At 61.9% G+C, this 41,074-nt stretch carries 35 protein-coding genes and 1 tRNA gene; 20 read left to right on the forward strand and 16 right to left on the reverse strand.

Going from position 1 to position 41,074, the window contains the following annotated elements; all coding sequences use genetic code 11:
* A partial coding sequence (locus DDF70_RS23060; protein ID WP_114947159.1) for an Ig-like domain-containing protein occupies positions 1 to 1,799 on the forward strand: 1,799 nt, incomplete at its 5' end.
* 100 nt (positions 1,800 to 1,899) lie between these two features.
* Here DDF70_RS23060 and DDF70_RS23065 read toward each other — a convergent pair.
* From DDF70_RS23065 to DDF70_RS23085, 4 genes are all read right to left on the reverse strand, one after another.
* On the reverse strand, positions 1,900 to 3,069 hold the full coding sequence (locus tag DDF70_RS23065; RefSeq protein WP_162820596.1) for an acyl-CoA dehydrogenase family protein: 1,170 nt from the start codon (positions 3,067 to 3,069) through the stop codon (positions 1,900 to 1,902).
* 87 nt (positions 3,070 to 3,156) lie between these two features.
* A complete protein-coding gene (locus DDF70_RS38225; protein ID WP_245435613.1) occupies positions 3,157 to 5,988 on the reverse strand; it encodes an amino acid adenylation domain-containing protein in 2,832 nt (943 codons plus the stop codon).
* 175 nt (positions 5,989 to 6,163) lie between these two features.
* Positions 6,164 to 7,192: a thioesterase domain-containing protein gene (locus DDF70_RS23080; protein WP_114947161.1), complete on the reverse strand. Its 1,029-nt coding sequence runs from the start codon at positions 7,190 to 7,192 to the stop codon at positions 6,164 to 6,166.
* Positions 7,131 to 7,793, reverse strand: a complete 663-nt coding sequence (locus DDF70_RS23085) for a 4'-phosphopantetheinyl transferase family protein (RefSeq protein ID WP_245435614.1) — start codon at positions 7,791 to 7,793, stop codon at positions 7,131 to 7,133. Before DDF70_RS23085 ends, DDF70_RS23080 begins: the two co-directional genes overlap by 62 nt.
* Before the next feature lie 582 nt (positions 7,794 to 8,375).
* On the opposite strand from DDF70_RS23085, the gene DDF70_RS23090 reads away from it, so the two are divergent.
* The 9 genes from DDF70_RS23090 to DDF70_RS23130 all read left to right on the forward strand — a co-directional run bounded on the left by DDF70_RS23090 (position 8,376) and on the right by DDF70_RS23130 (position 19,955).
* Positions 8,376 to 10,319, forward strand: coding sequence for a methyl-accepting chemotaxis protein (locus DDF70_RS23090; protein WP_114947163.1), 1,944 nt, complete (start codon positions 8,376 to 8,378; stop codon positions 10,317 to 10,319).
* Between the two features lie 4 nt (positions 10,320 to 10,323).
* A complete protein-coding gene (locus DDF70_RS23095) occupies positions 10,324 to 11,790 on the forward strand; it encodes a chemotaxis protein CheW (protein ID WP_162820597.1) in 1,467 nt (488 codons plus the stop codon).
* Positions 11,787 to 12,890, forward strand: a complete 1,104-nt coding sequence (gene cheB, locus DDF70_RS23100; RefSeq protein ID WP_114947165.1) for a chemotaxis-specific protein-glutamate methyltransferase CheB — start codon at positions 11,787 to 11,789, stop codon at positions 12,888 to 12,890. Before DDF70_RS23095 ends, cheB begins: the two co-directional genes overlap by 4 nt.
* Positions 12,887 to 13,771, forward strand: coding sequence for a CheR family methyltransferase (locus tag DDF70_RS23105; protein WP_114947166.1), 885 nt, complete (start codon positions 12,887 to 12,889; stop codon positions 13,769 to 13,771). Before cheB ends, DDF70_RS23105 begins: the two co-directional genes overlap by 4 nt.
* Positions 13,768 to 15,759: a chemotaxis protein CheA gene (locus DDF70_RS23110; protein WP_114947167.1), complete on the forward strand. Its 1,992-nt coding sequence runs from the start codon at positions 13,768 to 13,770 to the stop codon at positions 15,757 to 15,759. Before DDF70_RS23105 ends, DDF70_RS23110 begins: the two co-directional genes overlap by 4 nt.
* Positions 15,756 to 16,025, forward strand: coding sequence for a hypothetical protein (locus DDF70_RS23115; RefSeq protein ID WP_114947168.1), 270 nt, complete (start codon positions 15,756 to 15,758; stop codon positions 16,023 to 16,025). Before DDF70_RS23110 ends, DDF70_RS23115 begins: the two co-directional genes overlap by 4 nt.
* Before the next feature lie 104 nt (positions 16,026 to 16,129).
* The gene (locus DDF70_RS23120) at positions 16,130 to 16,513 is read left to right on the forward strand and encodes a response regulator transcription factor (RefSeq protein ID WP_114947169.1); all 384 of its coding nucleotides are present in this window, start codon (positions 16,130 to 16,132) and stop codon (positions 16,511 to 16,513) included.
* A 2-nt stretch (positions 16,514 to 16,515) separates the two neighbouring features.
* Complete coding sequence (locus tag DDF70_RS23125) at positions 16,516 to 17,154, forward strand: chemotaxis protein CheX (protein ID WP_170316112.1); 639 nt, start codon at positions 16,516 to 16,518, stop codon at positions 17,152 to 17,154.
* 113 nt (positions 17,155 to 17,267) lie between these two features.
* Positions 17,268 to 19,955: a hybrid sensor histidine kinase/response regulator gene (locus tag DDF70_RS23130; protein WP_114947192.1), complete on the forward strand. Its 2,688-nt coding sequence runs from the start codon at positions 17,268 to 17,270 to the stop codon at positions 19,953 to 19,955.
* Positions 19,956 to 20,021: 66 nt separating this feature from the next.
* On the opposite strand, the gene DDF70_RS23135 is transcribed toward DDF70_RS23130, so the two are convergent.
* The 6 genes from DDF70_RS23135 to DDF70_RS23160 all read right to left on the reverse strand — a co-directional run bounded on the left by DDF70_RS23135 (position 20,022) and on the right by DDF70_RS23160 (position 26,047).
* A complete protein-coding gene (locus DDF70_RS23135; RefSeq protein WP_114947171.1) occupies positions 20,022 to 21,014 on the reverse strand; it encodes a bile acid:sodium symporter family protein in 993 nt (330 codons plus the stop codon).
* Positions 21,015 to 21,037: 23 nt separating this feature from the next.
* Complete coding sequence (locus DDF70_RS23140; protein ID WP_114947172.1) at positions 21,038 to 22,432, reverse strand: NAD(P)H-dependent oxidoreductase; 1,395 nt, start codon at positions 22,430 to 22,432, stop codon at positions 21,038 to 21,040.
* 79 nt (positions 22,433 to 22,511) lie between these two features.
* On the reverse strand, positions 22,512 to 23,774 hold the full coding sequence (gene otnK / locus DDF70_RS23145) for a 3-oxo-tetronate kinase (protein ID WP_114947173.1): 1,263 nt from the start codon (positions 23,772 to 23,774) through the stop codon (positions 22,512 to 22,514).
* Positions 23,771 to 24,580, reverse strand: coding sequence for a hydroxypyruvate isomerase family protein (locus tag DDF70_RS23150; protein WP_114947174.1), 810 nt, complete (start codon positions 24,578 to 24,580; stop codon positions 23,771 to 23,773). The genes otnK and DDF70_RS23150 overlap by 4 nt, the downstream gene beginning before the upstream one ends.
* A 4-nt stretch (positions 24,581 to 24,584) precedes the next feature.
* The gene (gene otnC / locus DDF70_RS23155) at positions 24,585 to 25,304 is read right to left on the reverse strand and encodes a 3-oxo-tetronate 4-phosphate decarboxylase (protein ID WP_114947175.1); all 720 of its coding nucleotides are present in this window, start codon (positions 25,302 to 25,304) and stop codon (positions 24,585 to 24,587) included.
* A 53-nt stretch (positions 25,305 to 25,357) separates the two neighbouring features.
* Positions 25,358 to 26,047, reverse strand: a complete 690-nt coding sequence (locus DDF70_RS23160) for a GntR family transcriptional regulator (protein WP_114947193.1) — start codon at positions 26,045 to 26,047, stop codon at positions 25,358 to 25,360.
* A 216-nt stretch (positions 26,048 to 26,263) separates the two neighbouring features.
* On the opposite strand from DDF70_RS23160, the gene DDF70_RS23165 reads away from it, so the two are divergent.
* The 5 genes from DDF70_RS23165 to DDF70_RS23185 all read left to right on the forward strand — a co-directional run bounded on the left by DDF70_RS23165 (position 26,264) and on the right by DDF70_RS23185 (position 31,392).
* The gene (locus DDF70_RS23165) at positions 26,264 to 27,283 is read left to right on the forward strand and encodes a 4-hydroxythreonine-4-phosphate dehydrogenase PdxA (protein ID WP_162820599.1); all 1,020 of its coding nucleotides are present in this window, start codon (positions 26,264 to 26,266) and stop codon (positions 27,281 to 27,283) included.
* Between the two features lie 56 nt (positions 27,284 to 27,339).
* Complete coding sequence (locus DDF70_RS23170; RefSeq protein ID WP_114947177.1) at positions 27,340 to 28,335, forward strand: Bug family tripartite tricarboxylate transporter substrate binding protein; 996 nt, start codon at positions 27,340 to 27,342, stop codon at positions 28,333 to 28,335.
* Between the two features lie 80 nt (positions 28,336 to 28,415).
* Positions 28,416 to 28,895: a tripartite tricarboxylate transporter TctB family protein gene (locus DDF70_RS23175; RefSeq protein ID WP_245435615.1), complete on the forward strand. Its 480-nt coding sequence runs from the start codon at positions 28,416 to 28,418 to the stop codon at positions 28,893 to 28,895.
* A gap of 25 nt (positions 28,896 to 28,920) precedes the next feature.
* On the forward strand, positions 28,921 to 30,435 hold the full coding sequence (locus DDF70_RS23180) for a tripartite tricarboxylate transporter permease (RefSeq protein ID WP_114947179.1): 1,515 nt from the start codon (positions 28,921 to 28,923) through the stop codon (positions 30,433 to 30,435).
* Between the two features lie 60 nt (positions 30,436 to 30,495).
* Positions 30,496 to 31,392 carry an NAD(P)-dependent oxidoreductase gene (locus tag DDF70_RS23185; protein WP_114947180.1) on the forward strand — a complete coding sequence of 299 codons (897 nt, stop codon included), beginning with the start codon at positions 30,496 to 30,498 and terminating at the stop codon, positions 31,390 to 31,392.
* Here DDF70_RS23185 and DDF70_RS23190 read toward each other — a convergent pair.
* The 3 genes from DDF70_RS23190 to DDF70_RS23200 are packed head-to-tail and all read right to left on the reverse strand — an operon-like array spanning position 31,385 to position 33,882.
* Positions 31,385 to 32,320 (reverse strand): PfkB family carbohydrate kinase, encoded by a 936-nt coding sequence (locus DDF70_RS23190; RefSeq protein ID WP_114947181.1) that lies wholly within the window; start codon positions 32,318 to 32,320, stop codon positions 31,385 to 31,387. The genes DDF70_RS23185 and DDF70_RS23190 overlap by 8 nt on opposite strands.
* Positions 32,321 to 32,323: 3 nt before the next feature.
* Positions 32,324 to 32,998, reverse strand: a complete 675-nt coding sequence (locus tag DDF70_RS23195) for a GntR family transcriptional regulator (RefSeq protein WP_114947182.1) — start codon at positions 32,996 to 32,998, stop codon at positions 32,324 to 32,326.
* The gene (locus DDF70_RS23200) at positions 32,995 to 33,882 is read right to left on the reverse strand and encodes a dihydrodipicolinate synthase family protein (RefSeq protein ID WP_162820598.1); all 888 of its coding nucleotides are present in this window, start codon (positions 33,880 to 33,882) and stop codon (positions 32,995 to 32,997) included. Before DDF70_RS23200 ends, DDF70_RS23195 begins: the two co-directional genes overlap by 4 nt.
* Positions 33,883 to 34,022: 140 nt before the next feature.
* On the opposite strand from DDF70_RS23200, the gene DDF70_RS23205 reads away from it, so the two are divergent.
* The 5 genes from DDF70_RS23205 (at position 34,023) to DDF70_RS38800 (ending at position 38,915) form a co-directional block, all read left to right on the forward strand.
* Entirely contained in the window at positions 34,023 to 35,357 is a 1,335-nt protein-coding gene (locus DDF70_RS23205) for an ABC transporter substrate-binding protein (protein ID WP_114947184.1), read from the forward strand.
* Positions 35,358 to 35,399: 42 nt separating this feature from the next.
* The gene (locus tag DDF70_RS23210) at positions 35,400 to 36,338 is read left to right on the forward strand and encodes a carbohydrate ABC transporter permease (protein WP_114947185.1); all 939 of its coding nucleotides are present in this window, start codon (positions 35,400 to 35,402) and stop codon (positions 36,336 to 36,338) included.
* Complete coding sequence (locus DDF70_RS23215; RefSeq protein ID WP_114947186.1) at positions 36,335 to 37,159, forward strand: carbohydrate ABC transporter permease; 825 nt, start codon at positions 36,335 to 36,337, stop codon at positions 37,157 to 37,159. The genes DDF70_RS23210 and DDF70_RS23215 overlap by 4 nt, the downstream gene beginning before the upstream one ends.
* A 149-nt stretch (positions 37,160 to 37,308) precedes the next feature.
* Positions 37,309 to 37,815: a cytochrome b gene (locus tag DDF70_RS23220; protein ID WP_114947187.1), complete on the forward strand. Its 507-nt coding sequence runs from the start codon at positions 37,309 to 37,311 to the stop codon at positions 37,813 to 37,815.
* Positions 37,816 to 38,204: 389 nt separating this feature from the next.
* On the forward strand, positions 38,205 to 38,915 hold the full coding sequence (locus DDF70_RS38800) for a hypothetical protein (RefSeq protein ID WP_114947188.1): 711 nt from the start codon (positions 38,205 to 38,207) through the stop codon (positions 38,913 to 38,915).
* Between the two features lie 235 nt (positions 38,916 to 39,150).
* Here DDF70_RS38800 and DDF70_RS38805 read toward each other — a convergent pair whose 3' ends face one another.
* From DDF70_RS38805 to DDF70_RS23240, 3 genes are all read right to left on the reverse strand, one after another.
* Entirely contained in the window at positions 39,151 to 39,594 is a 444-nt protein-coding gene (locus DDF70_RS38805) for a hypothetical protein (protein WP_114947189.1), read from the reverse strand.
* 150 nt (positions 39,595 to 39,744) lie between these two features.
* Complete coding sequence (locus DDF70_RS23235; RefSeq protein WP_114947190.1) at positions 39,745 to 40,500, reverse strand: calcium-binding protein; 756 nt, start codon at positions 40,498 to 40,500, stop codon at positions 39,745 to 39,747.
* A 282-nt stretch (positions 40,501 to 40,782) separates the two neighbouring features.
* Positions 40,783 to 40,859: transfer RNA gene (locus tag DDF70_RS23240), tRNA-Met, on the reverse strand.
* Between the last annotated feature and the right edge of the window lie 215 nt (positions 40,860 to 41,074).

A 41,074-nucleotide genomic window follows, 5' to 3' on the forward strand; every position in this document is an offset into this window, starting at 1 on the left:
TTTACGTTTCGACCACGGGCAGCGACTCGAACTCGGGGGCTTCGGGCAGCCCGGTCAAATCGATCACCAAAGCCGCCGGGCTCGCCAAGGCGGGCGACACCGTGCTGGTCTCCGGCGGCGTCTACAACGGCAACGTCTCCATCTACAACAGCGGCACCGCCTCGGCGCCGATCACCATCAAGGCCGCCGACGGCGCGCATGTGGTCATCGACGGCAGCCAGTCCGCCTCGGGCTCGGATCTCGTCACCATCACGGGCGACTACGTCACCTTCCAGGGCTTCGAGGTGCGCAACGCCAAGCGCGGCGGCATCAGCCTGTGGGAGACCCATGACACCAAGATCCTCGACAACAACGTGCACGACAGCGTGCGGGTCGGCATCTGGGCCGGCGGCAATGTCGGCAACTCCTACAACAACCTGATCGACGGCAACGAGGTCTGGCACAACGTGCTGGAGAACAGCAGCCGCTCGATGACCGGCGGCGGCTGGGCGCAGGGCATCAGCCTGGACAAGTCGGACGGCAGCGTCATCAGCAACAACTACGTGCACGGCAACTACGGCGAGGGTGTCGGCGCGATGTTCACCAAGGATGCCAAGATCACCGGCAACAAGGTCTACGACAGCTTCAGCGTCGGCATCTACCTCGACAACGCGCAGGGTGCGGTGGTGCAGTCCAACACCGTGGCGCACACCTACGACACGGACTTCTACCGCGGCGGCAAGCCGGCCACGGGCATCGAGATCGCCAACGAGAGCGGGGATCGCCAGCTTCCGTCCTCGGGTCTGGTGGTGACCAACAACGTGCTCGGCGGTGTGGGCGACGTGCATTACAGCACCTACGGCGCCAACACCGGACTGGTGAACTCGACGATTGCACCTAACACCGTCTATAGCAGCCCGGATTCCATCACGGCGCCGTCGCAGCCCAGCCCCACGCCGACCCCGACCCCCACTCCGACCGATCACCCGGTCGTGGCTGCAGACGACAACTATGCCGCCACGAAGGACAAGGTCCTCACGGTCGACGCTACCAAAGGCGTTCTCGTCAACGATACCGCTCAGGATGGCGGCAAGGCCGCGGTTGCCGGCACCTTCGCGACCACCCAGGGCGGAAGCGTGAAGCTCAACGCCGACGGATCCTTCGTCTACACGCCGAAGTCCAGCTTCTTCGGGACGGACAGCTTCAAATACACGGCTAAGGATGCGGATGGCGACACCGCCTCCGGCACTGTGACCCTGAAGGTTGCCGACGCGGGCGAAACGGCTCCGACGCCGACCCCCACGCCGACTCCGACACCCACTCCCACCCCGACGCCGTCCCGGCCGGTCACGACGAAGACGATCAACGGGACGAGCGGCGACAACGACCTTAGGGGTACGTCCGGCAACGACCTGATCAAGGGCAATGGCGGAAACGACAAGCTCTGGGGCATGGGCGGCAGCGATGTCCTGACCGGCGGTTCGGGCAAGGACGCGTTCGTGTTCGCCGCAGACGTTGCGAAGAGCCTGTACTTCAAGCTGGGTAGCGGCAACGTGGACGTGATCACCGACTTCAATGTCGCCGATGACACGATCCATCTCGGCGACCAGATCTTCACCAAGCTCGCATATGGCCAGCTTTCTTCGAGCAGCTTCGTTGTCGGTACGAAGGCGTTGGATTCCAACGACCGGATCATCTACAACAAGACCACAGGAGACCTGTCCTACGATGCAGATGGTTCGGGCTCGGGTGCTGCCGTGAAGTTCGCCGTGATCGAGAACAAGGCTGCGCTCACCGCTGCCGACTTCTTCGTCATCTAAGCTCAGTCTCGTTCAAAAGCACTGAAGCGGCCCCGGCTTAGCCGGGGCCGCTTTGCATTGAATAATCGCAGATATCGATGATGCGAGTGGAACGAGCCGATCAGGACATTGAGGCCACGACTTCCAGCATCACTTCAGTCGCGCCGCCGCCGATCGACAGAACCCTGGCGTCGCGAGCCATCCGTTCGATGGGGCTTTCTCTCATGAACCCCATGGCACCATGGAACTGTACGCATGCGTACATGACCTCGTTCACGAGTTCTCCGCAGATCGCCTTGACCATCGAAACTTCGCGGATACAGTCTTCACCCGCCGCCATGCGCCAGGCTGTGGCATAAAGGAACTGGCGAGCCGCTTCCACCTTCGCGGTCAGCATCGCGAGGCGTTCACGGATCACCTGCATGTCCCACAGGGTGCCTCCGAACGCGCGGCGTGCCTTGACCCAGGACAACGTCGTCTCGATTGCCGCGTCGGCTGCTCCCAGGGCCATGGCGCCGAGGACAAGGCGTTCGTTCTGGAAATTTCCCATGATCGAGTAGAAGCCCTGTCCCTCCGCGCCAAGAATGTTCTCTGCCGGAATACGGCAGCCGTCGAAGAAGAGTTCCGCGGTATCGGAGGAACGCCAGCCATGTTTGTCGAGCGCCCGGGCGACTCTTAAGCCCGGGGTTCCCTTCTCGACAAGAAACATAGAGATTCCATGGCTGCCGGCCGCAGGGTCGGTCTTGGCGGCAACGCAGTAGAGATCCGCATAGACACCGTTCGTGATGTAGAGTTTCGCCCCGTCGATGACATAAGATCCGCTGTCGCGACGGGCGCGGGTGCGGATGCTCTTCACGTCCGAACCGGCATCCGGTTCGGTGATCGCGATGGCGGTGATCACTTCACCCGTGATGATCCCAGGCATCCAGCGCGCCCGCTGCGCCTTGGTGCCGTCGTGGAAAACGTGGACGGACGCCATATCGGTGTGAACCAGGGTCGCGATCGCGACGCCCCCATAGGTTGAACGTCCCAACTCCTCCGCGAATATCGCGGACGCGACGGCATTCATATCGGAGCCGCCGTATTCCTCCGGGTAGCGAATGCCCAGGAAGCCGAGTTCTCCCATCCGCCGCAAGGTCTCGCGCGGTATGAACCCGTCCTCCTCCCAGCGGTCAGCATGCGGCTTGATCTCTTGATCGACGTACCGTCTCACCTGATCCCGCAGGAGTCTGTACTCCCCGGCAGCCCAGGGCAGTCCTGACGGTCGCGCCGTCCCCCGAACGGTATCCATAGTTCTCACCCGCCCTGCTGTTCGATCCGACCGCCAGGTCCGATCTGCCGAAATGGTTCCACGAGGTTCCTCAATGGCGTCCTTAAGTCAGATTTCGATTTCCTCTCGCGGTCCTTCCGATGTCGAGAGCGTCTCCGAGCCTGCCATCCAGAGCATTCCGTCAATCACCTCGGCCAATTCGGCAACTGTGGGGCGCTCGAAGAGATTGCGGAGCTGCACATCGACACCGAATGTTTCCCGCAGACGCGATACAGCTCGCATCACAAGAAGCGAATGGCCGCCCAACCCAAAGAAATTGTCGTTGCGGCCGATTGAATCGACCTTCAGGAGGTCGCACCAAAGAGCAGCCAGAGTCTTCTCTGTTGCCGTCGACGGGGCGACGAAGTCGGTCGCCGATTGAATGTTCTCCGCAGTCGGTTCTGGCAGCGCCGTACGATCGACTTTGCCGTTGGTCGTGAGCGGCATCCGATCCAAGCGGATGAAGTGCGTCGGCATCATGGCGTCTGTCAGCTCCTCGGCAAGGTGGGCACGTAGATCCGCTACGCTGATGGGTTTCGTCGAGACGTAATAGGCCACGAGGCGGGCGATGCCGTCCTCCGCCGAAGCCGGCTCGATATAGCCGATCTCGGCCATGATCTCCCTGATGCGCGGTACATCCAGTTCGTCGTTCAACTCGTCGATGGCTTCGTCGCGCGTCTTCTGGCCCAATCGCACGTCCCAGCTATAGGGCAGGGCATAGTTGTGGTATCCGCGCTGCTTCTTGTGGACGTAAATACCGACATCGTTGATGAGGCAGTTCGTGGAACGTCCGGTATCCGAGGGGCGGCTCCATCCCGCTTGGGTCTTCAGGAACGCGAGCATGTCTTCCAGCGGGACGCTCCAGTAGCGATAGAAGTCGATGAACTTCACCTCCTCGAAAACTGAGTCCCCACGGAAGATGTCGACGTCGAGATAGCGCGATACGGCGTCCTCGCGGCGATGATATTCCTTGCGCGCTTCGGCGACGAGCGAGTCAAGGCGGGCTGGGTCGTAGTCATCCCGCTTGAAAACCTCTTCGGTCAGCCGGGTCTCGAAGAACTGCCCCCTGGACAGGCCTGTTACGATGTAGCCGATGCCCCTTTCTCGGGCGAGATGTGTCGCCAACGTGTAGATCGTCTTGAAACAACCGTTGCAGACATTTGCGAAGCGCTTGAGGCTGTCGACGAAGATCTCATTCATGTGGGGCGTGCTTCCCCAGTGATGATCCACACCGAGCGAGTTTACAAGGCGCCTGATATTCGCCTTGGCGCCCTCCGAAATGAAACCGTTGTCCAGAGTGAAGGTGAGCGGCTTCACTCCCATCGAAATGAGCTTGCACAGCATGTAACTGCTGTCCTTGCCACCGCTCAAGAGCACGATGCAGTCGTAGGGGCCCTTGCGGTTTGCATGCATCTCCTCGATGAGGACCTGAAGATCGTCGGGCGTCTTGAAATAGCCTTGCGCCTTGTCGACGTAAGTGTCGAATGCCCGGCACAGATTGCAGACACCTGCTTCGTCGTACGTTGTTCCGGGCATGTCCGACGCAACGCCGCACCGCTCGCAGTAGCGGGGTTCAGTCCTGTGTTTTCCCGCTGATGCGCCGACGGCAACGGCACATTCCTGAATATCTGGGTGTTTCAGGAGGCGGGCCTCGATCTCGCCCAATTCGATCCGTGCGCCGCCGACCTTCACCTGGTGGTCGGATCGGCCTAGGAAATCGAGACGACCCTCCGAGTTCCAGCGGGCGAGGTCGCCCGTCTTGTACAACCTGAGTTTCAGGGCCGGGTTGCGTGGATCCGCGACCGTGATGAAGCGCTCGTCCGTCAGGTCGGGGCGATTGAAGTAACCTCGCGCAAGGCCGGCCCCGGCAATGAACATCTCGCCGATGACACCGGGCGGGACGGGCCGATATTGCTCGTCCAGAACATAAATGCCCGCATTCGCCGCAGGAGACCCGATCGGCACCGACGGGGCCTGATCCTGCGCGAAGTCGAACCGGTGAATCATGCAGCCGACAGTCGCTTCGGTCGGCCCATACTCGTTATAGATCTCAACCGGGTGGGAAATGGCTTTCGTGATGTCACGCGCCAATTCGGTTTTGAAGTCCTCGCCGCCCACAATGAACTTGCGCACGCGCGTCGACGTGAGATCCCGGTCGCGGATCATGGCGAGATGTGCCGGCGTCAGCTTTACGATATCGGCTTCATTGTCGTCGATGACCTTGAGCACATTCATGCTCTGCACGCCTGGCTCCGCACGATACACCACGATGCGGCCACCTGTGATAAGGGGCGTGAAAAGTGTTGTGACGGTCAGGTCAAAGGCCAGAGAGGAGAAAAGTGGCCATGCAAGGATTTCGCCCTCGCTGTAAACGCGGGCGGCCCACCAGATGTAATTCACCAGGCTCCGGTGCTCGATCATCACCCCCTTGGGAGTGCCGGTCGATCCGGACGTGAATATCATGTAAGCCAGGTCATCCGGCTTGGCCGCCGACTTCGTATCTCCAGCAGGCAGGCTCGCGATCGACTGAAAGTCGGCGTCGAGCACGAACGTCTTGGCAAGTTCGCGAGGAAGGTTTGCCTGAAGATCTCTCTGTGTGATAGCGAGCGGGATCTGTCCGCCGCTACCCGCGATGATATCGCTCAGGATCGTGGTTATGCGCCCTTTGGGTGTCGCTGGATCGACAGGCACATAGGCCGCTCCCGACTTCAGAATGCCGAGTATGGCGACCACGACCTCGATGGAGTGGTCCATGAACACCATGGCGATGTTTCCTGGCCCAACCCCGCTCGATACCAGATGAGCCGCCATTTGATTGGAGAGCTCGTTGAGCTGCTTGTATGTCAGACTTTCGTCGCCAAGCCGGATGGCTTGTGCGTCGGGCGTGCGCTCAACTTGCACTCGGAAAAGATCGACGATTGTTTTGTCCGATGGATAGGGAGCTGAAGTCTCGTTGAAATCGACGAGCAGCGTTCGATGATCTTGATCGCTGAAAAGGGGAAATGATTTTTTATCCGGCATCGGGGCAAATAATTGGTTCACGAGTTTGGCTCCCAGTTACGGCGTCGGGGATCGGTCAGTTCGATCGTGGTAAACGTCGGGTCGATTCCCGGTAGAGTTCGGCAATCGCGGGCGCGTCGGGTTCCTCGAGCATACGAGGCGCGTCGCACGCATCGGGGCCGTAATAGATTTCAGCCTGTGGGGCTATCTCCAGCCATCGCAGCGGTGCAGCTCCCGATCGGACCCATGCCTTGTTCGGCAGGAACATGCACACGCGTCCCTGGTACGGAATGGGCGTATATCGCCGCAGCGCCGTGATCGCGGTGGATTTGACGCGGGCTCTGCTTTCCAGGACCGGATCCGCCTTGACCGTCTCTCTGGCGTCGCGAACGGAACTCAGGATCCTGCCGAGACGTTCGCCAGGGTTGCGGAAACGGCTGGCAAGGAACCGGACGCGCGCGCCGAACGACGGCAGCTTTGCCAGCTCGCGCATGAGCGGGGCTGCCCGGCGCTTGGCAAAGAAGATGAGGAGCCGGGGCAATACCTTATATGTGCTGGGATGAAGCGGGCCGAACAGGACCAAGCACTGAACCTCGGCGCCGCGCTGGCTGAGAAGTCTCGCCAGTTCAAAGGCGGTCGCGGCCCCAGAGCAGTAGCCGGCGATAACGTATGGACCGGAAGGCTGAAACTCCAGGATTTGTCCGGCGAAGTATTCAACGATGTCTTCTATCCGATCCATCGGCTCCCTTCGTCCATCGTAACCTGCCGGCTGGAGTGCGAAGAACGGTTGGTCGTCGCCCAGGCGCTTGGAAAGATCGGAGAACGAGAAGGGAGCTCCGACATGTCCGGGAACGGCATAAATCGGCGTGCGCGTTCCATGGGACTGGAGCGGTACAATGGCGGGCTGTTGCCGGGCCGCTGCCCTGGCCATGTTCAGGAAACCGATGATTTCGGTCTTGCGATCCCGAAGCTGGTCGCGAAATTCAGGCGTGAGCGCGCCTGCCGGCGCATTGCACCGCAGTCGGTCACCTTCCACCCAGACCTTAACGTCCTTTCCCGCAAGGCCAGCGAGGAGCTCCGGGATGTTCAGTACCTCGGCCGTCATGAGGATCCTCCAACCGCTTCTGGACGACCACGGCCCCGATGTATCCCGGGTTGGGTATGAATGTGTGGACGGTCCAGTCCTGTTCGTTCAATGGAATGTGTTGTGCAAGACCGCACCCTATGGCCTTGGAAATGGCTTCCAGCCGGGTCCAGCGCTGGAAAAATCCCGCTGGTCGCGCCTCCGTGGGAAGCGCGCAGTAAGAGCCATATTCGGATGCGGAGAAGCAAAGCGCGGCGATGTGATCCGCTTCGGGTATAGGACGGACCGCTTCGATGTCCACGCCGACTTCGCGCGTGTTCGAGAGCGCAATGACGGCAGCATCTTCGGATCGTGAGACGCTAAAGTGCAGGTCTCCTGCGGCCATTCGGCGCGAGAGGTGAGGCTTGCCTTGAGGGGCGTATTCGAACTCGACGTCGGAAGGTGCAATCTCCAGCCTGGCGGCGAGGATGTGGCGCAACTGGCCCCGGGTGGCGATAAACCGCCGGCGGTCCCGCTCCGAAGCAAAGCGTTCGGCGCGCCGACGTTCGTCCTCCGCCAGGCAACCCGCGACCGTACTGATGACCTCCGGCTCTGCGTCAAGCCCGAGAACAAGGACCTCCAAGTCTCCATTCTCAAGAGCCGGCCTCACGACTCCACACCTCTGCTCGGCAGCCAGAGTCATACGTGGTTCCCGTTCGTTGGGGAGCGCTCGTATACTCAAGCGCTATGCGATCTATTCAGTGGCAATGCTGCTCATACGTTTTCGACAACTAAAACTTTCAACTTCAGCAATGAAACAGTCGAGATAGATGGGAAGCAAGTAGCGCTTTCTAGGTATAGCGATGAACGTATGCGCTACATCGAAAGGTGCTGTCAGACCAAGTTTGAGATACAGTGTTGCCTCGTTGTGATCTGGATTGCGTAGAAGCGGGCTATGCTCGTCGGATGCGGAAGCTGCAGAGACCGCAGGGGCGACAGGTCCGGACGGTATCCGAGCGCATCCGAACCGCCGGGGGGCGTCTACTCCAATTTGCCACACAACATTGTTTTTATTGTCGAAATGGCCGGACGTCCGCCTTGCTACTGGGCTATCCAGACCTATAAAGTTGCTGGCTCCGCTCAGTCTTGATCTGGCCGGTTGATCCAGTATCAGCATGTCGGGTCGGGCCTCCACACAATGTTCGAAAAAAATCAAAGGCCATCGATGGCACTGGTCAAGACATCCGACCTCCAAGGCAAAGGCACCCTCCGTCAGGCGAATGGCGATGCCGCGAGCTCGGCGTCGCCGATGCTACCAAAGGGGGGGAATTCCCATCGCCGGACGTTCGAGCGTGCCCGGGCCCGACAGCAGAAGGCTGCCGAGCGGATCGGCGCGGCCACCGAGGAACTGGCCAGCGGGGTGACCGAGGCTTCATCCGCTGCGGAAGAACTGCGCCGCGCGATGGAGCAGATCGCCAGCGGAGCCGAGGAGGCCGCAGGGGCCTCGCAGGAATCTCTGGTTGCTATCGTGAGCCTCGGCACCTCATTTGCTGAGTCCCGACAGCATGCGGAGGCTGCTCGGGCAAAGATTGCCGGTCTTCAGGCGCTTCTGATCGAGACGGGGGCTCAGATTGATGCTTCCGTCTCGGCCGTCGCGACGAATGCCGTGCGCCAGAACGCCATGGTCGACGTGGTTGCCCTCCTTGAGAAGCAGGCTGTCGCGATCGGAGATATCACCCACACGGTCGGTGATATCTCCGATCAGACCAATCTCTTGGCCCTGAACGCCGCCATCGAGGCCGCTCGAGCCGGAGACAACGGTCGGGGCTTCGCCGTCGTGGCCGATGAGGTACGGGCTCTCGCCAGCACATCGGAAAAGAGTGCGCAGGATATCCAGGGTCTCGCCGAAGGGATTGTCGCCGAAGTCCGCACCATCGCGGACAGGATCAAGGCCACGGCGGAAAACGGGGCGGGGGATGCTCAGATCGGCCGCGCCATCGTGACGGCTCTCGACAAGGTCCGGTCCGACATGACGCACCTAGCCGAGGGAAGCCAGTCGATCCTTGTCGCGGCCGTCGAGGCCGAAGCGGCAGTGCGCGAGGCGCAGCGTGGTGCGGAACAGGTGGCCAGCGCCGCCGAGGAGCAAGCCGCTGCGGCCGCCGAGGCTCAAAGGGCGGTCCAGCAACAAAGTGTCTCCCTGGACCAAAGTCAGCAGACTGCTCATGAACTCGCGGCTTTGGCCGACGAGCTTCAGACGAGTACTGCGGTTTCGTCCAATGCGGAACAAGTCGGATCGGCGGCGGAAGAGCTCTCTGCAGCCATTCAGGAACTGTCGGGAGCCGCCGGCGAAATCATGACCGCCGTCGATCAGATCAGCCGGGGCGCGCAGATGCAGGCCGCCGCGACCCAACAGGCCAATGCCGCCATGGAACAGATCGAGAGGGCCACCGGCGCTTCGCGGAATATCGCCGGCATATCGGTTCAACAGATCGACGGACTGGCTACCCTCCTTCGGGAAAATCGCTCTGCGACGCTGAAAATGACCGCTGGAGTCGAGAACGGTCTGAAGGAAACCAGGGCGATCATCGGCCTCATGGATGGTTTGGACGAGTCCAGCCGTCGGATCGAGAAGATCGTCGACGGCATTGCGCTTGTCGCTGTCCAGACAAATATGCTGGCCGTCAGCGGCTCCATCGAGGCTGCTCGGACCGGCGAGGCTGGTCGCGGCTTCGCGATCGTCTCCGGCGATATCCGGGCCCTCGCGAGGGATTCCTCCGAGAATGCCGACCGCATCAAGGACGTGATCCGGCAGATCCGCGACCAGATCTCCCTCGTCAGGCGGGATCTGGAGCAGAGTGCCTCCGTCGCGGAGTCAGAGGTCACGAAAAACGGTCTGATGGCAGAGCGGTTGAGCACGGTCGAGACCGAAGTCACAGTCATTCAGCAGGGTAGTGCGGCCATCCTATCAGGAGCGGAGACGATCCTGGCCGCCGTACGTGAGGTTCGCACAGGTACGCAGCAGATCGCAGCGGTTGCCGAGCAGGCTGGGAGTGCCGCCGCTCAGGCTGCGACAGCGGCCCGCCAGCAGGCGCGCGGTGCGGAAGATCTGGCCGCCGCCATCGAGGAAATCGCCTCCCTGGCAGATGAACTTCAGATCGCGGAGTCGTAACATCATGGCCGATACGGCCTCTCCTGCGGCATCCAAGCTGCTCCTGACGGTGGAAGTGGGGCGGAAGCGGTTCGCCTTGCCGGCTTCGGATGTGGCCGAGGTCATCCGACCGCCGACCGTGACCCGAGTTCCGCTCGGCCCGCCCAGCCTGCTTGGAGTCGCCAATCTGCGCGGCGCCGTTTTGCCGATGGTGTCCCTTCACCGTCTTTTCGGAGACGAGCCGAATCTCAGTGCGAGTACACGGGTCGTTGTTCTCAATAGAGCCGCACCGGTCGGCCTCGTCATCGACCGGGTGGCATCGTTGGAGCGGGATGACGATGCTGAGGCATCGAACATTGCAGATGATGAGCAGCACCCCGCCGGACGCTTGATCGATCTTGAGGCTTTGTTGTCTCGCAACTTCGGTCACTTCCAGAACCGTACACATCACGGCCGCGTTGCGGAGAGTTTTGAACCTCGACTCAGGGAAGAGAACGAAAAAGACGAAGTGCCTCTCGTGTGCTTCTCGGTGGCAGGTCAGGATTTCGCACTGCCCCTGAGTGCCATCGACGAGGTCGTGACGGTTCCTTCAGGTGTTGCGACGGTTCCGCAGGCAGAGGGCGTCATGCTCGGCGTCATGGCCTTACGAGAGCGCCTGCTTCCGCTCGTCTCCCTCCGGGGCCTCCTCGGTCTGCAGGCTGGGGGACATGGAAACGCCAAGGCTCGGGTCATGGTGGTTCGAGTGGGCGAGGCTTCGGTTGGCCTGGTAGCGGATTCTATGAAAGAGATCCTCCGCATTCCCTCCGATGGGATCGATCCTGTTCCGGCAATTCTGACGCGCGGCGCGGCAGAGGCTACAATCCAGGGCATATGCCGTCTCGAAGGAGGGCGGCGACTGGTGTCCGTTCTCTCGACGGACAGCCTGTTTCGCGATCAGGTTTGGGCCACCCATATTGCGCCGCATATTGAGAAGAGTTCACCGTTGAGCAGCATCGACAATTCCTCGGATGACGCCGAGCAGTTCATCGTGTTCCAACTGGGAGACGAGGAGTACGGGTTACCGGTCGCATCCGTGGATGAGGTCGTGCGCGTGCCGGAGGCCCTGTCCCGTCTCCCCAGAGCCCCGGCTTTCATCGAAGGCGTCATGAACCTGCGAGGGCGTGTCGTTCCGGTGATCGATCAGCGTCGCCGCTTCAAGCTCACGGGGAAGGGCCATAGGAGACGAGAGCGTATCGTCGTCGTCACCATTGACCAGATGCAGGCCGGCTTCGTCGTCGATCATGTGTCCGAAGTCCTCAGGATTTCCCGAAGCCAGCTTCGCCCGACGCCCGACCTTGCCATGGACGGGAGCCAGGTCATCGACCGCATTGCGAACATCGATGTCGAGGGCCGGATGATCCTGCTGCTCGATCTGCGCGAACTCCTGGATCGTGCGGAAAAGGATCTCCTTGGCGCGATGAGTGGCGATTGCCAGGATCGGCCTGCTCCGTGATCCGGCTGCTGGTCGTCGACGATTCTCCTCTGATGCGGCGTCTTCTCGGTAATGTCTTCGCCGCCCAAGGAGATTTCGAGCTCTCCTTCGCGCGGAACGGCGTGGAGGCCCTCGACAAGCTTGCCGCATTCAAACCGGACGTGATCACGCTGGATATCCAGATGCCCGAGATGGACGGTCTGGCCTGTCTGGATCGCATCATGCTGGAGCATCCTTGCCCTGTCGTGATGGTATCGTCTCTGACGACGGAAGGAGCTGATGCGACTCTCGAGGCTTTGGAGCTGGGTGCCGTCGACTTCATCACGAAGCCGAAGAGGGCCGTTTCGCTGGAGATCGAGACGCTTGCCCCTCTGCTCGTCGAGAAAGTCCGCGCCGCGTCGCGGGCGCGCCTGCCGGGCACTCTGAGGCTGGCAGACCGGGTACGATTGAAGAGCGGGCTGGACTCGAAGCCGATGCCGGCTCCTCGAAAGCTCGTCCGCCCCATGCCGGCAGCATGCGGGGTCAGGAGGACAGACTCCCCCGTTCATAACCTCGTTCTCGTCGGCACCTCGACGGGCGGCCCGCCTGCATTGGATGTCCTGCTTGCGCGACTTCCCCATGATTTCCCCTGGCCCGTGGTCGTCGCGCAGCACATGCCGGGATCCTTCACGGGGCCGCTCGCCCGCCGTCTGGACAAGCTGTGCGCGCTGAATGTCACCGAAGTCACTCGTCCGACCCCTCTCGAACCCGGAAACGTCTACATCGGCAAGGGGGACGCCGATGTGATCGTCAGCATGCGCCCGGGCGGCCCTGTGGTTCTGGCAGCGCCGTCGCATCCGGAGCATCGTTGGCATCCAAGCGTCGACCGGCTCGTGCACAGCGCAATGCAGCACTTCCCACCTGCCGGATTGATCGGGGTTCTGATGACCGGCATGGGAAGCGACGGTGCGGAGGCCATGACCACGCTTCGACAGCAGGGAGGGCGTACAATCGCCGAAGCGGAGGAGAGCGCCGTGGTCTGGGGCATGCCCGGCGAACTCGTCCATCGAGGAGGCGCCGATATCGTCGCGCCCCTGGAGGATATCGCCGATCGGATCATCGAGCTGGTGGGGCGGAAATGAACAGGCCCCAATCGCCCGTCGATTCCGCCGGACAAGGGAAGGGATCGGGAACCTCTCTCAGCCCGGACGAGATTCGCCGCCTCTGCGAATTTCTCTACGGCCGCACCGGAATGATTTTTGGCGAGAGCAAGCGGTACTACATCGAAAGGCGCGTCGCCGACAGGATGGCCGCAACGGGAACGCGCACGTTCCCGGCATATTTCTCGCGCGTTCAGGGAAGCGAGACCGAGATCGAGCACTTGATCAACGTCTTCACGGTCAATGAGACGTATTTTTACCGGGAGGAGAACCAGCTACAATGTTTGGGGCGATCATTGTTGCCCGACATCGTCAAGGAGAAGAAGCCCGGCGACCTCGTGCGCATCTGGTCGGTTCCATGCTCGACCGGGGAGGAACCGTATTCAATTGCAATGTGGCTACTCGAGAACTGGCAGATGGTCGATGCTTACCACATCGAGATCGTCGGTTCCGATATCGACACTCGCGTCCTGAAGGAGGCCGAAGCCGGAAGATATGGCGAACGCGCGCTGTCCCGCCTACCGCCCGACGTGATCGAACGCTACTTCGAAGAGCCCCAGGATGGCCGGCGCAGGATCATTCAGGACCTGCGGGAATCCGTGACATATACATCGGTGAATCTCGTGGACCGGACGTCTATCGCGGCCCAGGGGCGGTTCGATGTCGTCTTCTGCCGCAATGTTCTGATATATTTCGACGATGCGTCGCGCCTCGTGGCTGCGAACAATCTGTATGATGCTCTGAATCCGGGCGGCTACATCTGTCTCGGCCACACCGAGTCGATGAGCCGGATTTCAAAACGGTTCAGGCTTTGCCGGTTCGAAGATGCTATTGTCTATCAGCGGCTGGGGGAGGGTCAATGACGGACGACCTTCTCCAGCATTTCATCGTTGAGGCACGCGAACTGGTCCAGCAGGCAACCGACGATCTTTTGGCTCTGGAGCGTGACCCTTCGGCGGCCGTCCATCTGGACAGCGCATTTCGGGCCATCCATACCCTCAAAGGCTCCGTGGGCCTGTTCGATTTCGCACCCATGGGACTGGCCCTCCATGCGGCCGAGGATCTTCTGAGCGCTTTCAAGAGCGGGCAGGCGAGGCTCGGCAGCGACATGATCGACATCCTCCTCGAATGTGTCGCCCAAATGGATCGTTGGGTGGGGCACATCGAAGGAAATGGTCAGCTTCCGTCCGACGCTGGAGAAGAAGGACATCGCCTCGCGGCGGGGCTGCGTTCACAGCTTGGACAGGGGGCGGGAGCGTCCGCTTCCGTGATCCCGGAAGCTGATACCGATTGGATCGAAGATCTCCTGACGACGATGGGCGATCGTGAAGGTTCGAATCCGCATGCTGGTTCTCTGATTGCCATCCGGTACATCCCGCGGGCCGATTGTTTCTTCGCTGGCGATGATCCTTTGGGGCTGCTGCGATCGGTTCCGGATATCGTGACGCTCAGTGTGACGAGCAGGGAACCATGGCCGCCCGCTGCCGAGATCGATCCATTCTCCTGCAATCTCCTGATCGAAGCTCTGTCTGCCGGCACGTTCGATGCGGTGAGGTCGGTATTTCGCTTCGTGCCGGATCAGGTGACACTTCATGAATTGAGTTCGCGTGGGACTGACGACGTCCGTTCAACCGGCCGTGACAGGGTCGCCAACGCTGAGGCGGTTGCGTCCGGAACGTCCGGTGCGCGGGTCATCCGGATCGATGCCGCGCGGATTGATCGCCTGGCTGATCTCGTCGGCGAGATGGTTGTCGCCAAGAACACCCTGGCACACCTCGTCTCCGTGAGTGACGGGATGGATCGGACGGAGCTTCTCCGGGCTATTGTGACAAGTCACGCGGCCCTCGACCGGCTGGTCGGCGACATGCATAGGGCGGTGACGGATATGCGCATGATGCCGATGCGCGAGGTCTTCCGACGCTTCCCGCGGTCTGTCCGTGAGATCTCCGTGCAGCTTGGAAAAGCCATCGACTTTTCCATGGAAGGCCAGGACGTCGAGGCAGACAAGTCGGTGGTGGAAGGCTTGTTCGAGCCTCTGCTCCATGTCCTGCGCAATGCCGTTTCCCATGGCGCGGAGCCGGAAGCGATGCGCGTTGCCGCTGGAAAATCCGCGAGGGCCAAGATCACACTCCGGGCCCGACGGGATGCTGACCGGATCGTCGTCGAAGTGAACGACGATGGACGAGGGATCGATCCGGCGTCAATCCGACGGACGGCCTTGGAGCGTGGTGTCGTTTCGGGCGAACAGATCGAACAGATGAGCGATGCCGAGGCCATGGAGCTCATCTTTGCCCCAGGGTTCTCGACAGCGGAAAAGGTCACGGATCTGTCCGGCCGCGGGGTAGGTATGGATGCCGTGCGCTCGTCCGTCGAAAGACTGGGCGGCCGGATCGGAGTGCAGAGCGTGCCAGGTCGCGGAACGACAATCCACTTTGCTCTACCGCTGACCGTCGTCATGACGAAAGTCATGCTCGTCCACGTCGGAGACGAGACCTACGGCATTCCGATGGACGGGGTCTCGGAGACGGCCTTCGTGCCCGCCTCCCGCATCCTTCCCTTTCAGGAGAGAGAGGCTTTCGTATTCCGCGACAGAACACTCCCCTTGGTGCGCCTGGCCGATCTTCTGAAGATTCCCTCCCGGGCAGGTTCAGGAGCGGGGACGAAGGTCGTCGTCATGTGGGTCGGTGATGAAAAGGTCGGGATCGCGGTCGATGGATTTGCGGAGCGCATGGATGTCTTGATGCGTCCCATGGGCGGCATCCTGACCGGGATGCCCGGGCTCATGGGAACAACTCTGCTCGGCGACGGCAGCGTCCTCATGGTTCTCGATATTCCGGAGCTGATCGGATGAGCGCGCGTTTGGACGGCGAGGTCATTGTGCTGGAGGGGCAATGCCGGGTGGAGGACGCCGAGCCCCTCCTTGCGTGGCTCCAGGCGAACAGGAGCCGCATTGTGGACCTGACGAACGCGGACCATCTCCATGGAGCAGTGTTTCAGGTCCTCATCGCCCTGAAGCCGGCGATCCGGGGAGAGGGAAAGGATGCCTTCCTTCGTGATTGGCTGGTGCCGGTTCTGGCGACGGCAAAGTCTTCTGGCCCAGGGCTGCGCGAAGGCTGAGCAGTTGTCATTCGTTCCATATACTCTAAAAGAAAATATTGCCTTTCTCTCTCAAGCAGAAACGGCCCATCCAGGTCGACTTGACCCCTTGGCGGAGCACCCGAGTGCATACAACTGTACTGATCGTCGACGACAGCAAGCTGGCGCGCATTGTCGCGGGTAAGGCCTTGGCCTCCCTGCAGCCCGAATGGGAACGTGTCGAGGCCGGGAATGCGCACGATGCTCTAGCGGTCGTCCGCGAGAAAAAGATCGATGTCGCCATGATCGACTTCAACATGCCGGACAAGGATGGACTGGAACTGGCGGCTGAGTTGCGGGCTCTACATCCGACGATGCCCATTGCGGTCATCACGGCCAACATTCAGGATGAAGTGATTGCCCGGGCGCGGGAGGTGAATGCCACCTTCGTAGCCAAGCCTCTGACAGAGGACGGCTTGAGAGGATTCATCGCCGGAGCTGCCTTGCGTCTGCGTTCAGGCGGCGCATGACCATGATGAACGACGAAATCATCCTGTCCGATCTCGAACACGACGCCCTGACGGAAATCGTCAATATCGGGGTCAGCCGTGCGGCCTCGAGCCTGCGCAAGATGATCGGCGAGGAGGTTCTCCTGTCGGTTCCCTCCATCGAGATCATGCCTCCTCATCACGCGGCCCGATTGATCGGCGAGCGCGAAACGGACGATCTCGTTGCCATTCAGCAGCAATTCGAGGGTGCATTCTCCGGTCGCGCCCTGTTGATTTTTCCCGAGGCGACCAGCCTCGATCTCGTGAAGGCCATCATCGGGAGCGACGTGGCGCCTGACCAGATCGTCGATATGGAGCAGGAAGCTCTGGCCGAGACGGGAAACATCATCCTGAACGGCTGCCTCGCGACCATGGCGAACATGCTGAAACGCTCTCTCAACATCTCCCTGCCGGAGGTGATCCGAGGAGACGGCGCGAGGCTCTTCACGAACCCGCATGAGCGTTCCGACGAGGGACTTGTTCTCTTCCTCTATATCAACTTCTCCGTCCGGAACCGCGACATTCGAGGCTATATCGCCATGCTGATGGATCTGCCGTCGCTAGCGGCGCTGAAGGAACTGATCGCGAGCTTCATCGATAGGGTCATTGGGGACGAGACTTAGACGATGGACCTCAGGATCCTCTTATACAAGTCTTACGAGATATGACGGCGCCAGTCCTCTCTCAGGGTGAAGCACGACGGGCGATCGAAAGCGCCGTAGGCGAACTGCGTCGCATGGCGGGTCCGGTCTTCGCGGCATTCGAAAAGTCCGGACTGCCCATGCTCGCGACGGATCCGCGAGCACCCGACAATCCGATCGTCTACGTCAACGAAGCCTTCTGCAGGATTACGGGCTATTCGCCGGAGGAGGCGATCGGCAGAAATTGCCGCTTCCTCCAAGCATCCGGCACAGACCAGAATGTTGTTGCGCAAATACGAGAGGCGGTTTCGGCCGGCCGAGCGGTTTCGGCCGAATTGCTCAACCGGCGAAAGGACGGCTCGGAGTTCTGGAACCATCTCTTCATTACACCTATCTGCAGCGAAAGCAGCGAGCTACGTTTCTTTTTGGCGACCCAGGTCGATGTCACTCGAGCCCAGCAGTCAAAGACCGTGCAGGCGGCGCTCGAGGCCAGCAAGAAGGAACTGGACCAAACCAACGAGCGGCTTCGGCTGACGCTGACCGTTGCCGGAACCGGGGGCTCCTGGGACTGGGATATTCCTAACCGGCGCTTTACCGCGGACGCCCGCTTCGCAGCACTCCACGACCTCGATTCCACCGAGGCGGCGAGGGGGCTGCCAACGGAAGACTTCTTCAAGGCCATTCACCCGCATGATCGGCGCCGGATTCGTCTTGCCGTTGGGGGCATTCTCAACGGCGCGGAAATCTTCTCGAAGGAATACCGTCTTCTGGCCTCCGACGGTTCTGTTCGTTGGGCGCTGGCGCGGGGACGCTGCCATTATGGAGCCGATGGCAAGCCAATCCAATTTACAGGTGTCGTCACCGACATCACCGAGCAGAAGCACGTCGAGGAGCGTCTCCGGATCGCGCAGAGCGCAGGCGGCATCGGGACCTTCGAATATGTAGACGGGTATGCCACCGTCAACGTTTCGGAGGAGTTCTGCCGCCTCCTCGGACTGCATTCCAGCAACGTTCTCCCGGTTCGGACGGTCAACTCGCTTATTGAACCGGGCGATCGCGCTCTCGTGGAGCAGAGTTCAAGCGAAGGCGCCTCCTACGTGGAGTTCCGGATCCGCCGTGCCAATGACAGCAAACTGCGCTGGCTTGCCCGAAGAGGCGAGTATGTGCGCGATGCGGAAACGGCAGGATTGCGGTTCATCGGCGTCATTTATGACATCACGGCGGCCAAGGAATCCGAGGCGAGGCTTCGCGAGCTGAATGAGAAGCTTGAAAGCCGGGTCGAGAAACGCACCCGCGAACGCGACCGTCTCTGGAGCCTTTCGAGTGATCTGTTCAGTGTCTGCGATAGCGGCGGATATCTCAACGCCGTCAATCCGGCCTGGACTCAACTGCTGGGCTATCGCGAGGATGAGATCGTCGGAACCCGGATCGATGCGTGGATCCACGAGGAGGATCGCGCATTAGGCAACAGCCTGCTCGAGACGCTGCAACAGGGCAGGGCAATCGCGGACATCGATATCCGTGTCTCGGCAAAGGACGGCTCCTATCGGTGGATCAACTGGACCTTCGCGCCGGCGGAGGACGTGTTCTACAGCGTCGGGCGCGATGTGACACAGCGCAAGCAGCTCGAGGACCAGCTCCGGCAGAGCCAAAAAATGGAGGCCGTGGGACAGCTGACGGGCGGTATCGCTCACGACTTCAATAACCTGCTGACAGGAATCGTGGGCTCGCTCGACCTTCTGCAATCGCGCATGGCGCAAGGACGCCTCGACAGGCTTGATCGTTATATCAACGCCGCGACGGCCTCCGCCAATCGAGCTGCCGCGCTGACGCATCGCCTTCTGGCCTTCGCCCGACGACAGCCCCTCGATCCGAAGCCGGTAGAACCCAATCGGCTCATCCTGTCCATGGAGGATCTTCTTCGGAGAACCTTGTCCGAATCGATCCAGCTCAGGATCGTTGCATCGGACGACATCCCATTGACGCTTTGCGATCCGAACCAGCTGGAAAGCGCCATCCTCAACCTTGCGATCAATGCCCGGGATGCCATGCCGGACGGAGGCGTGCTCACCATCGAGACGTCGATCTCGAACCTGGATCGTGTCTACGCCACCTCCCAGCAGGATGTTTCTCCCGGCCGCTATGTCACGATCAGCGTCTCTGATACGGGAACCGGCATGCCTGCCGATGTTCTGGCGCAGGCCTTCGATCCGTTCTTCACGACCAAGCCGCTCGGCGAGGGAACGGGCCTCGGCTTGTCGATGGTCTATGGCTTCGCCAAGCAGTCCGAAGGGCATGTCCGGATCTATAGCGAGGTCGGGCGAGGGACCACGGTGAAGATCTATCTTCCCTGTCACGCAGGGGAGCTGGAAGGCGAAGCGCCCGCGTCTGCATTGAGTGAAACCCACCGGGCCGAAGCGGGCGAGACGGTCCTGGTGGTCGAGGACGAGCCGGTCGTCCGCTCACTCATTCTCGAAGTATTGGCCGATCTCGGTTACCAAGCCTTGGAGGCTGTCGACGGTCCGGCCGGTCTCAAAATTCTGGAGTCTAAGCAGAGGGTCGATCTGCTTGTCAGCGACGTGGGATTGCCCGGACTGAACGGCCGCCAGCTGGCGGACCATGCGCGTCTCATGCGACCGCAGCTGAAGGTGCTCTTCATCACGGGTTATGCCGAGCAGGCGGCCATCGCGTCCGGATTCCTGGCGCCCGGCATGGAGATGATCACGAAACCCTTCGCCATAGAAGACCTGGCGGTTCGGATTCGCGACATCATCGCAAAGTAAAGTCCTGATTCATGCGGAGGTGAATTGTCCCCGATGAGTGGTGCGGATCGCCGATCCGACCTCTCGTCAGCCGGCAGGTTCTGCAATCGACGGCTCACGATCGGCCCGTTCCGCATAGGCTCTCGCCAGAACCGCGCAAACGAGCAACTGAATCTGGTGGAACAGCATCAGCGGCAGGATGATTGCGCCGATCATGCTGGCCGGAAACAGAATGCTGGCGATCGGAACGCCGCTGCCGAGGCTCTTCTTGGAGCCGCAGAACACGATGGCGACCTCATCTGGGCGCGAAAAGCCGAAGAACCTGCTTGCCGTCGTCGTGATTGCCAGAACCAGGGCAAGAAGCACGCAGCTGAGGAGAACGAGGAGGATCATATCGCGTGGGGCGAGCTGGTGCCACAGACCCTCGATGGCAGCCTCACCGAAGGCATAGTAGACGACCAGCAGGATTGCCCCACGATCAACGATGCCGGTCAGCATTCGGTGCTTCGCGACCCATTGCCCGACCCAGGGGCGCATAAGATGGCCGACGAGGAAGGGAACAAGAATCTGCAGCACGATTTCCCCGATCGCGCCGAATGACACGCCTCCTTGGGTCTGCATGAAGAGGCCCATGAGGAAAGGAGTCAGAAATACCCCAAGAACATTGGAGGCCGACGCGCTGCATACGGCAGCCGCGACGTTTCCCCGTGCCAGCGATGTGAAGGTGATGGATGACTGGATCGTCGAGGGGAGGAGGCAGAGATAGAGGATTCCCAGGGCGATGCCGGGCGCGAGATAGGATTGGAGATATGTTTTCGTGAGCAGGCCGAGAACCGGAAACAGGATGAAGGTGGCGGCGAACACCATCAGGTGAAGGCGCCAATGGATGGCGCCCTCGACGATAGCTTTCCGCGAGAGACGCGCGCCCTGAAGGAAGAACAGGAGCGCGATCGAGCCGGCGATGACCGTCTTCAGGATAGGGGCAGCCGTGCCCGTCGCAGGCAGGAAGGTTGCGAGGAGCGCGGTTGCCACGAGGGCGATGGTGAAGCGGTCAGGTCGCAGGAGGGAGAGAAAGGCCATCGATCATGCGCTCCCGGATTGGCTTAGGATCGATGTCCGAAGAACCGCGCATCCTGCTCCCGGCGCAACCTCATCAGCGCCGAGGCATCCTGCAGCTCAAGGTCGCTCATTCGGATTTCCTGTCCTTTGACAACCGGCACCGTCAGGCGGCAGTCGGCCGCCAGATAGAATGGTGCGGGCGCGTTCGCCGTGAGTGGTACTGCCGGTCGGAACTCGGCTGTCACGCCAGAAATCGTGTGATGGTGTCCTCCCATCGAGAGAACCGTGCCTGCCGGCAGATCCTCGGTCGCGACAGCAATCAGGTCATAACGCGGACGGTAGTCGGAGCCGTATCCGGAGGTCCGATGAATTGCGGCGTCGAGGACGCTGGTGGCCGCCTCGAGCCCGAGCAGGTGCCGAGGCAGGAAGACCATGGCGGTCGAGGCGGTCCGGCTGACGATATGTCCCTTCTGTGCCAGCATGTCCCAGCTCTTCGCGTCATCGCAGCGGATGACGACGAACACACCGCCCGCAAAGCTGATCTCATCGGGCTTGCGCAGGCAATGGAAAACATCCAGGCGTCGGTCTCCGGTGAGGATGCCGCCGTCGTGACCTTGTGAGAAGATTGTCGGAACCTCACTGATGCGCGCAACCGGCGCATGAAGATCGAAACGGTCTGGCTGAAGGCCAGTGGCGTTTGCAACCACCATGAGTTCGCACAGATCCGGCACGGCCCGCTGCGGGAAACCGGCGATGGCTTTGTCTCTGGCTGCGAGGATCTCGCTCACGTCTCGGTCGCCGAGCGTCCAATGACCTTCAAGATCCACGTTCTCCGCAGACCGTTCGTTGCTGACGAGGCGGCGGGACGAGGGGTCGAAGACGAAATCGTACTCGCTCGACTTGCCTGCGGCGACGATATGAAAGCCCATCACTTCCGCCCATGTGGCGAGGCCGATCAGGAGGCTCGGCTGATCGCCGTCGACCGTCGTGACGATGCGGCCACTCTCGGCTGCAAGCGCCTTGAGGCCCGGCCCCACGACGCTGTCGAGTTCCTTCGTCACAAGGGCAAGGTGCTTCTCGGCCTCGACGGCAATCAGTGCGTGGTGCGCCGCAGCCATCGGACGTCCGGTCGCTTCCACGATCACATCGAAGGGGAGGTCGGAGACAAGGGCGAGATCCGTGGCTGCAATGAAATCCCCGCTACCCCATGCGGCCCTCGCATCGCGAGCGGATTCGCAGATCCGGATCCGACGTGGGTCCATGCCGGCAGCTTTCAATCCCGTTGCTGCACTCTCGGCTGTCAGGTCGACGGCAATCCGCGCATTCATCAGGGGGACGCGCTGTGCCTGGGCAAGAAAGCTCTGGCCGAATCCGCCAGTGCCAACGACGCAGGTTTCGACGGGGCGATCCGCCTTTGCGTAATAATCATGATAGTTCATCGCGCGTCTCTCCCTCCCGGTGAGCGGGTGACCCCGGTTTGTTGTGCAGCCGAATGCGTATGCCTTACGAGGCGATGCTCTAGCGAAGCGTGCTCCAGGCCTTCAGGAAGAAGTCGGGAGTCCCGAAGTTGCCGGATTTGAGCGCAAGCGCCAGATCGTTTCCCGCGAGCGAGCGGGTCCACGGAACGCCGGGATCGATCTCGGGGCCAATCGCAAGGGCGTCCACGTCGAGTGCGTTCACGACAGCACCGGATGTCTCGCCGCCCGCGACGATGAGACGGGTGAAGCCGAGGGCCGGAAGCGCCCTTGCTATCTCGGCAAGTGTGTTCTCGACGATCTCGCCTGCATTCATGCGCCCGAGCTTGCTCTGAACCGCCAGAACTTCCTCAGGGATTGCCGTGGAATAGATAAGGACCGGACCATCGACGGGCTGAGTCTTGAGCCAATCGAGCGCCGTCCGCGCGCTCGCCGCTCCGGAGGCCAACTCCATGGCGTCGAGCCGCAGCGCGGGGATCCCGGCATCGAGAGCAGCCTTGACCTGTCCTCTCGTTGCTGAGGAACAAGACCCTGCAAGGATGATGCTGCGGCCGGGAGGTGCCTCGAAGCCCGTCTCAATTGGCCGGACCGAGGGCGCACTCTGTCGGTAGGCTGCGGGAAGACCCATGGCGACGCCAGATCCGCCAGTGATCAGGGGAAACTCTGCCGCTGCGAGACCGATGGCTCGAAGATGAGCGTCGTTCAGCGCATCGACGACGACGATCCGATGTCCGGCCGCTCTTTCCCGTTGGAAGGCTGAGCGAATGGCATCGGGGCCGGCATCCACATCGTCAAAGGACACGAGACCGACCGAGAGCTTCGTCTGCCGCTGCAGTACCCGCACGAGATTGGAATCGCGCATGGGGGTGAGCGGATGGTCTTTCATGCTGCTCTCGTGCAGCGGGACACCATTGACGAAGAGGTGACCTTTGTAGACCGTCCGCCCATTGGCAGGAAAGGCAGGGCAGGCGAGAGTGAAGTCACTTTCCGTAAAGGTGAGAAGAGCCTCCGCAACCGGCCCGATATTGCCCTCGTCGGTTGAATCGAAGGTCGAGCAATATTTGAAGAACAGGTGTTGTGCGCCGGATGATTTGAGCGCCCTTGCCGCGCTCAACGACAGATCGACGGCCTCTTGTGCGGGATTGGTCCTCGATTTCAGCGCGACTACGACGGCGTCCGCGCCTGTGAGATCGAGGTCGGCGCGTGGCACGCCGATCGTCTGGATGGTCCGAAGCCCCTCTCGCGCCAGCATGAGGGCAAGATCCGTTGCGCCGGTCAGATCATCGGCGATGCATCCGAGCTTCATGCGACAGCTCCACGTGCGCTTGAGGAAAGATCCTGGCTCCAGTTTGCCAGCCACCCGAGGCCGTCCTCCGTCCGGCCGCGAGGCTTGTATTCGGCCCCAATCCAGCCATCATACCCGATGCGGTCGAGAAACTGACCGATGTAGCGGCAGTCGATTTCCCCCTCATCCGGTTCGGCGCGGCTCGGGACGGCGGCGATCTGCACATGGCCGATCAGGTCGAGATGGTCCTTGAGGCGGCGCGTCAGATCGCCCTGCATGATCTGCGTGTGATAGCAGTCGAACATGATTTTCACGTTCCGGCGCCCAACCTGTCCGATGATCGATGCAGCCTGCTCCACCTCGTGTAGAAAGTAGCCTGGCTTGTCCCGATGATTGATCGGCTCGATCAGGACCGTCATGCCGGCCTGGGCAGCCCTGTCGGCGGCAAGAGTCAGGTTCGCCACGAATGTGCGCTCGGCTGCTGAAACGGCATCAGGGGTGACCACTCCTGCCATGCAGTGTACGGCCGTGGCGCCGATGGCATGTCCGTAGGACACCGCCTGCTCGACGGCCTGCATAAACTCGCTTTCACGTCCGGGCAGGGCACCGAGTCCGAAATCGCCCGCCGCGGCATTCCCGACCGGTGTATTCAATCCGAGCATGGTGACTTGGCTGCCGGTCAGAGCGCTACGCATTTCGGCAGCGGGAACCTGATAGGGCCAATGCATCTCGACGGCTTTGAAACCTGCTGTGGCTGCGGCGGCGACCCGCTCGATTTCGGGAACCTCAGTGAAGAGAAAGCCTAGATTGGCCGAGAAACGGGGCATCGATTCATCCGCATTTGTGTGAATGGTGATGGGGTGAGGAGCAACATTCCTGCGGGCCGTCGGGCGTTTCTTCGGCAATCGCCTCGTCCAGCTTGAAATGCGTCACCAGATCCCGAACCTGCGCACGCGTCAGCAGGCGCGGATTCAGGCCGTGTAGAAGAAGGCGCAGTTTTGCGGTCTCTTCCAGTTCTTCAGTAGCGTAGACGGCGGCTTCCAGATCCTTGCCAGCCACCACCGGCCCATGATTGGCCAGAAGGACGGCGCTGTACTTGCCCGCAAGTCCGCGGATCGCGTCGGCCACGGCAGGATCTCCGGGCCTGTAGTATGGAACGAGGGCCGTCCGTCCGACCCTCATGACGTAATAGGCCGTCATGGGCGGTAGGGCGTTGGCCGGATCGACGTCGGGTAGCATCGAGACCGCGACGGAATGGGTGGAGTGGAGGTGGACGATGGCACCGGCGTCCCCGCGGGTCGCATAAAGTGCCGAGTGGAGAGGCAATTCCTTCGTCGGAGCATCGCCTGAGACAAGACGCCCATCGGAGTCGAGTTTGCTCAAGCGAGCAGGATCGAGGAAGCCGAGTGAGCTGTTGGTCGGTGTCGTCAGCCAGCCGCCATCACTCAGCCGGATCGAGATGTTGCCGGATGAACCCGCCGTCAGGCCACGCTCGAACAGGGAGCGCCCGAACTGGCAGATCGTCTCGCGAAGTCGGCTCTCATCGCTCATGGGGAGGCCTTTGGAATTCTACGTGTGTAAGGGACATTCAGTAGCAGCGACTCTCAGATAGCGTGACGGACCCGCTCCCATGTCTTTTCCATATGGGCGGTCAGGACCTTCGACAGACGATCCGCATCGCGCGCTTCCAGCGCGGTTATCATCTCCTCGTGGTCTGCCACGGCGCCGGCCCATTTCTCCGGCCCCTCGTTGCCGATGTAGCGGATGCGCTTCAGGCGGGCCTGCAGGACGTTATGGACCGAGACCAAAGCCTCGTTCTTGGACAGGCGCAGGATCGCCGAGTGGATGTTCTGGTTCAGCTTGAAATAGGGCAGGCGGTCCCGCTTCTCGTACATGTCCATCATGCGGTCATGGAGCTGCCGGACTTCGCGGATTTCGGCGTCGCTGGCGTGCTCGCAGGCCAGCCGCCCAGCGAGCCCTTCGAGATTGCCGAGGACGATCAGGCTGTCATGCACGTCCTTCGCGGTGAACTGGCGAACGACGGCCCCGCGTCCGGGAGACAGCTCAAGCAACCCTTCGCTGACGAGGAACTTGAGGGCTTCCCGCAAGGGAGTTCGGGAAACGCCGAGGAGTTTGCCGAGATTGCCCTCGTGAAGCCGCGTGCCGGCCGGGAGTTCGCCTTCGATGATCATGTCGCGCACGCGCGCCACGATGGCATCGTGGAGGGTAGGGCGGACGATCGGTCCGCGCGAATCGAACTCGTCGATGGGCAGTCCTGCTGCCTCGGATGCCATGGCTCGTTCCATCTTTAGCCGTCTTTCCACAGGTCACGACGGGGATGTTCATTCTATACAGCCTTTTCCTGAATTGCCGCAAACAAAATTCTGTATGCAGCATACTTGTGTACGAAATTTAGCCCTGTTAATGTCCTTGGGTCATCCCGAAAAGAGGTTGCCGTGAGCGCTCAAACGTTATCGACCCCGTCAGCAAAGCCGACCGTCGCGTTCGCCATGGGCGATCCGGCCGGAATCAGCCCGGAGCTGGCTGCCAAGCTGATCGCATCGGATGAGTTCCGCTCCGGTGCGGACCTCGTGATCTTCGGCGACCTCCGTATCCTGGAGCAGGGCGCCAAGGTTGCGGGCGTCGCTGTCGACGTAGATGTCGTAGGTTCCGAGCAGGCTGTTCCGGACCGCTTCACCCGCCCGGTTTTCATCGATCTGAAGAACCTCGACCCCAATCAGGTCACGCCCGCCACGGCCACGCTCGAAGGCGGTCAGTTCGCAACCGAGAACTTCCGCCGCGCTCTCCTGCTCGCCCAGTCGGGCCGCGCCGATGCGGTGTTCTTCACGCCCTTCAACAAGAAGGCCATGCGTCTGGCCTATGACGGCTACGACGACGAGATCCGTTTCGTGCGCGACGTCCTCAAGACGTCGGTCGACGCGAGCGAGTTCAATGTTCTGGGCAGGACCTGGAACGCCCGCGTCACCTCGCATATCCCGCTCTCGCAGGTGGCATCGGCCATTTCCGAGAAGGCGATTCTGCGCTCGCTCACGCTGGCCGACCAGTGCATGCGCGCCGCAGGTTTCAATCCGCCGCGCATCGCGGTTGCCGGCCTCAATCCCCACGCAGGCGACGGAGGCAATTTCGGCACCGAGGAAATCGACGTGATCGAGCCGGCTGTGCGCCAGGCGCAGGCGCAGGGCTTCACGGTCGAGGGGCCGTTCCCGTCGGACACGGTCTTCCTGCGCGCCAAGAACGGCGACTTCGATGCCGTTCTCACCATGTATCATGACCAGGGACAGATCGCCATGAAGCTCATGGGCTTCGACCGGGGCATCACGCTCATCGGCGGCTTCGAGTTCCCGATCTGCACCCCGGCCCACGGCACGGCCTATGAGATCGCAGGCAAGGGCATCGCCAATCTCGGCGCCAGCCGAGAGGCCCTTTCACTCGCCATTCGCATGGGGGCCGAAGTGAAGGCCCGCCGTTCCGAGGTCGAACAGCCGCGACTGGCCGCGGTCAATTCCTAAACAACGGTTCCGAGACCCGACGCCATCGGTCGGAAACATCACTGGGAGGAAGAAAGATGCTCAAGAAGACTTCATGGTTGCTCGCCACGGCCGTCGCGACGACGGTCGGCGGCGTGGCGCAAGCCGATTGGAAGCCCTCGAAGCCTGTCGAGTTCGTGGTCACGTCTGCGCCCGGCGGCGGAACCGACAACTTCGCTCGGGTCGTTCAGTCGATCATTGCCAAGCACAAGCTGATGGACCAGTCCGTCATCGTCACCAACAAGGGCGGCGGCAGCGGCGCGGAAGGCTTCATCTATACGAAGGTTGCCGCGGGCGACTCCCACAAGCTGACCTTCGGCACGAACAATGCATATCTGCTGCCTTATGTGGCGAAGCTCGCCTACAAGGCCGACGAGCTGACGCCGGTGGCCGCCATGGCTCTCGATGAGTTCCTGCTGTGGGTCAAGGCGGACTCGCCCTACAAGGATGCCAAGAGCTACATCGAAGCCGTGAAGGCAAAGCCCGATACCTTCAAGATGGGCGGCAGCCAGTCCAAGGATACGGACCAGACGCTCACCAGCCTGATTCAGGACGCGACGGGCGCCAAGTTCATCTACGTGCCGTTCCAGGGCGGCGGCGCGGCCGGCGTGCAGCTGGCCGGCGGTCACATCGACTCCAATACCAACAACCCGAACGAGAACGCAGGTCAGTGGAAGGCCGGTGCGGTCACACCACTCTGCGTGTTCAGCCCCACGCGCCTGCAGGGCAACGTGAAGGTCACGGCCACCATGGGCTGGTCGGACATTCCGACCTGCAAGGAAGCCGGCATTCCGATCGACAAGTTCCAGATGCCGCGCACCGTTTGGCTGCCGGGCGGCGTTCCGGCCGAGACGGTCGCATTCTACGCCGACGTGCTCAAGAAGGTGAGCGAGACGCCGGAGTGGAAGGAATATATCGAGCGCACCTCCCAGACCGACCGCTTCCTGGCTGGCGCAGATCTGAAGAGCTTCATCGCGGATGACGACGCCAAGAACCGCAAGGTCTTCGAGTCGGAAGGTTGGGTCGTCCGCTAATCGCAACGATCCCATGGCTGACGGGGGAAACCCCGTCAGCCGCTGTTTTATGCGGCACTCATCGAACCGGGATGAACGTCATGATTTCTCGTTATACGGCTGAGGTCGGAACTGCGATTTTGACCGCGGGCCTGGGGCTTGCAGCGGTCATCGGTGCTCTGGAATTCGGAATCGGCTGGGGCGACGCCGGGCCGGAATCCGGTACGTTCCCCTTCTACATGGGGTTGCTGGTCGTTGCCGCCAGCGTCGGCACTTTGATCCAGGCGACCGTCGGTCGAAAGGGATTGCAGTCGGTCTTCCTTCACAAGGAGGAGGCCATGCGTGTCGCGTCGTTCTTCTTGCCGATGGTTGCCTTCGTGGTGGTGTCGCTTCTCCTCGGCCTCTATGTGGCGACGGCGCTGTATCTCGCCTTCGTCATGTGGGCACAAGGGAAGTACCGTCCCGTCGTCTCCATCGCTTCAGGCGTTGCCGCGGCCGTGATCTTTTATGTCCTGCTCGAAATCGCCTTCCAGGTTCCTCTCCTGAAGGGCCCACTCGAAGCCGCTCTCGGCATCTACTAGCCACCAATCCTGACGGAGACGGGTCGTGGAAAATTTCGCATCACTCCTTCACGGGTTCGGCGTCGCGCTGACAACCTACCACGTCATCCTGATGATGGTCGGTGTCCTGCTGGGCATTCTCGTGGGCGTCCTGCCGGGCCTCGGTGCGCCGAACGGCGTTTCGCTGCTTCTTCCGTTGACGTTCACCATGGACCCGGTGGCGGCGATCATCCTGCTGACCAGCATGTACTGGGGAGCGCTTTTTGGCGGATCGACGACGTCGATCCTCTTCAACATTCCAGGCGAGCCCTCATCCGTCGCGACCACGTTCGACGGATATCCCATGGCCCGACAGGGACAGGCGACGCAGGCCCTGACGCTCGCATTCCTGTCCGCCGGTTTCGGCGCACTTGTGGGCGTCATCCTCATCACCGTGCTGTCCACGTGGGTGGCCAATTTCGCACTCCGTTTCAGCTCGCCCGAATATTTCGCCGTCTATTTCCTGGCCTTTGCGAGCTTCGTCGGATTGGGTGCCGCATCTCCATTCAAGACCGTCGTATCCATGGGTCTCGGCTTCGCCTTCGCGGCGGTCGGCATGGACACGGTCTCCGGTGGCCTGCGCCTGACCTACGGTTTCAACGAGCTTCTATCGGGCATCAGCTTCCTCATCGCCGTGATCGGCCTGTTCGGCCTCGGCGAACTCATGATCACCATGGAGGAGGGGCTGCGCTTCGACGGCATCCGGGCCCGGGTCAAGGTGCGCGACGTGCTCAAGACGATTGCCACCCTGCCGCGCTATTGGGTGACGCTGCTGCGCAGCGCTGCCATCGGCTGCTGGATGGGCATCACGCCCGGTGGACCGACGGCTGCGTCCTTCATGAGCTATGGTCTGGCCAAGCGCCTGTCCCGGCGCAAGGAAGGCTTCGGGAAGGGCGAGCCGGAAGGTGTTGTCGCTCCCGAGACGGCGGATCACGCCGCTGGAAGCAGCGCCATCCTGCCGATGCTCGCCCTGGGCGTTCCCGGTTCGGCGACGGCGGCCGTCATGATGGGCGGTCTCATGATCTGGGGCCTCAATCCGGGTCCCATGCTGTTCATCGAACGGCCCGACTTTGTCTGGGGTCTGATCGCCAGCATGTATCTCGGCAACATCGTGGCCGTGCTCATGGTGCTCGCGACGATCCCGCTCTTCGCCTCGATCCTGCGCATTCCTTTCGCCATCATCGGGCCGGTGATCGTCGTCGTGTGCTTCATCGGTGCCTACACGGTGGCGGGCCGTCCGTTCGACCTGTGGCTCGCTCTCGCCTTCGGCGTCGTGGGATACCTGTTCAAGAAGCTGGATTACCCGATCGCGCCGCTCGTGCTGGCAATGGTGCTCGGCGACAAGGCGGAGGATGCGTTCCGCCAATCCATGATCATGTCCCGAGGATCGCTCTCGATCTTCTGGTCGAACGGTCTCGTCACGACGCTCATGCTGATTGGCCTCGCGCTCGCCCTCGGCCCGGTCCTGAGCACGCTGTTCGGTCGCCTGGTGAAACCCAAGGCCTCCTCGGCGGTCGCTTGAGCCCGAGGTTCGAAAGGGCCCGCCTGGTAAACTGGGCGGGCGATCATGCAGGAGTATCCCATGGCGGCAGCCACTTCACTCATTATCGCGTTCCTCGGTATCGGTCTCATGGGATCGCGCCAGGCGAAGCGGCTGCTCGAGGCGGGCCATCCGCTCACACTCTGGAACCGCTCGCGCGATAAGGCCGGGGCGCTTGAGCCGCTGGGCGCTCGCGTCGCGGATCGGGCGGCCGACGCGGTCAGGGATGCGGACGTGGTCATTCTCATGCTGGAGAACGGCAGGATCGTCACCGACGTCCTGTTCTCGCAAGGCGTGGCGGAGGCCCTGAAACCGGGCGCCATCCTGGTCGACATGAGTTCCATCAAGCCTGCGGAAGCGCAGGACCATGCGCGGCATCTGGCCGAGCGGGGCGTCCATCACATCGATGCGCCTGTGTCCGGCGGAACGACCGGCGCCGAGCAGGGGACGCTGGCGATCATGGCCGGCGGCGAGGCCGAAGTATTCAGCCGCGTCGAGCCAATCCTGAGCGTGATGGGACGGCCCGTTCATGTGGGGCCGCACGGGGCAGGGCAGCTCGCGAAGCTCGCCAATCAGATCATCGTCGGCGTGACCATCGGGGCCGTGGCCGAGGCGCTTCTTCTGGCGCAGCGCGGTGGTGCCGATCCGGCGAAGGTCCGCGAGGCGCTGCGCGGCGGGTTCGCCGAAAGCCGCATCCTCGAACTTCACGGCCAGCGCATGGTCGAGCGCGACTTCGTCACCAAGGGCCGCTCGGTCACGCATCTCAAGGATCTCGACAATGCCCTGGACGCCGCGGAGCGCATCGACCTTGACTCTCTACCTTACACCGCGCTCACGGCGGATCTCTTTCGCGGCCTGATCGACAACGCGGGCGATCTCGACCACAGCGGTCTGCTGGTCGAACTGGAGCGCCGCAACAGCGGCGAGGGACTCAAGTAGTCTTCTCGTCGGTAAGAGCACGGCTTCGTTCCAGCAGTTCCGGAAGCCGGGGAGATCCAAGGCGACCTCCGAAATGTTCGCATTTCATGGCTGCCGCAACATTGGCCATGCGAACTCTGCGTGCCAAATTCCAACCGTTCACGAGCCCGTAGACATAGGTGCCGTGCCAGACGTCGCCGGCATTCAGGGTGTCGACCGCGTGAATGGGAATCGTGGGGAACGCAGCGAGCTCGTCTGCCGAGGCACCGCGCTGCCATATCAAAGCGCCGGCTGCGCCGAGCGTCACGCCGGCGACATCCGCTTCAAGGTTCGGCGCTACTTCCATCAGGGCTTCTGCGGGTGAGCGGCCGCCGACGAGGGAGAGCAGGGCAGGCTCGGAAAACAGGACGTGGTCCGCAAGGCCGATCATCTCCCGGAGTTCGTCCGGCGGCGCGACGTCGGCGTCGAGAATCGTGGGAACGCCGTGGCGGCGCGCCTCCGCCAGCAGCGCCTTTGCTCCCTCGAGCCAGCGCATGTCGACGAGAACGGCGGCGGCCTCTCGCACTCGATCAAGCGGCAGCCAGCCTGGATCGGGATCAAGCGAGGGATCCGTATAGGGCACCACGAGCCTTTCGCCGAACCTGTCGACGAGAATGGTCGAGAAGGCGGTGCGGGCACCCTGAATCCTGCGGATGTTCTCCGTGCGGATCGCTTCCCGGGACAGGTCGTGCAGGAAGCTGTCGCCGGTGGGATCGTCGCCGATGCGGGCCCAGATTTCGACATTGCCGCCAAGGCGCGCAATAGTGGCCGCAGCGGCCGTGGCCATGCCGGAGGCCGCCTGCACGGCCTTCTCGGGCAGCACCTTGGCACCGTGGCTCGGAATGTGGTCGATCTTGAAGATGGTGTCCCAGAAAGCGCATCCGAGACAGATCACCGGCTTGTCGTTCATGGGCTACTCGAGGCGGAGCGCTCTTGCTCGGGCGCTCATGATATGCGCGACGGCGGCCTCCACGGCGGCCGGTATGTCCCGACGCTTCATGGCCGCGATGATCGCCAGGTGTTCATGCATGACGGGGAGCACGAGTTCTTCGTCGAGGCTCGTCTCGTTCTGCCGGATGAGGCGGACCTTGATCCAGTTGACCCGATAGGCCTTCGAGATGATCTCGTTGTTGAGATCGTCGATGATCCTCTCGTGAAACTCCCGGTCGACCTGCTGCGCCTCGGCCACGAGCTGTTCCGTCAGCCCGCTCTGCGCCGATGACACGATCGCCCGATGGGCGGCTTCGATCCGCTCGATGGCGGCATCGCTGGCCGTCTGGCTGAATGCGGCAATGGCCTCGCGCTCCAGGATCAGTCGGAACTGGAACGCGTTTCTGATCAGCGTGATGTCGAGAGGCAGGATCTGCAATCCGCGCTGCGGAACGGTCACGATCAGCCCCTCGGCCTCAAGTCGCGGAATCAGCTCCCGGATCGCCCCGAGGGGTTGGCCCGTGATGGCGACCAGTTCCCGCTGTGTCACGAACTGCCCCGGCTTGATCTCGCTTCGCAGCAGCTGTTCCGTAAAGGCGTCGTAGGCCCGCTCGCGCAGCTTGATCTCCGAGCGAGGCGCGGGGCGGGCCATGTTCATGCAACGGCCTTGATCACGTGTCCGAAGGGCTCGAGCAGCGCGATGGCGCGCGCGGTGCTCCGTTCGTCCAAGGTCGGGAGCGGCGGCCGTGCCACCGCCCAGAGCGGATCGTTGCGCACATGGGCCGTGAGCGACTTGACCATCGGGACGATGGGATGGCGGCAGATCTCCTGCACCAGCTCGACGATGCGGGGGTCGTCCCGGCCGTTCTCCGCGAGGGCGATCACAGCCTCCGGCACGATGTTGGCGACGCCGCAGATGGAGCCTGCGGCTCCCGCCGCGCACGCTCGGCCGAGATAGCTTTCGTCCCCGACGAGGATGTCGAGATCGGGAAAGGCCTCGATCAGCGCGAAGGTCGCCTCCGGGTTGCCTGCGCTGTCCTTCACGCCCCGGATGGCGCCCGGAAAGCGCTCCCTGAGGCGCGCGATGACCGTGTGGGACAGGGGCACGCCGGTCATGCCGGGGATGTGATAGAGAAGGATGTCACGAAGATTGCTGCCGGCGGCCTCGAATACCGCCGCATACCATTCGAACACCGCATCATCCGGGGCAGGGCGGAAGTAGAAGGGCGGCGCCAGCAGGATCGCATGGGCGCCACGCCGCAACGCCTGGCTGGTGCTGAACGCGGCTTCCTCCGGCGAGCAGGCGAGCACGCCTTCCACGAGCTTCTCCGCCGGGATGCCGAGGCCGATAATCTCGTTCGCGATACGATCGCGTTCCATCGCGCCGACCGACGGACCCTCGCCGGTCGTCCCGAAAAGCGTCGCCGTTCGACAGCCGCGGGAGAGGCAATCTCTTGCATGATTGATCAAGCGGTGAACATCCACCTTTCCGTCGAGAAAGGGCGTGACGAGAGCGGGACTGATGCCAAAGCTGAGCGACATGGGAGCCTCCAGTAACAGCTTCGGCACCGGGCCGAGCAAGTGCCGTGTTGACACTAACATGTTACATGGGGCTTAATCGGTTGCAAGCACTGAAAAGAGTCCGAAAGGACCGTTACATCGAAACACGGAGGAAATGCGCCATGGCTGCAAACGTCGGATCGGTTACGCGTCGTACATTTCTCGCAAGCACGGCGGCAGCTGCCGCATACGGCCTCGGCGGCGTTGCGCCGGCCTTCGCGGAGGTGAACTGGAAGAAATATGCCGGCACGAAGATTGGCGTGAACCTCGTGAAGAGCCCGCGAGGCGAGGTGCTGCAGAAATTCGAAAAGGAATTCACTGATCTGACCGGCATCCAGGTTTCATCCGAGCAGACGCCCGAGCAGCAGCAGCGGCAGAAGGCCGTCATCGAGCTGAACTCCGGAAGCCCGAGCTTCGACGTGGTGCATTTGAGCTATCATGTCCAGAAACGGCAGTTCGAGAAGGCCGGTTGGCTCGCCGACATCAGCGCCTTCATGAGAAACCCGGAGCTCACTGATCCGAGCCTGACCGAGAGCGACTTCTCCCAGGCTGGCTTGCTCTATGCGAAGAACCCGCAGGGCCAGATGCTGTCGCTGCCGTTCTCGGTCGATTACTGGATGATCTACTGGAACAAGGACCTGTTCGCCAAGAAGGGGCTCGCTTATCCGCAGACCTTCGAGGAGATGGTCGTGGCCGCCGAGGCCCTGACGGATGCCAAGGAGGGAACCTACGGCTTCGTGGCGCGCGGCCTGAAGAACGCGAACGTCCCCGTCTGGACGAGCTTCCTGCTCGGCTACGGCGTCGATCCGGTTGATGCCAGCGGCAAACTGATGACGGATTCGCCGGAAGCCATCGAGGCGGCGAAACTCTATCAACGCCTGCTGACGAAGACCGCGCCGCAGGGCGTATCCGGCTTCAACTGGTCGGAATGCCAATCGGCGTTCCTGCAGGGCAAGGTCGGCATGTGGCTGGACGGCGTCGGCTTCGCGCCTCCGCTGGAGGATCCGGAGAAGTCGCGGGTGGTCGGCAAGGTCGGCTACGGCGTCATGCCGAAAGGACCGAAGGCGCAGGCCTCTGCAACGTTCGGTGATGGCATCGGCGTGACCGCCGCGAGCAAGAACAAGGAAGCGGCCTATCTCTATTGTCAGTGGGCGGTCTCGAAGCTCATGGGTGCGCGCCTGTTGCAGGCGGGCGGCGGCGTGCCGTTCCGCCAGTCCATCCTCAACGATCCCGAAGCCCGCAAGGGCGTGAAGATGCCGCCGCAATGGATCGACGCGGTGGTGGAATCGGGCAAGATCAGCAAGCTCGGCCTGCCCGTCATCCAACCGGTGACGGAGTTCCGCGACATCATCGGCATCGGCCTGACCAATCTTCTCGGAGGAGGGGATCCGGCGGCTGAGATGAAGAAGGCCACGGAGCAGTTCAAGCCTATCCTCGAGCGCAGCGAGAAGGCCTGACGATGGCCGCACGGGAACAGGTCGCGATGGTGGAGCGTATCCATGACCACCATTGCTGAACGCCAGGTCGCGCCGGCCCCGGAGGCAGCGCCCGCTACGGGCGCTCGCCCACCGCGTTCATATTGGCCCTTCGTGGTTCCCGCCGTTGCGGTGGTGGGATCGGTGATCGTGTTCCCTTGGGCCTTCACGGTGTGGATGAGCCTGCAGGAATGGACGGTCGGCGGCGCCCGGCGCTTCACGGGCCTGTCGAACTACTTGCGCCTTGCATCCGACGAGCGGTTCCTGACTTCGGTCGGGCACACGCTCGTCTATACGTTCCTGGCCGTCGTCCTGCCGCTGATCTTCGGCACTCTGGCAGCTCTCATCTTCAACTCCCGCCTCCCATTCCGCGGCATCCTGCGCGGCATCTTCGTGATGCCCATGATGGCTACGCCCGTCGCGGTCGCCCTGGTGTGGACGATGATGTTCCACCCGCAACTCGGGGTGCTGAATTACCTGCTGTCTTTCGTCGGCATCGGCCCCCAGGCCTGGGTCTTCAACCCGTCGACCGTGATCCCCTCGCTGGTTCTCGTCGAGACCTGGCAATGGACGCCGCTCGTCATGCTGATCGTCCTGGGCGGTCTCGCGGCTATTCCGACGGAGCCTTATGAAAGCGCCGCCATCGATGGAGCGAATATCTGGCAGCGCTTCCGATACATCACGCTGCCGATGATCGCGCCGTTCCTGATGGTTGCGGTGATCATCAGGACGATCGACGCGTTGAAGAGTTTCGATATCATCTACGCCATCACCCAGGGTGGCCCGGGTACCGCGTCGGAAACGATCAACCTCTATCTCTACAGCGTCGCCTTCGCTTATTACGACGTCGGTTACGGATCGGCGATCGCCGTCGTGTTCTTCGCCATCGTCATCGGCCTGTCCCTTCTCATGCTCCATCTTCGCCAGCGCACGAAGTGGATGGACCTTCAGGGGGGCGCATGAACATCCGCAAAGCCGCCGACAGACTTGGCCTTCTTTTCGTCGGTCTCGTGCTGGTTTCACCGGCCGTCCTGTTCTTCCTCTGGATGATTTCGCTTTCGCTGAAATTCGAGGTCGACAACGCCGCCTATCCGCCGATCCTGATCCCCGAACGCTTCGCCTGGAAGAACTATACGGGCGTGTTCGAGTCGAACCGCTTCGGCCTCTTCTTTCTCAATAGCCTGATCGTAACCGGGAGCGCGACCGGGCTCGCTCTTCTCATCGGCGTGCCGGCTGGCTATGGCATCGCCCGCATGAAGGCCACCAAGGCCGCCGTCGTCGTGCTCATCGCCCGCATGACGCCCGGCCTGTCCTATCTGATCCCGCTCTTTCTGCTCTTTCAATGGCTGGGGCTGATGGGCACGCTGCTGCCGCAGATCATCGCTCACCTCGTGATCACGGTTCCGATCGTCATCTGGATCATGATCGGCTATTTCGAGACGACGCCGCTCGAGCTGGAGGAGGCGGCCGTCATCGACGGAGCGAACCGCTGGGACGTCTTTCGGCACATCGCCCTACCGATCGCGAAACCCGGCATCACGGTCGCCTTTATTCTCGCCGTCATCTTCTCCTGGAACAACTTCGTCTTCGGCGTCGTGCTGGCGGGCCGAGAAACGCGGACCCTGCCGGTCGCGGTCTACAACATGCTCTCCTTCGAGCAGCTGAGCTGGGGGCCTCTGGCCGCGGCCGCCCTGATCGTGACCCTTCCCGTCCTCATTCTGACCATCGTCGCCCAGCGACAGATCGTGGCCGGTTTGACGGCCGGCGCCGTCAAAGGCAGTTGAGGAGCAGCCGAATTCCCGGGTAATCGCGTCGCGAGAGGGGTGGGCGGTTTTGATGCAGCGCATCGTTGCGGAAATAGCGAGATGTTAACATCCCGACGTCTCGGCACGGTGCTGCCGGAATCCGGAATCCGTACGGAAGGATGGCATTGATGCCGCGCTATTCGAAGACCCTCATTATGCTCCATTGGGCCATGGCCCTTCTGATCCTGGGCGCCTGGCTGACGTCCGAGGGAGGGCGGCAGGTCCGCCTCAACCCACCGCTGCTGCATTTCTCGCTGGGGCTTTCGGTGCTCCTGCTCGTGCTGCCGCGGCTGGCCGCCCGCTGGTGGGGTAGCCAGCCGCGGATCGAGGACCCGCAGGGCCCATGGCTCAATTTCGCGGCGAAGATCGGCCATGCGGTGCTGTACCTGTTCATGATCGGTCTGCCGCTCACGGGCTGGTACGCCGCCTCGCGCATGGGCGTCCCGGTCTCGTTCTTCGGTCTGTCCCTGCCTGCCATTGCGGCCACCGTACAGGGAGCACCCGGACCCATCGCGGAAATCCATGAGACTGGCGGTACCGTCATCCTCGTCCTGGCCGGCCTGCATTCCGTGATGGCCCTATGGCACCAGTTCGTGCTTCGGGACGGAACGATGCAGCGCATGAACCCTGTCTAGAGCATAGGACCCAAAGGTGGACTTGCACTTTTCGGATCACTTCCGATGCTCCACTCTTTGAAGAGCGCATCGTTGGAGGCGGACCCGTTCGGAGATTCACAGGCAGGGCCCAAGTGGTCAAATCCGAGGCGCCATGATGCGCCTCCGCGCTGCGCTCCTATCGAGGATTGATGGCTGGGCCAGATGCCCGGCGTGCCCATGAGGCCGGTCAGAATGACGGAGCAAGCCGCTCGATGCGACGCAATCGCACAATCCTGTTCGTCAAAAGTGCCAAGCATTTGTCTCAAAGGATCAAGCAGGCCCGCAGGAGGAGGATCAAAGTAGAATAATCGTGACGTCTGTCTCGGCCTCGCACTTGAGGTGACCCAAGCGCGAAAGGGAGGTTGGCAATGAACAGGGTTTTCTTGGCGATCGGCGCGCTGGCTTTCAGCGCTCTTCTCATTCCTAGCGCGGCCGAAGCGCAACGCGGCGGGCATGGCGGGTTCGGCGGCGGCGGATTTGGCGGCGGTGGCATGCGGATGGGCGGATTTGGCGGTGCAGGAGGATTTCGGGGTGGGAGCTTCGGCGGCGGAGGGCCAAGGATGTTCATTCCTCCCGGCGGAGCCGGCGGCTTTCGTGCGGGTGGCTTCCGTGGAGGAGGGGTAGGGCCCCTCACGACAGGATCGATCGCGGTGGCCCGGCCTGGCCGGAGTGATTTCGGTATGGCTGGGATCGGGCGGCCCGGCCTTGGATATGGTGTCCGGGGCCCCTATTACCGCGGTGTTGCCGGAGCCTACGGGCCCTATAATCGGGGCTATTATGGCCGCTATCCCTACTACGGCCGTTACGGCTACGGCTACGGGCGATATCCCTACTACGGCTATTACCGTGGGTATCCCTATTACGGCGGAGCCTTGGCAGCTGGATTGGCCCTCGGTGCCTTGAGCTATCCCTATTACGATTACGGCTATTACGGCTACAATTACCCGTACTATGGCTATTATCCGAACTACTATCAGACCGTCGTCGCGTCCGGCCAGGATTGCTACTGGATTCGACGTCGCATCGTAGGCAGGAACGGGAATGTGTTCTTCCGCCGGGAACAGGTCTGCAATTACTGAAATGCGCTGGCCGCGCCGACAGCCTTGCCGACGCGGCCGGATCATCCTTTGAGAGCGGGTTCCATCTGCGCCCTGAGCATCGTACGGAACCGGCTGACGATGTTAGGGCATCGAACGCAAAAGTGGGCACCGGTTTTGCGTGAAAAGATGCTTCAGGGAAAACCGGATCCGGTTTCCCGCTCCAATCGATTCTCTCGACAGGCCGCAAGCTTCGCCGCACGTCAGGGCAAAGACCTCAATAATACCGACGATAAGCGACTCTGGGCCCTAAGTAGCGTGGGCCATAATAGCCCCGATATGCACCGTAGTACCGAGGCCCGTAATAGGCGGGCCGCGGGTAGAAGCGCGGTCCGTAATAGACCGGGCGTGGGTAATAATACGGCGCGTAATAGACGGGGCGGGGATAGGCATAGCCCGGCCAAGGGCCACCATAATAGCCATAGCCATAGGGTGGGTATGCATATCCGTAGCCGTAGGCTGGCGTCGCGGCCGCCGTGATCAGGCCTCCAAGGATGGCCCCCCCGACCAGCCCCGCCGCGACGGCACCGCCGCCCCAGCCATAATTGTACCCGCCGCGGTAATATCCCCAGCCTGGTCCACGCCAGTATTGCGCATTCGCTGCTTCGGCACTGCCGGTCACGATCAGCGCGGCGGTAGCGAGTGTTGCGATCTTTCGCATGACAACCTCCGGAACCTCATCTGCCCGCCCCAACTCGGTTGCTGTCTCTTTTTCGCTTCATCCTGCGCACCCGCATGAAGCGCGTTCTTCGAGCGCTGAAAACACGGAACCGATCCCGAAAGTGCATGTCCGCTTTTCACGCCCGATGCTCTAGACATTGATGATGTAGCGATAGTTCATGTCGGCCGCGCTGCCGGCGCCCGTCAGAATGACCCCGGTCTCGAACCGATTGTCGTTGTTGAGGTCCGAGAGCAGGTAGCCCGTATCCGTCTGAGGGTTGTACAGGAACACGTGGGCGATGCTCGCGCTGGTGAAGGTCGCCTCTGCCTGGGCTGCCGCATCGTCGATGGACGTCGCCGTCGTGGCGGCTTCCCGGTAGTTTGTGGAAGTTCCTGCGATCCTCATTCCGATCCAATCGGCGGTAGCGTTCCAATCGGTAATCGTGTCGGCGCTCGCGGTCGTGATGCCCGACGAGCCTTTCGTGAACACGAATGCGTCGCCTCCCGTGCCGCCGGTCAGCCGATCAAGGCCCGATCCACCCTCGAGAAGGTCGTCACCGGAACCTCCGGAGAGGGTATCCTGTCCCGAACCGCCATACAGGTTGTCGTCGTTGGCTCCACCGGACAAGCGGTCGTTCCCGCTCCCGCCGAAAAGAAAGTCGAAGCCGTCGCCGCCAATGAGCGTATCGTTGCCCGATTGCCCGTAGAGGTCGTCAGGACCACCTCCGCCGTTCAGGTAATCGTTGCCGCTGCCCCCGATAATGATGTCGTAGCCCCAGCCCCCGTAGATATTGTCGTTTCCGCCCAAACCATAAAGATCGTCATCGCAGCCGAAGCCGTAGATCACGTCATGGCCGGATGTTCCCTTGATCAGGTTGGGCCAGTCGTCTCCATAGAAGGTCGCCATGGATGCCTCCGCATCTGCCCTCTCGGAAACCGCAAACGTTCAAGGTCGTTGTCGGAGTTCATTTGTAAGCCATGAACAGAATTCCCCACTCCGTCGAGCGATGCTTGATCGCACGGGACAGTTCGTTGACAGTTTGAGCCAGCCCTCCCGGGATTTGGAGAAGGGCAAGTCTAGTGTCTTTGTGCTGTCCTGCGGGGAGGTGAGGGGCCGGGCGGCATCTGTCTGAACGGCAGCAAGCCCCGGTGTCGTTTCGGGCGCGGGGGCTTTGTGCTGGTGTGAGATTGGTTGCGGGGACAGGATTTGAACCTGTGACCTTCAGGTTATGAGCCTGACGAGCTACCGGGCTGCTCCACCCCGCGCCAAGGCGTGCGAGTCTGGCCGCGGCCAAACCCCAAGCTGTGGGCCTTGATCGCAGGCGATCAAGGCGAAGAGGGCATTGGCAAGCGCTTGCGGCTTACAAATGCAAACGCGGCGCTCGAAGAAGCGCCGCGAGAACATGGTTCATCGTATCAGAGGCGTGTGTGGCGTTGTCCTTGGCAGGTCCGGCAATGACCTACTCTCCCGGGTCTTGAGA

It is taken from the genome of Microvirga calopogonii, assembly GCF_003347665.1.
GTDB lineage: Bacteria > Pseudomonadota > Alphaproteobacteria > Rhizobiales > Beijerinckiaceae > Microvirga > Microvirga calopogonii.

Excerpts from the sequence above, each read along its gene's own strand:
- DDF70_RS23065 (WP_162820596.1), bottom strand. The coding sequence starts at position 3,069 with ATGGATACCGTTCGGGGGACGGCGCGACCGTCAGGACTGCCCTGGGCT.
- DDF70_RS23080 (WP_114947161.1), bottom strand. The coding sequence starts at position 7,192 with ATGACGGCCGAGGTACTGAACATCCCGGAGCTCCTCGCTGGCCTTGCG.
- DDF70_RS23090 (WP_114947163.1), top strand. The coding sequence starts at position 8,376 with ATGGCACTGGTCAAGACATCCGACCTCCAAGGCAAAGGCACCCTCCGT.
- DDF70_RS23095 (WP_162820597.1), top strand. The coding sequence starts at position 10,324 with ATGGCCGATACGGCCTCTCCTGCGGCATCCAAGCTGCTCCTGACGGTG.
- DDF70_RS23105 (WP_114947166.1), top strand. The coding sequence starts at position 12,887 with ATGAACAGGCCCCAATCGCCCGTCGATTCCGCCGGACAAGGGAAGGGA.
- DDF70_RS23110 (WP_114947167.1), top strand. The coding sequence starts at position 13,768 with ATGACGGACGACCTTCTCCAGCATTTCATCGTTGAGGCACGCGAACTG.
- DDF70_RS23115 (WP_114947168.1), top strand. The coding sequence starts at position 15,756 with ATGAGCGCGCGTTTGGACGGCGAGGTCATTGTGCTGGAGGGGCAATGC.
- DDF70_RS23125 (WP_170316112.1), top strand. The coding sequence starts at position 16,516 with ATGATGAACGACGAAATCATCCTGTCCGATCTCGAACACGACGCCCTG.
- DDF70_RS23130 (WP_114947192.1), top strand. The coding sequence starts at position 17,268 with ATGGCGGGTCCGGTCTTCGCGGCATTCGAAAAGTCCGGACTGCCCATG.
- DDF70_RS23135 (WP_114947171.1), bottom strand. The coding sequence starts at position 21,014 with ATGGCCTTTCTCTCCCTCCTGCGACCTGACCGCTTCACCATCGCCCTC.
- DDF70_RS23140 (WP_114947172.1), bottom strand. The coding sequence starts at position 22,432 with ATGAACTATCATGATTATTACGCAAAGGCGGATCGCCCCGTCGAAACC.
- otnK (WP_114947173.1), bottom strand. The coding sequence starts at position 23,774 with ATGAAGCTCGGATGCATCGCCGATGATCTGACCGGCGCAACGGATCTT.
- DDF70_RS23150 (WP_114947174.1), bottom strand. The coding sequence starts at position 24,580 with ATGCCCCGTTTCTCGGCCAATCTAGGCTTTCTCTTCACTGAGGTTCCC.
- otnC (WP_114947175.1), bottom strand. The coding sequence starts at position 25,304 with ATGAGCGATGAGAGCCGACTTCGCGAGACGATCTGCCAGTTCGGGCGC.
- DDF70_RS23160 (WP_114947193.1), bottom strand. The coding sequence starts at position 26,047 with ATGGCATCCGAGGCAGCAGGACTGCCCATCGACGAGTTCGATTCGCGC.
- DDF70_RS23165 (WP_162820599.1), top strand. The coding sequence starts at position 26,264 with ATGGGCGATCCGGCCGGAATCAGCCCGGAGCTGGCTGCCAAGCTGATC.
- DDF70_RS23170 (WP_114947177.1), top strand. The coding sequence starts at position 27,340 with ATGCTCAAGAAGACTTCATGGTTGCTCGCCACGGCCGTCGCGACGACG.
- DDF70_RS23175 (WP_245435615.1), top strand. The coding sequence starts at position 28,416 with ATGATTTCTCGTTATACGGCTGAGGTCGGAACTGCGATTTTGACCGCG.
- DDF70_RS23185 (WP_114947180.1), top strand. The coding sequence starts at position 30,496 with ATGGCGGCAGCCACTTCACTCATTATCGCGTTCCTCGGTATCGGTCTC.
- DDF70_RS23190 (WP_114947181.1), bottom strand. The coding sequence starts at position 32,320 with ATGAACGACAAGCCGGTGATCTGTCTCGGATGCGCTTTCTGGGACACC.
- DDF70_RS23195 (WP_114947182.1), bottom strand. The coding sequence starts at position 32,998 with ATGAACATGGCCCGCCCCGCGCCTCGCTCGGAGATCAAGCTGCGCGAG.
- DDF70_RS23200 (WP_162820598.1), bottom strand. The coding sequence starts at position 33,882 with ATGTCGCTCAGCTTTGGCATCAGTCCCGCTCTCGTCACGCCCTTTCTC.
- DDF70_RS23205 (WP_114947184.1), top strand. The coding sequence starts at position 34,023 with ATGGCTGCAAACGTCGGATCGGTTACGCGTCGTACATTTCTCGCAAGC.
- DDF70_RS23210 (WP_114947185.1), top strand. The coding sequence starts at position 35,400 with ATGACCACCATTGCTGAACGCCAGGTCGCGCCGGCCCCGGAGGCAGCG.
- DDF70_RS23215 (WP_114947186.1), top strand. The coding sequence starts at position 36,335 with ATGAACATCCGCAAAGCCGCCGACAGACTTGGCCTTCTTTTCGTCGGT.
- DDF70_RS23220 (WP_114947187.1), top strand. The coding sequence starts at position 37,309 with ATGCCGCGCTATTCGAAGACCCTCATTATGCTCCATTGGGCCATGGCC.
- DDF70_RS38800 (WP_114947188.1), top strand. The coding sequence starts at position 38,205 with ATGAACAGGGTTTTCTTGGCGATCGGCGCGCTGGCTTTCAGCGCTCTT.
- DDF70_RS38805 (WP_114947189.1), bottom strand. The coding sequence starts at position 39,594 with ATGCGAAAGATCGCAACACTCGCTACCGCCGCGCTGATCGTGACCGGC.
- DDF70_RS23235 (WP_114947190.1), bottom strand. The coding sequence starts at position 40,500 with ATGGCGACCTTCTATGGAGACGACTGGCCCAACCTGATCAAGGGAACA.